This is a genomic window from Amycolatopsis sp. NPDC045836 (genome assembly GCF_056431745.1).
In genome coordinates, this window is sequence record NZ_JBWKKF010000018.1 from 1 (window position 1) to 56,872 (window position 56,872).

Sequence of the window (56,872 nt, forward strand, 5' to 3'; positions counted from 1 at the left end):
CCCCCCCCCCCCCCCCCCCCCCCCCCCCCCCCCCCCCCCCCCCCCCCCCCCCCCCCCCCCCCCCCCCCCCCCCCCCCCCCCCCCCCCCCCCCACCACCGTGGGAATACGGCCGGGTGTACTCCTAAGCGACCGTGCAGGTTGCTCCGTTCAGCGTGTACGAAGCCGGTTCAGCGGTGTTGCCGGTGTGGGTGGCCTGGAAGCCGATGCCGATCGACGCGCCCGCCGCGATGGCCGGGTTGTAGCCGACGTTCGTGGCGGTCACCTGCCCCGAGGCCGGCGAATAGCCCGCGCCCCAGCCGGAGGTGATGGTCTGCCCGCTGGGCAGGGTGAACGCCAGTGACCAGCCGTCGACCGCCGCGGTGCCGGTGTTGGTGATGGTGATCTCCGAGGTCAGGCCCGAGTTCCAGGCGTTGACGGTGTTGGTCACCTGGCAGGCCCCCGGCTGGGGGTCCGGGGTGCCACCGCCCTGGAACTGGCTGAAGAACTTCCACACCTCACCCGCCGTCCAGGTCTGCCAGCCCTCGCAACCGCAGCCGTCGATGGGAGCGGGTGTGTGACCGCCGTCGAACGCGGCCCACACCACCGGGTAGCCGGCCTTGCACCCGGAATAGGCGGTGACGAGGTGGGACCGGCTGCCCGGCGCCGGTTCGGGTGGGTTCTGCGCGGTGCAGCCGTTGTTCTTCACGAACCGGTCGCGCAGCGCCCGTCCCTGCGAGATGTTCAGCACGTTGTCGCTGAGCCCGTGGATGCCCAGGTACGCGATGGGATGGGTACCACCCGAGCACCCGCTCAGCTGCGCACCCGAGAAGACCGCGACCGCGCGGAAGACGTTCGGCCTGGCGCACGCGAGGGCGTTGCTCATCCCGCCGCCGTAGCTGAAGCCCATCGCGAAGCGCTGCGTCGTGTCGATGCACAGCGCGGCGTCGAGCTGCTTGATCATGTCGTCGGTGAAGGTCACGTCCTCACCGCCGGTGTTGGCCCAGCCGTTGCTGATGCCCTGCGGCGCGACGAAGATCGCGCTGTTGTTCGCCAGCCGCTGCTGGCCGTAGTAGGCCCAGTTCGCCCCGTCGGCGCCACCGGAGTGGACGTCGTTCGCGGTGCCGCCCCACCAGTGGTACCCGAAGATCAGCCGGTAGGGGCGGTTCCGGTCGTAACCGTTCGGCAGCCTCAGCAGGTAGTTGCGGCTCTTGCCACCGCTCTGGATCGTGTGGCTGCCGCTGTTCAGCGCCGGGGCCTTGCCGCACCCGGCGGTGGCCGCCGCCGTGCCCACCTCCTGCGGCGCCGAGGGCGTCACAGCTTGCGCGGGACTGCCCGAGGCCAGGACGAGTGCGGCCGCGATCGCGGCGGATCCCAGCCAGGGCCGGTGTTTCACCATCACAACTCCCTGTGGTTGTCCGGACTTTTCGACGTACTAGCTGCGCTGGAGCTGAAACCGCTGGTTGGCGGCCGCGGTGGCGGTCCACTGGGCGACGCGGGCGCCGTCGGCGGTCGAGGCGCCCCGCACGTCCGCGGCCAGGCCGCTCTGCCGGTTGCGCAGGCCGATCACCCCGCCGCCGTGGTCGGCCACCTGCCACTGCTGGTTCACCGCACCGGTGTCCGGCTGCTGGACGAGGTCCGCACCGCTGGCCGACCCCGTCGTCTGCAGGACCAGACCGCTGTGCCGCGCCCGGATCCGGTAGAAGCCGCCACCCGAGTCGAGGAAGTCGAACTGCTGGTTGTGCCCGCCGGTGGCCTGCCACTGGACCAGTGGTGCGCCGGCGGTGGTGGCGGCGCCGCTGATGTCCGCGAGCTTTCCGCTGTGCTGGGCGGCCAGCCGGTAGTACACCCCGGTTTCCACCACCGACTCCGCCGCCTGCCCGGTGGCCCGGTAGGTGTGCCCGGCCTGCCCGGTGAACTCGATCAGGTCGGCTTCCGGCTTCGACGGCTGGACGGCGGCGCCGGTGGTCTGGTCGACCAGTTGCCAGGTGCCGGTGAACAGGCTGCTGCGCACCCGGACGGGCCCGGTCCGGTCCGGGGTCACGGTCAGCTCACCCGGCTTGCCGCCGCTCCACCCCGCGCCGACCGTGCAGCCACCACGCCCGCGCAGGCCGGAGAACTTCCCGGACGGCCAGGCCGGTGGCAGCGCCGGCAGCACGTGCAGCTCACCGTGGTGGCTGTGCAGCAGCATTTCGGCGATGCCCGAGGTGGCACCGAAGTTGCCGTCGATCTGGAACGGCGGGTGCAGGTCGAACATATTGGGCGCCAGCCGGTCCGGGGCCACCAGCAGGCGGAGCAGGTCGTGGGCCCGGCCGCCCTCCTCCAGCCGCGCCCAGAAGTTGATCTTCCAGGCGAGCGACCAGCCGGTACCGGCGTCCCCGCGCAGTTCCAGCGTCCGGCGGGCGGCCGGGTACAGCTGGGGCGTGCCGCGCCGGGTGATCTGGTTGCTCGGGTGCAGGCCGTAGAGGTGGGAGAGGTGCCGGTGCCCCGGCTCCACCTCCACCCAGTCGTGCAGCCATTCCTGGATGTTGCCGCGCGAGCCGATCTTCATCGGCGCCAGCTTCTTCCTCGCCGCCAGCACCTGGTCGCGGAAACCGGCGTCCACCCCGAGCACGTCGGCGGCACCGGCGCAGCCGTCGAACAGGTCGCGCAGGATCTGCAGGTCCATCGTCGGCCCGGCGCACACGCTGGCGTTCGGGTGGTGGAGCGCCTCCGGCGAGTTCGACGGATTGGTGACCAGGTGCCCCGAGCCGGGATCGGTGACCAGGGTGTCGAGGAAGAACTGCGCCGCGCCCTTCATCGCCGGGTAGTTCTGCTGGAGGAACGCGGTGTCGCCGGTGAACCGGTAGTGCTCCCAGATCAGCGTGGCCAGCCAGGCGCCGCCGGTCGGCCACATGCCCCACACCGCCCCGTCGACGACCGAACTGCCGCGCCAGCCGTCGGTGTTGTGGTGGGTGACCCAGCCGCGGGCGCCGTACTGCGTGCTCGCGGTGCGGCCGCCCGTCACGGTGAGGTCGCTGATCAGGTCGAACACCGGCTCGAAGCATTCGGCGAGGTTCGTGGTGCCCGCCGGCCAGTAGTTCATCGGCAGGTTGGCGTTGAGGGTGTACTTCGAGTCCCACGCCGGGTTGAGCTGGTCGTTCCAGATGCCCTGCAGGTTCGCCGGCTGGGTGCCCGGCCGCGAGGACGAGATGAGCAGGTAGCGGCCGTACTGGAAGAGCAGCGCGGAGAACTGCGGGTCGTGGGTGGTGGCGTGCTGGGCGATCCGGACGTCGGTGGGCTGATCGGCCGCGGCGGTGCGGCCGACGTCGAGGGTGACCCGGCCGAACAACTGCTGGTAATCGGCCACGTGCCTGCTGCGCACGACGTCGTGCGCTACGCCCTTGGCCCCCTTCAGCCAGGTCCCGGCGATACCCCGGTAGTCGCCGTTGACGTTCTGGAAGTCGACGTAGCTGGTGCCGATCGAGATCAGCAGCGTCGCGCTGTTCGCGTTCGACACCCGCAGCGTGCCACCGGAACCGCTGGTGCTCCCGCCCTCGGCCACCACGGTGGCCAGCGCGAGGAACCGGACCGAGCCGGGGATCCCCCGCTGGTCACCCGAGATGCCGTCCAGGGCCAGCGTGGTGCTGTCCGGGTGGGACACCGTCACGCGCTGCGGGCTGCCGAACGCGGCCGTGAACGTCACCGAGCCGGGTACCTCGGCGGTCAGGCGCACCACGATCACCTGGTCCGGCGCGCTGGCGAACGCTTCACGCCGGTACCGCACGCCGTTCACGACGTAGGTGACGACCGTGGTGGCGGTGGTGAGGTCGAGCCACCGCTCGTACGCGGAGACCCCGTTCATGCCGGGCAGGGTCAGGGTGAGGTCGCCGACCGGCTGGTAGGCCAGCTGCCCGGCGGGGCTGCCGAGCATGGCCTGGTTGATCCGGTCCTGCGCCTGCGTCCACTGCCCGGCGAAGACCAGCTGCCGGATCTGGGCGAGTGCGCCGGCGCCCTGCGGGTTGTCGTAGTTGTGGGGGCCGCCCGCCCAGACCGTGTCCTCGTTGAGCTGCAACCGTTCCGTGCCGGTGCCGCCGAAGACCATGGCGCCGAGGTGCCCGTTGCCGATGGGCAGCGCACGCAGCCAGTCGCTGCCGGCCGGTTCGTCGTACCAGAGCGCCAGGTCACCCGCGGCCCGCACCTCGGCCGGGGCGGCCGAGCCGGTCCGGGGCAGCGCCGTCCACCCGGCGGGCACCAGTGCCGCGCCGAGCTTCATCGCCTGTCGCCGGTTCAGCTGCGGCATCCCCGTGTCCCCCTCACTGGGTGGCCCAGCGCTGGTTGGTGCCGCCGGTGCAGGTCCACAGCTGGACCGCCGCGCCGTTCGCCGTCGCGGAACCGCCGACCTCCAGGCACAGTCCGGATTGGACGTTGGTGATGCTGCCGTCGGCGTTCCGGTTCCACTGCTGGTTGGCGCCGCCGTGGCAGGTCCAGATGATCGCCGCCGTGCCGTTGGCCGTCCCGGCGCCCGACGCGTCGAGGCACCGGCGCGAATCCCCGGAGTAGACGGTCAGTTCCTTGGCCGAGGTGTGACTCCACTGCTGGTTGGCACCGTTCCAGCAGTCCCAGATCTGCGTCTGGGTGCCCGTCGCGGTGGTCTGGTTCGGCACGTCGAGGCACCGGTTCGCGCCCACCGCCCGCAGCGGACCGCCCTGGCCACCGCCGCCACCGCCGTTGAGCGCGTCGAGCACGGCCTGGTATGCCTGCTTCTTCTGGTAGTTGGTGTCGAACAGCAGCGGGGTGTCGTTGGGGCGCCAGGTGTAGCGGTCGGTGATGCCCCAGGTGGTGATGCCGGTGCAACGGGTTACGGCCAGGCAGGCCTGCGTGACCTGCCGGTACACGTTGGCCTGGCCCGAGCCGGAACCACCGACGTCCAGTTCGGTGATCTGCACGTCGACGCCGAGGTCGGAGAAGCGCCGCAGGTTCGCCTCGTAGCTGCTGAGGTTGGAGTTCGAGCCGAGGTGGCTCTGCATGCCGACGCAGTCGATCGGCACGCCGCGGTTGCGGAAGTCGACCACCATGTTGTAGATGGCGGTGCTCTTGGCGTTGATGCCGTCGGTGTTGTAGTCGTTGTAGCAGAGCTTGGCGCCCGGGTCGGCGGTGCGGGCGGCGCGGAAGGCGTCCTCGATGTACCCGTTGCCGATCCGCTGCTGGAAGATCGACTGTCGGCGGCTGCCGTTCTCCTCGAACGCCTCGTTGACCACGTCCCAGGAGTGGATCCTGCCCTTCCAGTGCCCGGCGACGCCGTTGATGTGGCCGAGCATCGCCTGGCGCAGGTCGTTGCCGTACAGGCCGCCGACCCAGCCGGGGTACTGCGTGTGCCAGACCAGGGTGTGGCCGCGCACGCTCATGCCGTGGCTGGCGGCGTAGTTGACGATCTGGTCACCGCCGCCGAAGGTGAACTGGTTGCGGTTGGGCTCGGTGGCGTCCCACTTCATCGCGTTCTCGGCCACGATGCTGTTGAACTCGCGGTTCAGCGTGGACGAGTAGGCGGCGTCACCGAGGAGGTTGGGCACGACCGCGGCGCCGAAGTAGCGGCCGCTCTGCGCCGCCGCGGCACCGAGCGTGTCCGCGGCCTGCGCGGTCCCGGCGGACAGCACGAGCGTGGACGCCGCCAGGCCGGCGGTCGCCACCGCGGCGAGGACCGACCGGAGCCGGCCGCGCCGGTGGGGGGATGAGCTGAGCATGGCAACCCTCATTTCGTCGTTGAAATCGGAGGGGGGAGCCGCCGCCCCCGGGTCTCCCAGGTGGGGGCGGCGGCCGGTCTCCTCAGCCGGGTGAGCTGGTCTGGGTGAGCAGGCCCATCCGCCAGGGCAGGTGGAGGTACTCGCCGGTCGAGCCGGGGGCCATGCCCTGGTACACGTACTGGAGCCGGCCCGGGTCGATGGTCAGCGTCTGGTCGTTGCTCGCGCGGATCAGTTCGCCGTGGCTGATGTCGTCCGTCCAGCGCCCGTCCGGGAACGTGACGTTGTTCTTCCCGGCGAACGGCCGGCTTTCCGAAGCGGCGAGCGGGGTCCAGTCCCCGGTGAGGCTGTCCGCGGTGAACGACCGGAAGTAGCGCCCGTTCGCCCCGATCGCCTCCTGGATCAGCAGGTACTGGTCCGCCCCGGCCAACTTGTACACGTTGGTCGCTTCGAACAACGCGGATCTGGTGTCCGACAACACGATCTCGGTGTTGCCGAAACCGTGGGGGAAGTCCGCCACCGTGGTCTGTGCCCGGTAGACGTGGCCGTTGTCGTCGCTGAAGAACAGGTAGCAGTTCTCGCTGTCGCAGATGACCCAGAAGTCGATCCAGAAGCCGTCACCCTTGTTCTCGGTGACGATCGGCGGTTCCTGGTCGATGAACCGGCGCGGCGCCGACCACGACCGCGGATCGGCCGGGTCGGTGCTGGTCGAGTAGGCCGGCGGGGCGGTCTGGTAGACCAGGTACCACAGGTCCTGCGGGGCGAAGTGGAACAGCTGCGGTGCCGCGCGGTAACCGGGGCCGATCGCCGACGCGGTGTCGAGATAGGTGTGCGGGGCCGCCGCGGCCTGCGACCAGTCGCCGAAGCTGAAGTGCACCAGGCCCCACCCCGACGGGCTGGCCGTGGTCGCGTAGACGATCCACTGGTCTTCGTGCCGGACCACGGTGAAGTCCTTGACAGCCAGGGCGTCCGGGTGCTGGGCGTCCGGTTTCGGCCCGGCCAGCACCCCGCTCGAGGTCCACCGGAAGGCCGTCGGCAGCGCGCCGCCGGGGTGCCCGGTCACCGGGCCCAACTCCCACTGCTGGTCGGCATCGTGCTCTTCCTTCCGCTACGGGGTGGTGAGGTCGAAGCGCTGCAGGGTCACCGCGCCGCCGAGGGCCTGGGTGGCGTGGTTGAACACGGCGAACCGGTAGCCCATGAAGAAGGTCCAGTTGTGGTTCATGGTGAACGCCGGGCCGAACGGGGTGAAGTTCACGCCGTCGGTGCTGTAGGAGAACCGCGCCTGCCTGCCCGCACCCGGCCGGATGTCGGCGTTGGCGCGCAGGAACACCCGGGTTCCGGCGAAGTCGGCGCCCGCGACCTCGGTGCCGGTGTTCGTGGTGTTCCAGTTGCCGTCCATGGTCAGGTTGTTCACCACCACCACCCGGTTCCGCCCGCCGTCGCGTTTGACGCCGATCCAGGCGGAGGAGTCGCGCAGCATGGCGAGCCCGGTGCGGTCGCCGTCCCGCATCGCCGAGAGGTCGAGGGTCACCGTCGCCGTCGAACTCGGGCCCTGGATGCGGTGGGTCAGGGTGTTGCGCGCCGAGTACAGGTCGTTGGTCACCGTGGCGGTCTGCAACCGCAGTCCGTTGCCCACCGAGTACTTCGAGGTGTCGGGGTTGTGGTTCCACTCCCACTGCGGGCCGAGCGCGGTGCCGGTGAAGGTGTCCGCGCCGATCATCGGCTTGACCGGGCGCGGGGTCAGGTTCGGGAACGGGTAGCTGGCGCCCCACCTGCCGTTCACCGTCTGCACCTTGGGCCAGCCGTCGGCGGTCCAGGTGATCGGCGCGAGCGCGGGCACGCGGCCACCGGGGTAGGCGTCGACGAAGGCCAGGTAGTACCACTGGCCGTGCTGGGTCTGCACGAGCCCGCCCTGGTGCGGCACTCCCCCGCCGGAGATCGGGCCGGGCAGGTCGAGCAGCACCTGCCCGAGCGTGTACGGGCCGAACGGGTTGTCCGCCTTGAGGATGTACTGGCCGTTCGCCGGGCGGGTCAGGAAGATGTAGTACTTCCCGTCCCGCTTGTAGAACCGCGCGCCTTCCAGGGTGCCGATGTTCGACGGGGTGGTGAACACCTGCTGCGAGCGCACTTCGCTCTTCCCGTCCGGCGACAGCTGCGCGACACTGATGTTCGTGTTGCCGTACGCGACGTACACGGTGTCGTTGTCGTCGAACAGCAGGCCCGCGTCGTAGTAGCACTTGTTGATCGTGGTGTGCCGCTGCCACGGTCCCTCCACCGCCGACGCGGTGTAGATGTGGGTGTTGGCGAAGTCGACGCAACCACCCCAGTAGAAGGTGTTGTTGCTCTTGCGGTGGTTGAACATCGACGCCCAGATCCCGCGGACGTAACCGCGGCCGCCGGTCAGGTCGTACTTGCTGCCGAAGTCCAGGCGCGGCACCGAATGACCGGCGAACTCCCAGTTCACCAGGTCGTACGACCGCAGGATCGGCGCGCCCGGCGAGTAGTGCATGGTGGACGCCGAATAGTAGTAGGCGTCGTTCACCCTGATGATGTCGATGTCCGCGAAGTCCTGCCACAGCACCGGATTGCTGTAGGTGGCTTGGGGTGCGCTCCCCGCTGGTGCCGCGTGCACCAGCCCCGCGGCGGCGACCAGTGCCACCGCCAGTGTCCACAGTCGACGACGTGACCTCACTGCTGTCCCCTTCCGGCGGGCACCCAGCGCTGGTTGGCCTGCCCGTTGCAGGTCCACAGCACCACGGCCGTGCCGTTCGCGGTGCCCGCTCCGCTGACGTCCAGGCACAGTCCCGAACCGGCGTTCGTGATGGAGCCGTTGGCGCTGGGGGTCCACTTCTGGTTGCTCTGGCCGTTGCAGGGCCAGGTGATCACCCGGGTGCCGTTGCCGGTGCCCTGGTTGTAGGCGTCGAGGCACTTGTCCCCGAAGACGCGGATCTCACCGCCCGCCCAGGTGGTCCACAGCTGGTTCGCCGCGGTGTGGCAGTCCCAGATCAGCGTGTTCGCCCCGGACGCGGTCGAGGCGTTGTCGACGTCGAGGCAGCGGCCCGAGCCTTCACCGCGCAGGCGGGCCGTCGTGTTGGCCAGTGGTGCCCCGCCGGAGACCCGGTACGCCGCCACGCCGTGCGCCGGCACGCTCGCGGTCACCTGGCCGGTGGTGCTGGACACCGCCCCGGTCCACAGGTCGGTCAGCGTGTACGGCCCGCCGGACAAGCCGAGCTGCGCGGCCGTGGTGCTGATCGTCGTGGTGCCGCCACCGCGGTTGAACAGGCCGACCGCGACCGAACCGTCCGCCAGCGGTTTGGCGAACACCTCCACGTCGCCGTCGTCCCGCACCCGCCGCCCACCGGCGCCGAGGCTGTCCTGGTTCACCGCCAGCAGCCGCGGGTTGCGCAGGATCGCGCTGACGTCGGCGGACATGGTGCGGATGTCGTTGCCCGCCATCAACGGCGCGGCCATCAGCGCCCACAACGCGAAGTGCGCCCGGGATTCGGTCAGCGTGAGCCCCGGCCTGCCGACCACCAGCATGTCCGGGTCGTTCCAGTGCCCCGGTCCGGCCTGCGCGGCCAGCGGCGCGTTGACGTCGACGACGTTGCCGACCCCCATGGGATAGCTGTTGACGTTGCCGTTCTGCCAGATGTCGAGCAGGTCCTCGGTGGTCCGCCACAGGTCGGCGACCGCGCCCCAGTCGTACTTGTCACCGGTGATGGCGTGGAAGCTGTTGGGGTTGATGCTGTAGACGATCGGGCGTCCCGTCGCCCGCACCGCGTCGCGCATGAGGGTGAACCGGGCCACCTGCTCGTCGCGCGTGCCCTCCGGTGAGCACCAGTCGTACTTGAGGTAGTCCACTCCCCACGAAGCGAAGGTGCCGGCGTCCTGGACCTCGTGCCCCTTGCTGCCGGTCGAGCCGGGATGCGTGCCGACGCGCTGGGCGCAGGTCCGTTCGGTGGGCACCTGGTAGATGCCGAACTTCAAGCCACGGCTGTGGATGTAGTCACCCAGCGCCTTCATCCCGCTCGGGAACTTCGACGGGTGGGCCCGCAGGTTTCCCTGGGCGTCGCGTTGCGGGTCGAACCAGCAGTCGTCGACCACCACGTACCGGTATCCGGCGTCGCGCATCCCCGAAGCGACCATCGCGTCGGCGGCCTGCCGGACCACCGCTTCGTTCACCCCGCAACCGAAGCTGTTCCAGCTGTTCCAGCCCAGGGGCGGGGTGAGCGCCGGACTGCCGGGGGCGGCCGCGGCCACCGGCTGGTCCGGCGCCCCGGCGTGCCCGGCGGACAGCGCGGCGGCCACCACCAGCGCGGTGGCGAACAAGCGGATCAAGCACGTGCTGGGTCGCGCGGGCATCGTTGCCCCTTCCCTCACGTAGGCGAAATCGGTGCGATCACGGGGTTTCAGCCGATCCGGAGGTGCTGCATGTGAACGCTAACATGACCGCGAGCACCGGAACAAGCCGTAATCTTCGGGATCGGAGCCGAAACTTTCGATTCATACAGTTAGCGCCAACATGCCGACACCCCAAGGAGTCCGGCACCATGATCGAACAGGGATTCTTGTCCACTTTGGATCTTCGGCCCACCCGGAAGGCGGCGCCGGCCTCGGAGGCACGTCACTTCCTGGTGGCCGATGTTTCTGACTCATCTCGGCTGGGTGGTGGCGCGTGCGACAGCATAGCGCCGGAGCTTGCCTGGCAGTCAAGGGAGAGAGGCGAGAACAGCGCGGGTTCGGCATGGATTAGTCTGATCCATCCGGCTGACGGCTTGTCGATGAGTGGCTCATATGGTGCACTGGTGGCCGCAGTCGTACGACGTCGAGCACCTCCCCCGCCTGAAGGAGACCCCGTGTTCGCGTCCTTTTCCCCCGCCCCCGGGCGCCGTCGCGGCCACCACCGTGCTCCACGCCGCGCCCACCGGCAGCGGCACCAGTTGCTCCGCCACCGAACCGTGCTCGCTGGCCGGTGCGCAGGCCGGGGTGCGAGCCAGGGCCACCACGATGCCGGGTGACCTCGTCGTGGAACTGGCGGGCGGCACCTACCGGCTTTCCGAAGCGCTGCGGCTGACCGCGGCGGACTCCGGCCACAATGGTCATCGTGTCGTGTGGCGCGCTGCCCCGTCGGCCCGTCCGGTGCTCACCGGCGCCCGCGCCGTCACCGGCTGGTCCCCCGCCGACGCCGGGAGGAACATCTGGCGGGCGAACGCCGTCACCGGGATCGATTCCCGGCAGCTGTACGTCGACGGCGCGATGGACCTGACCGCCCAGCACCGGGTCGAGGTGGAGAGCGTCAACTCGTTCACCGACCGGTATTCGCCCGTGCAGAGCACCAGCGGGAACGTCATCACCATGCGGCAACCCGCGTGGAACAACAACACCTTCGGCTACGACACGCTCACCGCCCCGCACCGGGCGGGCCCGTTCTACCTGGCCAAGGCCTACGAGTTCCTCGACTCCCCCGGCGAGTGGTACCTCAGCCCGCCGACCGGCACGCTGCACTACCGCCCGCTCGCCGGGCAGAACCCGAACGACCTCAGCGTGGAACTGCCGGTGCTGCAGTCGCTGGTGCAGGTCGGGGGCACCTACGACGCACCGGCGCACGACCTGGCCTTCAGCGGGATCACCTTCACCGGCACGCTGGGACGCCGACGGGCTGGCCGCCGTCGGCCGGGGGATCCGCGCGTCGGTCGCCAGCGGCGAGAACCTGTCCGGCCTGGAACAGTTCCGCCCGCTGCTGGCCGCGGGGGGCCGTCGACGTGGTGCAGACCAGCGCGGTCTGGGGCGTCACGCACTTCCTGCGGGTCGCCGTCCTGGCGCACGCGCACGACCTGCCGGTCAGCCCGGTCGGGAACACGCTGGTCGGCCTGGTGCACGCCGCCACCTCGGTGCCGAACCACCTGGCCGCCGAACTGCAGGACCTCCGGCCGCCCCACGGCGTGCTGGTCGACGCGCAGGTGGCAGACGGCCACTTCGTCCTCGGCGACTCGGCGGGCAACGGCCTCCGGGTCGACGAGGCCCTGATCCGCGCGCGCCAACCGGCCGGTGGTGGCCCGACCGTCCGCCCGGAGTCCGCCGGGCTCCGCCTGCTCACCGTGCCGGACGGCAGGCCGGCGGTCCACCGGCCGGGCGTCGTGCGACCGCTGCCACTCCGTCAGACGGCCAGAACAACCCACGACCGGCTGCCTACGGGGAGCCCTGGCGTCACACCGGCGGAGCCACCCCGACCGGCGGGCCGACGCGGAGGCTGAACTGCTGGTGGCGGTCGCGGTAACCGGCGACCGTTGCCGTGATCGTGGTGCCCCGGGCCGGCCAGCGCGTGTGGTCGCGGACGTCGACGCCGCCGGGCCGGTAGCTGATGGCATCGATCACCGCCGAAGTGCCTGGCGCATCCGGCAATGAGACGAACATGCCGAAGGACGCGTGTGCTTCGACCACCACCGGAACTTGCGCACCGACGGGATGACGGCGCTTGAGCTCGGCCCACTCGCTGAGCAACGGCTTCCTTCGCTCTGGTCAGCGGAAGATGAGCAGCACGCCGAGGGAGCCGACCACGGCGAGCCCGATACCGGCCAAACCATAGGGCACCGGGCGTTGCTGCCACCGCCTGCCGAGGGCGAAGGTCCGGTCCAGGGCGAAGCGGCCCGGACCGGCGAACAGGACAGCCAGGATCATCGCGGTCTGCATGACGTCGACGGCGATGTTGCGGCCCGGGTTCGGCAGCAGGGGCGCGCCCCAGCGCAGCACCAGCAGGTTGATCGCCATGCCCAGCAGGCCCGCCGCGCCGAGCGGGGTGCCGAGGCCGAGCAGGACCAGCAGGCCACCGCCGAATTCGGTCAGGCCGGCCACCCACGACAGCAGCATGGTGTCCCCGGTGTACCCCCAGCCCCGCTCCCCCGGCGCGTTCAGCTGGCTCGCGAAGCCCGCCAGCCCGGGACCGCCGAAGGCACCGAACAGCTTTTCCACGCCCTTGCCGAGGAAGATCACGCCGAGGCACAGCCGCAGCACGAGCAGCGCCAGATCGGTACCGGTGGTGGTGGAACGGACAGCGGAACCAGGCAAAGAGGTCACGGCGTCAAGTTGGGCTAGCCATAGCTGACTTGTCCAGATCGGTAGTGGCGCATGCGGCTGAACCCGAAGGCGGCGCAACCGGCGGTCAGGCAGGCCGCGCTGATCCAGATGGCCGGGCGCAACCCGGCGAGCGCACCGAGGTAGCCCCCGAGCAGGCCGCCCAGGGGGACGGCGCCGTCGATGACCAGCCGGTACGAGGCGGTGACGCGGCTCAGCTGGTGCGACGGCACGAGTTCGGCGCGGATGCTGAGGGCGTAGATGTTGAACACGGCGAGTCCCGCCCCGTGCAGGACGAGGCCGGCCAGCAGCAGGGCGATCGTCAGCACCGGGCCGCCGGTGGCGGCGGGCACGGCGAACAGGGCGACCGAGCTGAGCGCCATGGCGAGCACCGTGACCAGGCCGCTGCTCAGCCGCCTGCCGATGCGCCCGGCCACCAGCGCCCCGGCCAGCGCCCCGGCGCTGCCCGCGGCCAGCAGGCCGCCGAGCAGACCGGCGGACAGGCCGAGCACCTCGATCCCGTACAACAGGTACAGCGTCAGGATCGCCTGTTCGAAGCAGTTGAACACGGCCGACTGCGCGGCCAGTGCCCGCAGGTACCCGTTGCGGAAGGTCAGCCGCAGGCCGTCGAGCATGTCCCGCCACAGCGACCGCGACTCCCGCTTCGGCGGCTCGGGTTCCGGCCGCCTGATCCCGGCGAGGCCGAGCGCGGCGAGCAGGTAGGTCACCGCGTCGACCAGCAGCACGAACGGAGCGGCGAACAGGCTGACCAGCAGGCCGCCGAGACCCGGGCCGCCGATCTCGGCGATCGAGTAGGTCGATTCGAGCCGGGAATTCGCCTGCACCAGCTGGTCGCGCTCGACCAGCGTGGGCAGGTAGGACACGTAACCGATGTCGAAGCAGACGGTCAGCGCGCCGATCAGCGCGCTGATCACCAGCAGGGCCGCCAGGGTGAGCCAGTCGGCGGCGAAGAGCAGCGGGACCAGGCCCAGCAGCACGGCCCGGCCGAGATTGGTCAGCACCAGCAGCGGCCGCCGCCGGTGGTTGTCCAGCCACACCCCGGCGGCCAGCGCCACCACCAGCACGGGGGCGGTCTGCGCGGCCCGGAGCCAGCCGAGCTGCTCGGCACCGGCGCCGAGGTGCAGGATGGCGATCAGCGGCAGCACCAGCAGGGTGAGCTGGCTGCCGATCTGGGACAGCGTTTCCCCGCCCCAGAGCTTGGTGAAGTCGTGGTTGCGCCAGAGGCTCCCGGTGGGCGGCGCGCCGGTCACGACCGGTCCATCGCCCAGCCGCCGAGGTCCCACTGTTCCGGCGGGACCAGGTTCGGCGCCGTTTTCGGGTTGTCCGCGTACTGGCGGTACAACCCGGCGTTGTGCTGCCGGATCTTGCTCCCGGCCCCGGTGAGCGCCTGCCGTTCGGAGAGGTCGACCAGCCACAGTGGACGCAGTTCGGCACCGCGGAACGCTTTGGACACCGCGTTTTCGATGCCCGCGTGCAGCCAGCGGGCCCCGGTCTCCACACCGCGGCGGAAGGTGCTGTAGTACATCAGGTTGAAGTACTCCGAAGCGTCCTTCAGCAGTTCGTAGTCGAAACCGACCCAGCGCACGAACAGCGTGCCGCGCCACGGGTAGTAGAGGCAGAAGCCCGCGAGTGCCCCCGCCGCGGTGTGCAGCAGGGCGACCGTGGCGTCCTCCGGCAGCGTTTTCGCGTGGTTCTCCAGCGCGGCCAGTTCGGTCTCCGCATCGGTCCGGTGGCCGTACCGGTTCAGCGTGGCGGCGGCCAGCCCGCCGAGGTCGCGGTAGTGGTCGGCGAGCCGGGCGTGGGTCACGGTGTGCCCGGCTTCGCCGAACTTCTTCACGTCCTGCCGGACCATCCGGCGCCGGTTGCCGGACAGCGATTCGAGCCAGGCGTCCCAGCCGCCGTCCGGGATGCGGATCCAGGCGTCGATGTCGAGCAGCACCGGCGGGGCGCTGACCCCGGCTTCGTGCAGTGCCAGTGCGTCGCCGGAGGTCAGGTACATGGCGACGCAGGCCTGGTCCGTTCGCTGCCGCAGCTCGGCGAGCAGGCGGCCGGCGGTGCCCGGTGCACGGTCGAGGCCGAGCAGGTGCGTCTGGTAGCCCTCCCGGGCACCGACCAGCAACCCCGCGTCGGCGATCGGCGGCAGGCCCCGTTCGGTGAGCGCGTCGTTCCAGTTGTACCGGGACCACGGCGGCAACTGCCCGGCGGCGACCGTGGGCACGGCGCACACCGGCTCGTCGCCGTCGAAGGCGACCACGGCGTCGCCCGCCGAGCCGTAGTCGGTTTCGCAGAACCGCAGCCAGCCGCTCGACGAGTAGAAGTGCGGTCCCGCCAGCGAATCCCACTGCGCCGCGGTGAGCCCGCCGAGGGTGTTCACAACGTCTCCGGGGAGGTGTTCTGGCACTGGGCGAGCTTTTCGTGCAGGGCACGGAGACGCGGTTCGCAGAACGCGGCGTCCTCGTCCGTGGCGGGGTACCACAACGACCACAGCTTCTCTTCGCGGAAGCCGTACTTGCGCTTGAAGTCGTCGTTGCCGCGGCCGAACTCGATCCGCTGCCAGCCGCGGTCCCGGCCGGTGGACAGCAGTTCGTAGAGCAGGAACAGGTACGGGCTGGCTTCCCTGGCCGCCGCGTGGTCCATACCACCGACCCACAGGTGCAACTGGCCCTCGTGCTCCAGCGCCAGGAACCCGCCGACCGTGCGGCCGCCGAACTCCGCCCGGAACAACCTGCCGTAGGGGGTGGCGAGCACGGCCCGCATGGTCGGCAGGTCGTAGAGCAGGGGCCAGTCGTGCCGGGTGGCCGAACCGTTGGCGAAGTCGATGATCTCCTGGATGGACCCGTCGCCCGGTGACCGTTCCTCGACCAGGCGCACCCCGGCCTCGGTGGCGCGCCGCCAGCGCCGCCGCCAGTCGGTGCGGGCGCTCTTGGACAGCTCGCCCATCACCGGGTCACCGCCCTCCCCCGGTATCCGGTAGTAGGTGTTGTCCAGGCGCACGGTCAGGGCGGGCGGGCGCGTGGCACACCAGCGCCGCGCGGGGCCCTCGCGCAGGTCGAGCACCAGCACGCCGTGGGCGTGGTGTTCCCGTGCCGCGGCCAGGGCTTCGTCGACCGCACGCGCGGCGGCGTTCTCGTCGTCGGCCAGGTGTTCCGGGCCGAACACCGCGTACACCGAGCCGATCGTGACCACCGGGCGCTGCCACGTCGGGCCGGTGCCGGTGTCGATCTCGTAGCCGTGCCAGAACGGCGAGTACTCCAGGAGGTAGGTCGGCGGGTCGTGGGGCCGCAGCACCCGCTGCCGTTCGATCGCCGAACCGGCCCAGGCGGCCGTCCACTCCGGGGTGTCGTAAACGCTGCGAGTGTGCATCGGCCCCTCCCGTTGACGTCGGATTCCGCTCACCCCGCCGCGCTGGCCAGCCCGCCCGCGGTTTCCCCGCCGTCGATGACGATCGCCTGGCCGGTGATGAACGAGGCCTCGGGTGAGGCCAGGTAGGCACCCAGCGCGGCGATCTCCTCGGGCCTGCCCCAGCGGCGCAGCGGAATCCTGGCTTCGCTGGCGCGCAGTTCCTCGCGGCTGTATTCGGCTTCCTGCATCGGGGTCAGCACGTAGCCGGGGCAGATGGCGTTGACCCGGATCTCCGGCGCCAGTTCCAGCGCCAGCGTCTGGGTCAGCGACAGCACCCCGGCCTTGCTGGCGTTGTAGGCGGCGTACCCGGGCATGCCCACCATTCCGCTCACCGAGGCGGTGTTGACGATGGTGCCCGCCCCGGCCGCGGCCATCCGGCGCGCGGCTTGCTGGGCCACCAGGAAGACCCCGCTCAGGTTGACCGAAAAGGTGTGGCGCAGCTGGGTTTCCGAGGTGTCCAGGAAATCGGCCCGCTCGCTGACCCCGGCGTTGTTGAACAACACGTCGAGGCCGGGCCAATGGCGGTCGAGTTCGGCGAACGCCGCCCGTACCGCATCGGCGTCGGAAACGTCGGCGGGCACGCCGAAAACAATCCGCGGATCGGCGTCCAGCGCGTGCGCCAGCGCTTTCCCGTCGCGGTCGAACACGGCCACTTCCGCGCCGTCGTCGGCGAACCTGCGCACCAGTGCGGCGCCGATCCCGGAGGCTCCGCCGGTCACCAGGACTCGCACGCCGCGCCCTCCCCAGCCGATCGGAATTCGTGGCCGCCGAACAAGCTAGCACGCCGGCCCGCCGGGAGCTCATCGATCATGGGCGGCCGCCCTTTCCGCCGTCGTTTACTGTGGCCGCATGTCCTTCCCGGTGAGCGAAGAACTGGTGATCGAACGGCCGGAGCGCTACGGCGGTGAACTCGGGGCCAACCTGGCAGAACACCTCGAGTGGTACCGGCGCGCGCTGCTGCGCAAGTGCGCCGGGCTGTCCGAACGGCAGCTCACCACACCGGTGCCGCCGGTGGACTGGGCCCCGCTGGGCCTGGTGCAGCACCTCGGCTGGGTGGAACGCCGTTGGCTGCACTGGGGTTTCGCCGCCAAACCGGTCCAGCCCTACCCCGAGCGGGCGAACGGGAACGGCCACGACGCCGAATTCGTCATCCTTTCCGGTGACACCGCCACGGCGGTGGTCAAACGGTACGAAGCGGAACTGGACATTTCGCGGGAAGTGGTCGCCGGACGGCGGATGGACGAAATCGCGGCCATCGGCGGCCGATTCACCCAACCGGGGAAAGCACCCGCGCTCGGCGACATTCTCCTGCACCTGGTGCAGGAATACGCCCGGCACGTCGGTCAGCTCGACGTCGTGCGGCAAGCCATCGACGGCGCCGTGGGGGAATAGGGCCGGGCTCACCCCACGCCGAGCATCGCCGCCATCCGGTGCACTTCGGCGTCGAACGCCTCCCGGAAAGCGCGGCCGGCGGGTGCTTGGCAGGCGAAGCCGGTCTCCACGTCCAGTTTTCCGGCCTTGACCTCGAGATTGACCCAGCCGACGGCGTTGTCGCCCCAGCACAGCGGCAGCGCGTAGTAGCCGAACTGCCGCTTGGCCGCCGGGGTGTACGCCTCGAAGCGGTACTGCCAGCCCCAGAGGTGCTCGAACCGGCCGCGGTCCCAGACCACGGGGTCGAAGGGGGCCAGGAACCGGACGCGGCGCGGGCTTCCGGCCGGGTGGTGGCCGACCGGGGTCAGGTAGGGGACGCCGTCGGCGACGTCCTCCCGCAACGCTCCCCGGCGCAGCAGGTCGCCGACGGCCCGCGGCCCGGCAGGCACCCCGCCGTTGGTGCGCAGCTGCGTCAACGCCCGACGCAATCCGGCCATCGACACCGGGGCCAGCAGCCGGGCCAGAAGCAGCGTCAGCTCGGTGAGGCGTTCGGCGGGGCCGAGCGGTTGCGCGATCGGCGGGCGCGGTGCGTAGACCTTGCGGCCGTTGAGGCGGTTCGCCACCCGGGCCAGGCCGTGGTAGTGCAGCGATTCCAGTGCGCGGGCGGCGGCCGAGGACACCCCGCCCCAGTCGTTGACCTCCCGCGCCCGCCCCAGTTCCGCGCTCGCCTCCTGCGGGGTCAACCGCCCGCGCTCGCGCAGCAGGCCGAGCACCGATCCGGCCGGTCCGGCGGGCTGGAACGGTTCGCCACCACGCGGGTGCAGCAGCGCGCTGTGCGCCGGTGGCAGGGCGCCGTAGGTGTAGAAGAAGTCCTCTTCCAGGCCCAGTTCCGGATAGCGGCGGTCCAGGTCGCCGGCGCGGTGACCACGCACGCGCTGGTGCAGGATCAGGTCCTGGGCCCGCGCCGGACGGCGAATGGGGTCGTACTGCACGAAACCCAGTGCGGCGACGGCGGTTTCGAGCGCGCCGGGTGCGGGCAGGCACACCGCCGCGGCACGCAACCGCTTCACCGCGGCCGAAGGCCGGGAGGGCATGATCGTTCTCCTGTGCTCGCTCGCCACCAGGCTGGAAAGCGTAGCGCCGCACCGCGGGCCGCCCTCAACCCGTCCAGGGCACGGCCGGCCCGTACTCGGCGACGGGACGGCCGTGGTACGCCTGGGCGACCGGGGTGCTCCACTCGTAGTGCCAGAATTCCCACGGGTAGGGCGAGAATCCGGCGTCGATCATCGCCCAGTAGAGGATCCGCCTGCGGTCGCGGAAAACCCGGCCGCCGTTGCCGGGGTTCTCCTCGTAGTACCGAAGCCACGAGACGTCGTCGAACTCGTCGAACCCGGCACCCAGGTCCAGCGGTTCCCCGGCCGGGTCGCACAGGGTGAGGTCCACCGCGCCACCGGTGGAATGCGGCGGCGGCTGCGCCCGGAATTCCGCTTCCGAACGCGGTGGTGGCGCCAGGTAGCGTTCCACGACCTCCTCCCGGCCCTCTGGCGGTAGTGACGCCCGGAACGACTCGACGATCTGCGCCTGCGTTTCCAGCGGCCGCAGCCCGTCCCAGAGCAGCAGGCCGATGCCGTCGGGCAGGGCGGCGGTGACCTGCCGCAGCCGCGCGAGCACGCCCGCGCGCAGCTGGATCCGGTCGGGGGCGCCGGGGATGCCACGGGCGTGGTAGGCCGGGGCGGGGTGGAGGCCCGGTTCGGGCTCCACGGTCACCACGGGATCGTGGGCCTCTTCGATCCGGATGTCTTCGGGCCTGGCCCGCGGCCGTACCGGTGGTATCGAGGTGTCCATCGGGCCTCCGTTCAGGGGAACCACACGCCGGCCAGCTCGGCGCCGAGCGGTTCGGGCAGTTCGACGACCGGCGGCGGGGCCAGTCCTTCCGGGGTGGCGCGGTAACCGAAGGCGTAGGCGCCGACGTTGGGGACCAGCAGCGGCGTGCCCGGGGCGAGCGGGGGCAGCGCGGCCCGGGCGCGGACCACGTCGAACGAGTCCATCAGCGGGCCGACCACGTCCGCCGGGCCGGTACCGGGGCCGGGCCGGGTGCCGATCAGCGGCGGGTCGGCGCCGAGCGCGATGAAGCAGGACTCGAACAGGGTGGCGTAGGCGCTGGCGTCCACGTGGACCAGGCGCCGTTCCCCCAGCACGCGGTCGGCGATCACCCGGGTGAGCAGGGTGAGCGTCGGTTCGCTCAGGTACCGGCCCGGTTCGCAGAGGAAATCGACCCCCGCGTCGAAGCGGTCGGCGAGCCGGCTGGCGATGTCGCCGAAGAAGTCCGGGTGCCGCCGGTGGAATTCCCGCTGCGCCCCGGGAAAGCCGCCGCCGATGTTGACCGTGGGCACGAACAGGCCGCGGGCGGCCAGCTTGGCGTGCAGTTCCGCGACCAGGTCGACACCGAGCCGGAACGGGGTCCCGGCCGCCAGATCCTTGCCCGCGGCACCGACGAAGAAGGACAGGGCCTCCACCGTGGCGCCCGCGTCGGTGATCCTGGCCGCCAACTCTGCCAGCGCTTCGGGGGTGTTCCCGAAGCGCACCACCGATCTGGCCGACTGGCCGGGGGCGGGTGGCAGCACGCGCAGCGTCACCAGCGGCCGTTCGACCACCGGCCGGAGCAGGTCGAACCCCCGCGCGTCGTCGACCACGAACCGGGTCACGCCGAGTTCGGCGGCGGCCCGCAGCGTTTCCGGTGGCAGCACCGGGTGCACCAGGGCGATCCGGGCGGGTGGCACGCCGAGGCCGAGCAGCGTCCGCAGGTGCGCGAGATTGGTGACGTTGAACTCGTCGACCGAGCCGGACAGGGCGGCGAGCAGCCCCGGGTGCGCGTTCGCCTTGGTGGCGAAGGAGATCCGCATGCCGAGGCCGCGGCGCAACCGGTCGACCGCCTGGCGCGCGGCGCCCGGGGTCAGCAACAGCGCCGGGCTCGGCACCGCTTCGGCCGTCACCCAGTCGATCAACCGCTCGAACCGCACCGCGCCCCCTCAGCCGTGTTCGGGGCCACGCAGCAGGTAGCCCAGTTCGAGGCCGGTCGAATCCACCGTGTGATCGGTGGTGACGAACGCGGCCGTGGTCAGTCCCGCCTCTTCGAACAGTTCGTCCCAGAACGCCTTCTTTTCCAGCTGCTGCTCGGTGAAGGTGTGGATGAGGTAGTACGGGTTCCAGAAGTTCGTGGCCAGGCCGTGCCGCATCACCGACGGATCGGTGCTCTCGTCGGCGACCTCGATGACCACCACGTCCATCGACGGGAACGCCTTGACCAGCCCCCGCAGCAGGCCGGCCACCGCCGGGCGGCCGCGTTGCGCGAGGACTTCGTGCAGCACGAACGCGAGCACGGTCAGGTCCGGGCGGCAGCCGTCCGGCGGGGCGGCGAGGAAGTCGGTGGCCGAGGCGTTGACCAGCCGGACGCGGTCGCCGAGCCCGCTCTCCGCGACCAGTTCCCCGGCTTCCCGGTACCCACCCGGATCGGGTTCGACGCCCCAGGCCCGCAGCCCCGGCATCGACCGGCAGAACTCCACCAGGTACAACCCGTTGCCGCAGCCCAGATCCAGCAGTTCGGTGCAGTCCGAGCCCGCCCGGTCGAGCAGTTCACGGGTCATCGGCATCCCGTCGTACCGGGACACCTCGCAGCTGCCGAGGCCGACCTGGCGGCCTTCACGGGTGCAGTACGCGGAACCACGGCGCAACGCCGGGCCCAGCTGGGCCAGCGTCGAGGTGTAGCCGCCGATCATGATCGTGTACCAGGCGCGGAATTCGCCGTAGCCCAGCCCGCGTCCGGTGAGGCGGGCGGTTTCCCCCTCGAAGGCGATCACGCCCTCGTTGGCCAGGTACCGCAGCAGTCCGGTCAGCCGCTCGGGTTCCAGCGACAGTTCCTCGGCGACCGACGCCGGGGTCCGGCCCGCGGGCTCGGCGCTCAGCGCGTCGAACACCCCGGAGTCGAACAGGTGGTGCAGCGCGCCGGCCAGGAAGTGCTCGGCGATGGGCCGGATACCGTCGATGAGCCGCTGCTCGAAACCGGCATCGGTGACGGGCCGGCGGTAGCGGTGGGGCAGCACAACAGCCTCCTCGGTGGTGCCCTGCGGTCAGCGGGACGCCGGATCGTTGTCCTTGGAGAAGTTCCCGTGCCGCACCAGGTCGTACAGGCGCTTGCCGGTGGACGCGGGGGTGAAGAAGAAGTCGGCCCGCTGCGGCCTGCCCAGCACCCCGTACTGGACGAAGTCGCGCAGGGTCACCGCCCAGTACCGCGGGCCCAGGCGCGCCAGCAGCCCGGCGTAGTCGGCGAACCGCATCGAGGGCCCGAACCAGTGGTTGAGCGAGATCGACGGGCTGCGGGACCGGATGTCGTGCCAGCAGCCCCGCGGCATGAACAGCACGTCGCCCGGATGCACGGTGGCGGCCAGGAACGGGGCACCACGCAGCCGCGGGAACCGGCCGGGGTCGGCCTCCGCCAGGTCGACCTGGCTGTTGACCAGGTTGTCCGGGAACGGGTAGGCCGCCCGGCTGTGCTCCCACGGCAGCAGCACCACGTGCTTGCGGCCCCAGATCTGGCAGAACAGGTTGTCCTTGAGGTCGGAGTGGAGCATCGACCGGGTGCCCGCCGAGCCGATCCAGGCCCGCGTGTCACCGGTGCCGTCCGGTGCGCCGAGCAGCGTGGTGAAGTCGTAGTCGTGGTCCGGCAGGATCTCCGCGACCCGCGTGTAGGCCAGGTAGCAGGGCTTGTCCTCGGTGGTGTCCAGCATCGCTTCGACGAATTCGGCGAAGGTCAGGGTGCGTTCGTAGCTGCGCTGCTCCTGCGGCATGAGCACGCCGTCGGCGGGCAGGCCCATCAGCGCGGTGACCGTCCGGCCGCCGTGGCGCTCGATCAGCCGCTGCGGGGTCCAGCCGGTCCTGGCCGGCCAGTCCTCGATCAGCCCGGTCAGGATCGCCGGCCGGCGGCGGCGCCGGACCAGGTCCTCGACCTCGGCCGGGGACGGGCGCTCCAGCCGGGGCACCGGCCGGACGGTCAGCCCGGCCGCCCGCATGGTGGTCTCCAGCGGATCGGTCATCTCCTCGCTCCCCTCGGCGAGCTCAGCGCAGCACGGATTCGGGCACCAGCGCCTCACCGCGGGCCACCAGCAGCGGCATACCGGTCAGGCTCCAGCCGCCGGTGCCGCTGGTGACCACCAGTTCGGCGTCCGGCACGAACCAGCGGCAGCGGTGCGGCCAGAACCGGGTCCGCTCGCCGCCGGCCAGCCCGAGCGCCCGCAGCACGAAGGCCATCGCGATGACCCCCGAGCCGCAGGCCAGGGTCTCCCGGTCGATGGCGCGTTCGTAGGTCCGGTACTCGACCGCCCCGGCGGGCAGCTGCCGGGCGAAGTTCAGGTGCACGCCCTGCGGGAAGACGTGCCGGTACGCCTCGTTCACGTGGCGGCCGAGGTGGTCGACCAGGGCGAGGGTGGCGCGGACCTCGGGGCCCGGCGGCCTGCCGATCAGCTCGGGCCCGGCCTGCGCGCCGGGATCGACGAACAGCGCCTTCTCCAGTTCCTCGGGCAGGCCGTGCCCGCTGAGCAGCGCGAGGTGCGGTTCCCCGGTGAAGGTGAGGTACCCGCTCAGGTGCACCACCGGCGGCAGGCCGCTCGCCCACGGCGCCTCCACCGGCAGCGGGACCGCGAGCCCGCCCACCTCGTCGATGCGCGATTCCGGGGCCGGTCCCCCGCGGTGGAACAGTTCGGCAGGCGCGGGACGGGGCTCCCCGACGTTGACCCAGGTGGTGCCTTCCCGCTCCCCGGCGCCGAGCCGGACGGGCTGGGGGTCGCCGGTGGGCACCTCGGTGAACACCACCGCCTGCTCGCGGTCGTACCGGGCGTTGAGGAAGGCCGCCGTGCAGAGCAGGCCGTTGCCGCAGGAGAGGGTTTCGGCCCCGTCGTGCTCGAAGATGCGGAATTCGAAATCGGCACCGGCGCCTTCGCCGAGGCGGGTCAGGTAGAGCACGTTGTCCGTGCCACCGGGGCCGAAGTCGCCGTTGAGCAGCCACCTGGCCAGCGCGGCGCGTTCGCCGTCGCCGGGCAGCGGGCCGGTCGTCTCGTCGACGATGAGGAAGTTGTTCCCGAACGAGGTGTACTTCACGAACGGGACGGGTGTGGTCCGCACGGTGCTACCTCCCTGGTCGGCTGTTCAGGACCGGCTCGCCAGCGGCCCCACCGAGCTGGGATAGCCTTCGTCGCCCTGGATCAGCGATTTGGCCCAGGCGCGCACCGGGGTGTCCGCGGGCGGGAAGGTCGTGCCGTAGAAGTCCTCGCAGTGCCTGGCGCGCAGATCGCGGTCCTTGCCCGCGTATTCGGCCCGCCGGTGCATCATCCGGATGTTGTCGATGACGGCCACCCGGCCGCGTTGCCAGTGCAGGTGCTGCTCGCTCGCCAGCGCCTTCCGCTGGACGAGCGCGGGCAGTTCGGGCGGGACCGGGGTGCCGTCGGCGAAGGACATGCCGTAGAAGGGCGGTTCGGTGATCGCCTGCAGCATGGTGTTGCTGAAGCTTTCGGCGCCGTCCACGGTTTTGGTCACGATGGGCGCACGGTAACTCAGGTGGACGTCGTCATTGGACAGGAACTCGTACTCCAGGTGGGGGATCTCCTGGAAAGCCGATTCCAGTTCGTCACGGGCTCCGGCTCCGACGGCCTGTTGCCACAGCGACGCCGGCCATCGGCGGTCGAAGCGCAATTCGTTGCCGCAGCACATTTCCCGCCACGGTTCTTCGAGCCCGGCGAGCAGGCGCACGCCGTCGACCACCCCGGTCGGCGCCCCGCCGTCACTGCCCTCGAACACGCAGAGGAACCACAGGGTGTCCGGGCGGTACGGGTTGTAGGCGTCCTCCGCGTGGAAACCGAGTGCCTCCCCGCCCGGCGGGTAGTGCACCGTCCTGGTGTTGGCGCACTGGCCGAACCGCGCGGAGAACTCCTCGAACTCCGCGACGGTCACGCCGAAACCGCTGAAGGCGATCCAGCCCTGGCGGCGCAGCAGGTCGCGCACCATCCCGGTTTCGCAGTCGAGGATCTTCTCCTGGCCTTCGGCGACCACCTCGCAGCCGACGTCCTGGAATTCGGTACGCATGGGACAACTCCCCCAAATATGATCAGGTCATCGAGAAGTGCCGTTGTGCCGGACGCTACTCCTCGGAAGAAAGACCGGCAACTTCGGCGGAAATCGTGTATCGGTCAAGAACTCCTTTGTGGACAATTGCGCGGAAGCCGATCAAGAATTGCGATCTTCGTCCCGGCGAATTGATCGGATTGATCGAGTGGCGTAATGCTCCGGCGCTGTGTTAGCTTCCGATTCCGGGTGGAGGACCGGCGCCCGCGGTCGAGGATTGGGGCAGCATGCACACGGAAAGCAGATTGGCCACGATCGACCCCGCCGAAGGGCTCGGCGGCCCGGCGTGGGTGCGCGAGCAATCGGCCAGGTTCTCCGCTTTCCTGTCCCGGGGCGACTACCCGTGCAACTTCGGCCGGACCGCGCTGCTGCACGGGGAGCTCTACGCGACCTGGGTCGACGAGGACGACCCGGTGCTGCTGCCCGATGACCTGCGGGCGTTCGTGCGTGCCGCGCTGAGCCGGCCGAAACAACGCCGGCCGCTGGCGGTTTTCGTCCGGCCACGCGAATCCGAGCGCACCCAGCTCGACTACGACCGGCGCTTCTGGTCGATCCTGGCCTACCTGCTGGAAAACGACGACCAGCCGTGGCCGGAGGACGTGCCGAGGGATCCGGCCGAGCCGGGCTGGCAGTTCTGCTTCGCCGGTCAGTCGATCTTCGTGTTCGCCCTCACCCCGCTGAACCGGCGGCGCCTCTCGCGCAACCTGTGCGACTGCCTGGTGCTGGTTTTCCAGCTGCGCAGCGTGTTCCACGGCATCGAGGTGGGCACGGCGGCCGGGGACGTCGCCCGGCAGCGGATCCGGGCGCGGCTGGCCGCCTGGGACGAGGTGAGCAGGCACCCCAGCATGGGCGACCACGACGAGCTGTCCGACGACGAGTGGCGCCAGTACTTCCTCACCGACAGCAACGACGATCTGCACCGGAAGTGCCCGCTGGCCGAAGGCTGAGCACCCCGGTTCGAACAGATGGGGGAAAGGACATGAGCCTGACCGACACCGGCCGGAAGGTCATCAGTTCCTACACCGAGTGGGACCCGCTCGAAGAGGTGGTGGTCGGCAGGCTCGACGGCGGGGTGTTCCCCACCTGGCAGCCCTCCATGGCCGCGGTCATGCCGGGCGGGGTGCCGGAACTGCTGCGGCGCCACGGCGGCCGGAACTTCCCCGGCGAGCACTTCGGCACCGCCTGCCGCGAACTCGACGACTTCGCCGAAATGCTGCAACGGCAAGGGGTTCGCGTGCGCAGACCGGCGGTGCTCGACCACTCGGTGGAGTTCGCCACCCCGCAGTGGCGCAGCCACGGCGGGCTCTACGCGGCCATGCCGAGGGACCTGCTGCTGGTCGCGGGCACCACCATCGTGGAGGCACCGATGTCGTGGCGCTGCCGCTACCACGAGGTGCACGCGTACCGGGAACTGATCAAGGACTACTTCAAGGCGGGCGCGGGCTGGTTGCAGGCCCCGCAGCCCCAGCTGACCGACGAGCTGTTCCGCACCGACTACGACTCCGAAGCGGGCGACTACGCCATCACCGAGTTCGAGCCGGTCTTCGACGCGGCCGATTTCCTGCGCTTCGGCCGGGACATCGTGGCGCAGCAGTCCCACGTGACCAACGAGTTCGGCATCCGCTGGCTGGACTGGGCGCTCGGCGGCGAATTCCGGGTGCACCGGATCAAGGTCAACGATCCGCACGCCATGCACATCGACGCCACCCTCGCGCCGCTCGCCCCCGGGGTGCTGCTGGTCAACCCGGAGCGGTTCGTGCCGAACGAACTGTTCGCGGACTGGCGGATCATCGAGGCGCCGGAGCCCGCCCTGCCCGCGGACTGGCCGATGTACTTCTGCAGTCCGTGGGTGAGCATGAACGTGCTGTCCCTCGACGAGCGGACGGTGGTGGTGGAGCGGCAGGAGGCACCGCTGATCGACGTGCTGACCCGCGCCGGGTTCGACTGCGTGCCGGTCGACTTCCGGCACGTCTACAGCTTCGGCGGTTCCTTCCACTGCGTCACCTCGGACATGCGCCGGAACGGCGGGTCGGGCACCTACCTGCGGTGAGGAGGGGCGGAATGCGGACCGTCCGGATAACGGGACCCCGCCAGTGCGAACCGGTGGAAAAACCCATGCCCGTGATCGACCGGGACTACGCGCTGCTCCGCGTCGCGGTGGCCCCGATGTGCAACGAATACCTGGCCTACCGCGACGGTGTCTACCTGGAACGGAACCGGCCCGACTCGCTGGGGCACGAAATGGCCGGGGAGGTGGTCGCCACCCGGCCGGGGTCGCGGTTCCGGGCCGGGGACCGGGTGGTCGCCCTGTGCGGTTATCCCTGCGGGCACTGCGGCCCCTGCCAGGACGGGTACTACGCCCACTGCGCCGGGACGGACGACCCGCGCCGGGTCTGCGGCAGCGAGTCGGGCGAATGCGGGTTCGCCCAGTACGCCATCAAGCCCGAACACCTGCTGGTGCCCATTCCCGACGACCTCGGCTACGAGCACGCCTCCATGATCTGCTGCGGTCTCGGGCCGACTTTCGGTGCGCTGCAACGGACTCCACTGCAACCCGGCGACTGGGTGCTGATCACCGGGCTCGGCGCGGTCGGCCTCGGCGGGGTGCTCAACGCCAAGGCCCGCGGCGCGCGGGTGATCGGCGTCGCCAGGAGCCCGTACCGGGCGGCCCTGGCGAGCGAGCTCGGCTGTGACGCCGTGGTGGACCCGTCGGCCACCGACGCGGCGGCGGCCATCGCGGAGCTGACCGGCGGAACGGGGGCCGCCGCCGTGCTCGAATGCTCGGGGCAGCAGGCGTACCAGCGGCTCGCCGTGGACCGCGTGGCCCGGCTCGGCACGGTCACCTTCCTCGCCGAAAGCGCCACCCTGCCCGTGCACGTCGACGACGACCTGATCCAGCGCGGGGTGCGGTTGCAGGGCAGCCTGGACATCAACCTGCGGGACGCCCGGCGCCTGCTCGAACTGGTCCGGACGATCCCCGGGGAACTCGACCAGTACATCACCCACCGGCTCCCGCTCGAGCGGATCTCCGAGGCGTTCGAGGCGCAGGTGGCCCGAGAGTGCGGGAAGATCGTGCTGTACCCGTGAACCCGGTGCAGGACCTGCTCGACCTCGCCGTGGAGTGCTCGTCACCGATGCGGAAGCTGCTGTCCGGGTTCGGGGACCAGCCGGTCGGCGCGCTGCTGGAGCACCTGCACGGGCAACCGGCCGCGGGCTGGCAGCCGTACGGCGACTTCGTCCGGGCGGTGCACCAGGAGGCGTGCGAGCTGTACGGGCCGGCCACCGCGGACGCGGCCCGGCGTGCACTGTCCGGATCGGCGGCGGTGCCCACCGCCAACCACTTCGGGGTGGACACCTTCGCCGATTCCGTGCAGGGCACGGTGCTGTTCGCCCTGCACCGGCGGCCCGCGCTGGTGGTGCTGGGGTTCGGCTCGATCAGCATGAACAACCTGACCTACCCCCTCGGGCTCCGGCTCTACGACGCGCCCGTGCCGCACCGGCTGCCCGTGCTGCCGAACCGGCTGAAGCGGACCACGGTGCGGGCGGCCGGGCCGATCGACCGGACCATGGTCGCCCGGGCGCAGGCCCGGTTGCGCGCGGCCGCCGGGGACGGCCGGTTGTCGCCGTTCGCCTGCCGTTCCGCGGCGGAAGTCCTGGACCGCGAATACCGCGACGAAACCGTGCTCGGGCTGCCCACCTACGCCGCCCAGTCGGCCCGGATCAACGCCGCCCTGTGGCAGCGCCTGTTCCGGGGCGAGGCACCCCCGCTGGTCACCCTCCAGATCGAAAACGTTTGCGCCACCCTGCTCGCCGAGGACCTGCTCGCCCCGGCGAGCCTGGTGCGCCTGGTGTTGTTCGACCCCGTGGTCCGCACCCGGCTGCTGTCCGCTTTGGACGGGCGGCGGGGGTGCTGGCGGACCGGCGATCCCCCCGGCGGCACGGTGTTCTTCTGGGCCATGGACGACCGGGGGCGGCGGGTTCCGCTGACCATGACCGGGGCCGCGGACGCGGTGCCCGAGCTGGCCGGTGGTGGCACGGCGGTCGACTTCACCCCGGAGGCGGTGCTCGACGCGCTGCGGGCGGGCTCGCTGCTGCCGTCGTTGTTCACCTGCTTCCTCACCCTGGCCTTCGCCCGCGGCCTGCCGTGCGTCGGGGGCTACTTCCAGGCGGAGTACCTGCCGGTGATGCGGCGGGGCCTGCTCGACGCCGTGTCCGCCGTTCCGGAACTGTCGCCGGTGGCCGAAGCCGTCGCCCGGGTGCCGGTGGACCTGTGCCTGGCCGGCCTGCAGGGCGTCACCCGCGTGCTCGGCTCCGGTGCGGTGCCCGCGGGGCCGGTCGAAATCGCCGGCGCGGGCGGGCTGTCCGCCGCCGACCTGGCCGGGCTGCGTGCGCTGCCGGTGCGGGACGCCTGCCTGCTGGCGTTCGCCGAGGTGCTGCCGCACGTGGTGCCCGAGGAGCGGCTGCCGCCGGACTGGCGGGAGCGCGTGGGCCGGGACAACGCCCTCCACCGCGGCATCCACCTCGCCGAGGCCGCTCCTCCCACCGGGGCGAACGCGACGATCATCCGGCCACCCGCCGCTCCGGCGGGGCTCCCATATCGCCGTTGAGATGGGAAGTGGTTATTGGGCAGCAACACCAGGCGCCGCCTACGCTGAACCCACGAACTGACGAGCGCCGGGAGCCTGCTGTGGGAAGCACGCGAATCGTGCTCTGCGTTCTTTTCCTCGCGTCGGTGGCCGGGGCCGGGCCCGCCGGGGCGGAGCAGGGCGCCTTCGCCCTTTCCAGCTCCGCGTTCGCCGACGGCGCCGTCATGCCCGAGGCGCACGAGTGCACCAGCGGCGGCGGCAACGATCCCGCCAAGAAGAACGAGTCGCCGCCGCTGGCCTGGTCGGGGGCGCCGGCCGGGGCGAAGAGCTACGCCGTCGTCATGCGCGACCTCGACAACGCCAACCTCATCCACTGGGTCATCTACGACATCCCGGCGACCACCACCTCGCTCCCCCAGAACGTCGAGCACGTCCACCGGCCCTCGGTTCCCGCGGGCGCCCGGCAGGTCTACTACCGCGGCAGCGCGAGCCTCTTCGGTTACCAGGGGCCGTGCTCGCCGTCGACGGTGAACACCTACGAGTTCGTCGTCCACGCGCTCGACCGGGCGTCGCTGACCGAGCTGAACTCCGGCTCGACGACCCGGACCGCCGCCACCGCGATCGGCGCGGCTTCGATCGGCTCGGCCCGGCTCACCGGCGAGTCCTGACCGGGGAACTCGGTTGAGCCGGGTGGGTGCCACGACCATGATGTCGCCATGGATCTACCGGGGTCGTTGCCCGCCTTCGTCGCCGCCGTGCTGCTGATTTCGGCCTCTCCCGGGCCCGCGATGGCGTTGATCCTGCGCCGCGCGGCGCTGCGGGGGTTCCGCGGCGCGGTGCCGACCGTGCTCGGGCTGGAGGCGGGGCTGTACCTGTGGGCGTTGTTCGCCGCCGCCGGGCTGGCGGCGCTGGTCGCCACGTCGGAGGTCGCGCTGCTCGTGCTCCGCGTCGTCGGCGCCGGGTTCCTGGTGTACCTGGGGCTCAGGGCCTGGCGTTCGGCGTGGCGGGGCACCCCGGACCTCGACGCCCACGCCCCGGCGGACACCCCGTCGAAGGGCTGGGTGAAGGCGTTCGGCGAGGGCCTGCTGGTGATGCTGGCGAATCCCAAGGCCGCCGCGTTCATGATCGCGTTCTACCCGCAGTTCGTCCCGGCCGGGCGGCCGCTGTTCGCCACCACCGCGTTGCTCGCCCTGCTGCAGGTGGCCATCGAGATCGGCGTCTACCTGAGCCTGGCCGCGCTGGTCGGCCGGGCGGGCGAGTGGTTCCGCCGGTCCGCCGTCCGGCGCCGCCTCGACGCGATCAGCGGGACCGTGCTGCTCGCCCTCGGGGTGCGGATGGCGGCGGAGGGCCGCTGATCAGCCGAGCAGGCCGCATTCGGCCAGCGCGGCCCGGATCACCTCGGTCTCGGCCTCGTCGGCTTCGACCAGTGGCAGCCGCAGGCCGCCGACGCGGTGGCCGAGCAGGTTGAGCGCCGCCTTGACCGGGATCGGGTTGGTGGTCACCGACAGCGCCCGGTACAGCGGCTGCAACCGGGCGTCGAGCTCCGCCCGCCGCTCGGGTTCGTCGACCATGCGCCGCAGCAGCGGCCCGGCGAGCTGACCGGCCACCAGGATGCCGCCGCAGCCGCCGAAGTCGAGGGTGCGGGCGAAGACGTCGTCGTTGCCCGCGTAGACGCCGAGGCCGTCGATCGGCGCGAGGTTGGCGTTGTTGGCCTGCTTGACGAAGTCGATGTGCTCGATCTGCGCCAGTTCGGCCAGCAGGTCGTTGGGCAGGTCGATGCCGGTGCGGGCCGGGATGTTGTACAGCACCACGGGTTTGCCCGCGGCCTCGGCGATCTCGGTGTAGTGCCGGAGCAGCCCGCGGCGGTTCGGGCGGTTGTAGTACGGGGCCACCGACAACACCGCGTCGGCACCCAGCTCGATCGCGCGCTCGGTCATCCGGCACGCCTGCGCGGTGTTGTTCGACCCGGTGGAGGCGATCACGGTCTTGCCCTCGGGCCGTTCGGCGCACGCCAGCTCGACCAGCCGGAGGTGCTCTTCGTTGCTCAGCGTCGCCGGTTCCCCGGTGGTCGCCGCCACCACGACACCGTCCGAGCCGTTCGCCAGCACGTGCCGCAGCAGCGAGACGAACGCCTGTTCGTCGACCTCCAGCTGGTCGTCGAACGGGGTCACGACCGCCGTCAGCACCGCTCCCAGCGAACCGGCTCCCATGTGGATCACCTCCGCCTTGGACCCTGGCACAGACTCCCGGCGGCGGCCACCCGATTACCACCCCGAGGGGGCGGCTACTTCTTCGCGTCCTGCTGCCGCTTGATGCGGGTGAGCGCGATCCACACGCTCACGGTGCAGAGCGGGATCAGGATCAACGCCCAGACCACGACCTCACCGACGGTCGCCCCGTCGTACTTCACGGCGATCAACCAGGCGAACAGGCAGGACATCACCACCATGCCCAGCATGGTCAGCAGCCGGTGCCTGGCCGCCCAGCCGTCGACCTTGGCCGAAAGTCTTCTGTCCCGCTCGGCCGCCCGCGGCGACTGGACCCGCTTCCCCAGTTTGCGCCCGAATTCAAGGCCCACCATGGATGCTCACCGTTCCTTCGCGGTCGATCTCAATGGTTCGGGCGTTGGTTGCCCAAGATCGTCCGCGGCCAAACTGCGCCGTCCGGCCCAGCGCCGGCGCTCAGCCGGGCGAGGTTCGCGGTCACCGTGTGCGCCGCGTGCCGCAGGGCGTCGCCCAGGGGGGCGAGCCGACGGCCGTCGACCACCGCGACGCCGAGCGCGGCGACGAGTTCCCCGGTGGGTGCGCAGACGGGCGCGCCCGCGCAGGAGGCCCAGACCGCGGCTTCGTGGTCGAAGGCCACCCCGTGGTCGCTGACCCGCGAGACCAGCTTCCGCCATTCCGCACCGGTGTAGCAGTCCGGCGCCGGGGTGCCCGGCTGGTGCGCCGCGCGGACGATGTCGGTCGCGCACCCGGGCGGGAGCAGCGTGCCTGCCCGCAGCGGCTGGATCTGGTCCACCTCGCCCCGCAGGCCGCTGATGAGCACGGACCGCCCGGCTTCGGTGATCGCCAGGCCGATGCTGGCGAAGCCGCACACCGCGGCGAGTTCCCGCGGCGGTCGCCGGGCGGCGGCGCGGAGGTCGTGCCGCGGCTGTCAGGCCTGTCCCAGCCGCAGCATCCGGGGCCCGATGCGGTAGCGGCCGTCTCGCCGCTGCACCGCGCCCAGCGTGACGAGCTGGTCCGGCAGCCGGTGCGCGGTGGCCTTGGGCAGCGACGTGCCCGCTGCCAGCCGGGTCGGCCCGGCCTCCCCGGCGCGGGCGAGTTCGTCCAGCAGCAGGACGGCACCCTCCAGCACCCCGCGGCCGGGCTCCGCTCGGTGCGCCACCCTTCCCCCTCCATCCCGGGACGACCCGCCCCGCGGTGACAGGAGGGCCGCACCGGTGGGGTGGATACCCCGCTCAGCCGGGACGGCTCGGTTCCGCGGGCGCGGCGCTCGAGGCCCGCACCAGGCTGCTGCGGGCACCGGCCAGGCCGACCAGGAAGCGGATCAGCGCGCCGGCCAGGATGATCAGGTACATGTTGTGGATGGCGTCCTCGGCCGCCCCGGCGACCAGCGCGGCCAGCGGGATGCTGGAGAACGCCAGCATCCGGGTCGCGGCCACCACCCGGCCCAGCATCGCCGGTGGCACGATCCGCTGCCGCAGGGTGAACCACGAAACCACGTTCATCGAGCCGAACGCGAAGACCACCGCCGAGACGGCGCTGATGCCGACCACGTCGCGGAAGACGGCGAGCAGCCCGGTCAGCAGGCCGGCGGCCATGGTCGACACCACGATCGTCCGCCCGTTGCCGAGCCGCCGGATGACCGCCGGGGCCAGCAGCGCCCCGCCCACCGCGCCCACCCCCTGCGCGGCGAAGACCACGCCGATCAGGGTCGACGACAGGCCGAGGTAGCCGGACAGGTAGAAGACCAGGTTCGCCTGGATCAGCCAGATGCCGAAGTTGGTGCCGGTGAACAGCAGGCTGCCGACCAGCAGCGGCCGGTTCTGCCTGGTGATGTGCCGGAACGCTTCCCCGAGGTCGGCGGCGAAGGTGGGCCGGGCCACCGGGACCGCGGGTGGCGGCTGCCGGTGCCTGAGGAACAGCACGACCAGCGCGCTGAGGCCGAACGACGCGGCGTCGAGGTAGATCGCCGTGCTGTAGCCGAACACCGCGATCAGCGCGCCGGCGAGCACCGGGCCGGCCAGGCTGAGGAGCTGGTCGCTGGACTGCATCAGCGAATTCGCCCTCGGCAGCGCCTCCTCGGCGACGATCGACGGCAGCAGGCCCTGGAACGCCGGGTGGTAGACCGGTTCCGCGCAGGCGAGCAGGAAGGCGAGCACGAAGATGGCGGGCAGCGCGGCGGCCCCGGCCGAAACCAGGATCGCCAGCACCAGCGCCAGCACCCCGGCCGCGACGTCACCGGCGATCAGCAGGCGCTTGCGGTCGAACCGGTCGGCCCACACCCCGCCCGGCAGCGACAGCAGCAGGAACGGGCCGTACTCCAGGGCGTAGAGCGCCGCGGTCTGCAGCGCCGAACCGGTCAGGTGCAGCACCAGCAGCGGCAGGGTCAGCCGGTAGATCCAGGTGCCCGCACCGGAGACCAGGTAGGCGGTGAACAGCAGCCAGTAGCGCCTGCCCAGTGGCGGCGCGGGTGTCACGGGCACAGGCGGTTCCCTCGGGGGTTCGGGGTGCACCACCGGCGTCGCCGGGCATGACGGCGCCGGTGGTGCCTGCTAGCGTTGGAGCAGTTCCGGCCCCCGCCCGGATCCTGGCCAGGGGACGGGGGACGGACCGGCCGCGGGTGGACGCCTCACCGGGCGTTCACCGGCGGCGACGGGGATCAGCCCTCGACGGCGCCGGAAGCGATGCTCGTCTTGCGGATGCGCAGGGTGACGGTCATGGCGGGTTCACCTCCTTCCGGGGTTTCGCGGGTGGACGGGTCAGCCCGCGGACACGGCCTCGGGCGCCCCGGACGCGGTGGGCACCGGGCTGCCGGTGCCGCACACCGGGCAGTCGGCGACGCGTTCCCAGCGTTCGTATTCGGAGGTCTCGTAGTCGTCGAAGCGGACCTGCATCAGCCTGCCCGCGGCGACCGGCGGCGCGATGCCGGTCAGCAGCCGGACGGCTTCGCCGAGCAGCAGCCCGGTGGTCATGGTCACCAGCGGCACGAACGCCGCGTTGTCCCCGCCGATCCGGCGTTCGCGCTTCTCCGCCAGCAGCGTGGCCGAGACCTGGTCGGTGCGGAACACGCCGAGCCGCCAGCACTCGATGCAGCCGGTCCGCCCGGGGACCACGGTGAAGTAGACCAGCCGCTGGGTGTCCAGGCCGCCGGTGACCAGCGGCACGCCCGCCCGCACGCACGCCTCGTTGACCCAGTGGTTGATCTCCATCTTGGGCCGGTCGGCCACCGAGATCACCACGTCGGCGTCGGCGACCGCGCCGAGCACCTCCTCGGTGGAGCTCAGCTTCCGCGGCACCTTCTCCAGTTCGACGCGCGGGTTGAACGCCTGCACGCGCTCGACGGCGAGATCGATCTTGGGCTGCCCGACGTCGCTGTCGCGGTAGAGGATCTGGCGGTTCAGGTTGGACAGTTCGACCCGGTCGAACTCGACCACGCGGATGTGCCCGATGCCCATCGCCGCCAGGTCGAGCAGCAGGTGCGTGCCCAGCCCGCCGAGCCCGAGCAGGGTGACCCTGGCGTCGAGCAGCCGCCGCTGGTAGCGGTACTTGTTGTCGGCGAGCCTGCTGTACGAGCCGAAGAAGTTGATGTTGCGCGCCCAGCGGCCCAGTTCGTACTCGTCCAGCAGGCCGTCCGGCGAGGCGCCCTCGTCGAGCAGGAACCCGGCTTCGTCGAACTGCGCGATGGCGGCTTCGACCTCGGCCGCGGTGACGTGCGGGAAGTCGGCGGCCAGGTCGTGGTGGACCTGGCTGGTGGTGCGAGTGCCGTCGAGCAGCTCGAACAGGCGCCCGATCGCGCCGTCCCCGTCCGGGATTTCGGCGACCTGGCCGTACCCGCCGACGTAGAGCACGCCGTCGCCGGGGAAGACCGGTGTCATGTGCTTGAGCTTGGGCAGCGTCCGCTCGGCCATTTCCGACCCCTCATTCCACTGGTTGCGGGTGTTCAGCGCAGCGCGGGCGTGCGCGGCCGCCCTGCCTGGGCGGCGAAACCGGTCACCTGGGTGTCCAGTTCGGACAGACCGGCGCGCCAGCCCCGCTCGTCGAGGCGCAGTCCGGCGCCGGCCAGCAGTTCGGCCGGCGGGCCGCTGCCGCCGGCGCGCAGCAGGCCGGTGAACCGGGTGGTGAACCCGGGCGGGTCCTCGTCGTGCAGCGCCAGCAGCGAGTTCGCGGCCAGCTGGCCGAACGCGTAGGCGTACCGGGTGCCCGGCGCGAAGTAGAGGTTGTCGAGGTAGCTCCACCAGTGGCGGTAGCCGGGTTCGAGCGCCAGCGCGGGACCGTAGAGCGCCCGCTGGCCATCGAGCCAGAGTTCGCCGAGCGTGGTTTCACCGGGTGGGTCCCCGGCCGCCACCACCTCGTGCAGCGAAGCTTCGAAGTCGTGCACGGCCAGCTGGCGGAAGGCGGCCACCAGCTGGTCCTCCAGCCACCGGGCACGCAGGCCTTCCCGCGTTCCGGCGCCGGCCTGCGCGTGGTAGTGCCGCATGGTCACCGCTTCGGCGAACAGGGCGACGGTCTCGGCCAGCACCGTCGGCGGGGTGGCGGTCAGCACGCCGTGGTGCCCGGACAGCCGGGTGTGCACCGCGTGGCCCAGTTCGTGGGCCAGGGTGAGCACGTCCCTGGGCACACCGGTGAAGTTCAGCAGCACGCGGGCGCCTCCGCCGGGCAGGCTGAAGGTGAGCGCGCCCCGCCGTTTGCCCCGGCGTGGCGCGGCGTCGACCGCACCACCGGCCAGCAGCTCCGCGGCGGCACCCGCCACCTCGCGGCCGAGTTCGGAGAACGCGCCGAGCACCAGGCCGACCGCGTCCGCCCAGGACACCTCCGCGGCCACGGCCCCGACCGGGGCGTACCGGTCGGCGTCGGTCAGCGGGTGCCCGAGGACCACGGCTTTCGCCGAGTAGTAGCGGTGGACCAGATCGCGCCGCTCGGCGACGGTTTCGACCAGGGTGCTCACCTCGGTGCCGGTGAGCTGGTTGCTCGCGTTCTCCTCGGCGAGCCAGTCGTCCAGCCCGCACACCTGCTGCCGGGCGAGGCGCACGCGGGTCAGCTCGGCCAGTGCCGAGGCCCGCAGTTCGACCTCGGGTGCCAGCGCGGCGGAAATGGCGGCACAGCGCCGTTTCCGGTGTTCCGCGTCCGGGTGGTACAACGCGGGCAGCGCCGCGCCGAGGCCCATCCGCTCGGCCCCGTCCACCACCTCGATGCGGGTGAGCAGCGTTCTGGCGTGGCGTTCCCAGCCGGTCACCGGATCCAGCGCGGCGAGCACGCCCGCGATGGCGGCGGGCACCCGGTGCGCCGCGGCGCGGACCAGGTGCAGGTAGTTGCGGTATTCGGCGTATTCGGGGTGATTACCGGCGGCGGGGAGTTCGGCCAGCTCGCGTTCGAAGAAACCGGCATTTTCGATCACCGATTCCCACAGCGCGTCGCATTTGTCCAGCAAATCCCGCGGGGCGGGAGCGCCACCGTCGGCGGCGAGTGCGGCCTCGGTCAGCGCGGTGGCCGACCGCAGCGGGGTCAGCAGTCGCTCGTAAGCACGGATCGCCTGGTGTAGCTGCCTTTTCGTGAGCTGGGCGACCCGGCCCCGGTAATTTCCGGTGAACCGGTCGAGCAGTTCGGGAACTTCTTGCAGATCTTGTTCTATTGCCCCGGTAGCCACCGGTGACCAGTGCGGCAATTCTTGATCGTCGATTCGCACAGCCCCCACCTCGCCCCCGGAATGGTTCCGCAAACCCTGCGAGAATCACTGCGCAATCAGCTTCATCCGCAAACCTTGGAATGTCAAGAGATCCTTTTTTTGAACCCGTTCAGCGGCATATCGCCTGCTCCGTCCGGCCGCGAGCCTGGAAAGTCCTTTTCGGACGCCGGTACCGAGGGCGCGACCGCGGGCCAAGCTGGGCACCGTGACCGATGAAGAGCTGATCATCGAGGTCGCCCTGACCCGGCTCGACCACCCCGGCCTCGACCTGGAGGAGATCGCCGCCCTGGTGGTCCGGCGGCTGGGTGAGGACCGGATGCCGGAGTTCGCCGCCCACACCCTCGCCGCCCGCGGCGAACTGCGCGGCGCCGCCTTCCCCGCGGCGGTGGAGCACGTGCACCGGGTGGTGCTGACGATGCGCGGGCCGTCGCTCGGCTGAGCCTCAGCGATCGGTCCACACCGGGGCGCGCTTCTCCCGGAACGCCCTGATGCCCTCGTCCCGGTCCGGCGAGGTGAGCGCCGGCTCGGCCATCGCCGGCTGGGCGTCGAAAGCCGGCTCGTCCTGACCGCCACGCAGGATCTCCTTCGGCGCCCGCACGGCGCTCGGGCCGTTCGCGGCGATACCCCCACGTCCGGCGGCTTGCCCCGGCTACAGTGGGTTCATGATCAACGAGGCCGGTGGACCGGGCTGGCTCGAACTGGCCACCGCCGACCCGGCGCGGACCGCGCGGTTCTACCAGGCGGTGTTCGGCTGGACCTGCCACCGCGTGCCGGACGCGGCCGGGCAGGACTACTTCGTGGCCTCGTTGTCCGACGAACCGGTGGCCGGTTTCCGCGGGCACCACGCGGCGGTCCGCGACTGGACCCTCTACCTGTCCGCTCCGGACCTCGAAGCGACCACGGCGCAGGCGCTGCGCCTCGGCGGCACGGTGCTCGAAGACCAGCCGCACGTGGTGCCGGGGGTCGGCACCAAGGTGCTCGTCGACGACCCCAGCGGTGCCACCTTCGGGCTGGCCCGCACCGAAGGCTTCACCGCGGGTGTGCCCGGCACGCTGGTGTGGGCCGAGTTCGTCACCCGCCAGGCCCACCTCGCCGACCGGTTCTTCGGCAGCCTGTTCGGCTACACCCGGCGCCAGTTCGGCGACGGCCGCGCCACCGACTACGTGGTGCACTCCCTCGGCGAGGACTCGGTGTTCGGGCGGGTCCGGATGGATCCCGGCACCCCGGCCGGGGTCCCGCCCCGCTGGATCGCGCACTTCGCCGTCGGCCCCGACCTCGGCTTCGACCGCACCCTCCAGCTCGCCAGGGAAGCCGGGGCGCGGCTGCGGTTCCGGCCGTACCCGTCGGCGCTGGGCAAGGTCGCCGTGCTCGCCGACCCGCTCGGCACCCGGTTCGCGATCATCGATCCCGCGCTGGCGTCGGACTGGGACTTCCGGTCCGCCGCTGACGATCCCGACGACAACTGAGCGCCCACCAGGGTGCTCCGGTGAGCTTTCTCGGCGGGTCCACTGGTTCCCGCTACTCGGCGGAGGCGAATCGGCGGCCGGGGTCGTGACGTGCTACCTGGCACTGGTGCTGGTGTGGGGCCTCGGGGCGGGGTTGCGGTCGGCGCGGCACGCGGAGGCCGAACGCCGTCGCCGCGTCACCGAGCAGGCGCGCCTGGCCGAACGCACCCGGATCGCCCGCGATCTGCACGACGTGGTGACCCACCACGTGACGGCGATGGCCGTGCAGGCCGAGGCGGCGCGGTACCTCACGGCCGCGCCGGAGCGGCTGGACCAGTCGCTGACCGCGGTCGGCGAGACCGGCCGCCTGGCTTGTCCGAGCTGCGCGCAGCTCCGCCGGGGACGCCGACCTCCCGTTTTAGGGTTTGAGCGCAACTTCCTGCGGAAATCGCCGGAAAGTGCCAACCGGCGTTTCAGCGATACCGTGGAACCCCATGGACGAGATCGAACTCGGCGCGGACGAGTTGCGGGCGGTCGCGGGCTTCGCCGTCGCCTGTGCGGAACCGGCGCTGGTGCTCTTCGAGGCCGCCCGCCCCGGTGATTCGCGGCCGCGGGACGCGGTCGAGGTGGCGAGGGAGTTCGCCGAGGGGGCCAGGCGGACCAAGCGGATCCGCGACGGCGCGTGGGCGGCGCTCCGGGCCGCGGGGGAAGCGCGGGAAGCGGGGCAGGCCGCGGCGAGCGACGCCGCGCGGGCCGCGGTCGCGGCGGCCAGTGCGGCGTTCCTTCATCCCTTGGCGAAATCGACGCAGGTGCCGCACATCCTCGGCGCCGCCGCCCACGCCGCGCGGGCGTTCGAAATCGAGGCCGGTGACAACCGGGAAGTCGGCGCCGAGCACCTCGGTAGAGCGCGCGAATTGGCCGGTCCCGGCGTGGTCAGCGTGCTGCTGCGTTATCCCGGCGCCCCGGGTGGCCGTGGCCGGGTGGGCGAATTGCTGCGGGAGCTGGATGGGTCGCTGCGGGCGAGTGGCCACGCGCCGACGAGGTGAGCCGCCGATTCTCCTGGGAGCGAACCGATCTCGACCAGGCCGCCGAGTTCGAGCAAGGTGACGATCATGCGCTTTCTCGTTCTCGGTGGTACTTCGTTCCTGTCCCGGCAAGTCGCCCGCGAGGCGGTGGCACGCGGGCACGACGTGGTGTGCGCGGCGCGGGGCCGCTCGGGCACCGTGCCCGACGGCGCCCGGCTCCTGGTGCTCGACCGCGATCAGCCGGGGGCGGTGAAAACCCTGTCCGGCGAACGGTTCGACGCGGTGGTCGACGTGGCGACCGGGGCGCTGGGCTGGGTGCTCGACGCCCTCGACGTGCTCGCCGGCCACACCCGCCACTGGACCTTCGTCTCCAGCATCAACGCCTACGCCGACACCGCCACCCCCGGGCAGACCACCGACGCCCCGCTGTGCGAGCCGGTCACCGACACCCGGCACTTCGAGCTGGCCGAGCTGACCGTGGAGCGGTACGGCGGCACCAAGGTCGCCAGCGAGAACGCCGTGCGCGAACGGCTGGGCGACCGGGCTTTCGTGGTGCGCCCGGGCATCATCAGCGGTCCCGGCGACCAGATGGACCGCTTCGGCTACTGGGCCGCCCGCTTCGCCCGCGGTGGCCGGGCCGTCGTACCCGACGCACCGCAGCAGCCCATCCAGCACATCGACGTCCGCGACCTCGCCGCGTGGCTCGTCACCTCCGCCGAAGCGGAGCGCACCGGCACCTACGACGCCGTCGGTCCCGTGCTCGAACTCGGGGCGGTGCTGCGTGAAACCGCGGACCTGGTCGGTGCCGCCGACCTCGAGCTGGTGCCGATCGCCCCGGATGCCTTGCGGGAAGCGGGGGTCAGCCCGTGGGGCGGGCCGAAGTCGCTGCCGTTGTGGCTGCCCGCCGAAATGCACGGGCTGGTGTCCCACGATCCCGGTCCGGCCCGGTCGGCCGGGCTGGCACCCCGTTCCCTGGCCGAGACGGTGCGCACCGCCCTCGCCGATGAGCGCGGGCGCGGCCTCGACCGCCCGCGGGTGGCGGGGTTGACCCCGGCCGAGGAGCGGGAGGTGCTCGGCGCCGGCTGATCCCGCGTGGAATCGCGTGGTCACCGATCCACGCGTATGGTCGAAGGGTGGTTGGAAATCGCCAGCCGCTCGGCCCGGCTGGCCCTCGGGCAGCCGCCTACCTGGTCACCACCACGGCGGCGGGCACCACCCTGTCGATCGCCGGTGAACTGGACGCTTCGGGCACCGGCGAGTTCCGCGCCTGCCTGGAGCTCGAACTCTCGCTCCTGCCCCAGCGCCTGCTGCTGGACCTGAGCGAGGCCGAATTCTGCTCGGCCGCCGCCCTGCGCACAATCATCGAGGTGGCCGGGCAGGCACGGGACCGCGGGGTGCCCTTCGCCGTGCTCGCCCGGCGCCGCACCGTGCTGCGGCCGATGGAAGTGCTCGGCGTCCACCGCGAACTGGCCGTGCACCACCACCCCGCCGCCGCCACCGCCTGGCTGGACCACCGTCCCCCGATCCTGCCCTCACCGGACGGGACCGGGTAGCCAGCGGTGCGGCGCGGTCACGCCGTGGCGGTCGACCGCTCCCGTGCTTCCCGCGCGAGTCGCTCGTCGTGCGGCCTGCCCAGTTCCCCGGCCAGTTCGGTCAGGCGGTCCAGCAGGGCCAGCGCTTCGCCGTGACGCCCGGTTGCCTGGCAGGTCTCGGCGTAGGCGTGCAGGACGTCGATCTCCAGCTGCACCTCCGCCAGCGGCTCCAGCAGTTCCCTGGCCCGCCGGTGGTGGTCCAGCGCCTCTTCGGCCCGCCCCATGATCCGCAGCGCGATACCGAAGTTGTTGTGGCACAAGGCTTCGTTGTGCGGGAGGCGGTGTTCTTCCGCCAATCGCAGTGCTTCTTCGAGCGCCCGCAACGATTCCGCGGGGTCGTCCGGCGCCAGCGCGAGGCCGAGGGTCACCAGTCCGGTGATCCGGGCGGGTCCGCCGGCCAGCGCGAGGGAAGCCCTGGCGAGGCCGGCCGCTTCGCCGCGGTCTCCCAGGTGCAGGGTCACCCAGCCGTCGAAGGCCAGCGCCTGCGACTGCCCGCCGCGCCGGCCGACCGCGGCGAACAGTTCGCGCGCCCGCCGGAACTGCGTCCGCGCCGCCTCGAGGTCGCCTAGGTCACGACGCACAAAACCGAGACGGAGCGCCAGACCGGCGACGAGATCGGCGTCCGGACCGGCTTGCTCGGCCAGTTCGTAGGCGGCGAGCGCTTCGGTGAGCCGCCCGGCGGCCGCCTGCGCGAAACCGAGGTCCGCGAGCAGCGAAGCCCGCTCCCGGGCCCGCCCGAGCCGTCCGGCGGCGGCCGCGGCCGCTTCGAGCAGGCGCACCTGGTCGCCGGTGCCGCGGTGCCGGAAGAACCAGACCCGCATGGCGGGCGGCAGCCCGGCCACCACCTCGTCCATGCCGAGCCGCACGGCGGCGTCGAAGCAGGCCACCAGGTTGACGTGCTCGAGGTCGAACCAGGCCATGGCCGCCGCGGGATCACCCGGCGACGGGTCCGGGCGGTGCGGTGACGGCAGGCTGCGTTCCTGCGCGGCCGCACGCGCCAGGTAGTGCTCCAGCACCCGGCGCAGGGCGGCCTCGGCCTGCGGTTCCTCTTCGGCGGCCAGCTCGGCCGCGTACCGCCGGAGCAGGTCGTGCAGCCGGTAGCGCCCCGGCGCGGGTTCCTGGACCAGGTGGGCGTCGACCAGTTCGTCGAGCACCGCCTCGATCCGGCCCGGCGGCGCACCGGCCAGCGCCGCGGCCACCGCGGCGTCGAAGTCGTCACCCGGCAGCACCCCCAGCAGCCGGAACACCCGGCGCTGCTCGCCGTCGAGCTGCTGCAGCGACATGCCGAACACCGCGTCGAACCGCCCGGCGCCGTCACGCAGCCGTTCGGCCAGCACCGCGACCGTCCACCCCGGACGGTGCCGCAGCCGCGCCCCGGCCATCCGCAGCGCCAGCGGCAGCCCGCCGCACTGGCGCAGCACCTGGTCCAGCGCCGCCTCCTCCTCGGTGGGGGTGAGCCCGGCCGCGCGGCCGAACAACCGGGCGGCGGCGTCGTCGGCCAGCGGGCTCAGCGACACCGGCGGCACCCCGTCCAGGCTGACCAGCCGCGACCGGCTGGTGATCAGCACCGCGGACTTCCCGGCACCGGGCAGCAGGGGGCGCACCTGCTCGGCGCCGGCGGCGTTGTCCAGCACCACCAGCGCCCGCCGCCGGGACAGCTCCGAGCGCCAGAGCGCCGCGCGTTCCTCCGCCCCGGCGGGCAGGTGCGTGATCTCCAGGGCACCGAGCAGCCGGGCCAGCGCGGTGAGCGGCGGCACCGGGTCCTGGCCCGGGGTGAAGCCGTGCAGGTCGAGGTAGAGCGCGCCGTCCGGGTACACCGGGGTGAGCCGGTGGGCCAGGTGCACGGCCAGGCTGGTCTTGCCGACCCCGCCCATGCCGTCGAGCACCACCGCACCCGCGGTCCGCAGCAGCTGCTCGGCCTGCGCGTACTCGGCCTCCCGGCCGGTGAAGTCGGCCAGGTCGGCGGGCAGGTCGTTGCGGCGGGGCGCCGGGGCCGCGCCCGCCTTGGCCGCCTCGGCCCACAGCGGGCGCAGCGGGCGCGGGTCCCGGCTGACCGCCCGGCACAGGGCCACGACGGCCTCCCACGGCGGCACCAGCCTGCCGGTCAGGTACCGCGACAGCGACGAACTGCTCAGCCCGGCTTCGCGGGCGAGGGCACGCAGGCTCAGCCCGCTCAGGTCCTTGATCCGGGTGAGCTGGCCGACCAGTCGTTCTTGCGGGCTCGACACGGGCCACACGGTAGCCGTCCCAGCCCACGCGAACGGATCAGCGCCGCGTTACCGCAGGCCGGAGGGGTTCCGGGTGTCCCACGGTGTCCCACGGACCGCGCGGGGGACGGCCCGCCGATGATCAGCTCACTCCGGTCAGCGGCACCCCAGCGAAGGAGGAAGCGAATGTCGGTCGAGCGGATGCCGGACCCCGCGGTCCTGGTCCCCGAGGCGATGCAGGCGCTGGTGGCGCTCAACGAGGCCGTTGCCGGGGCCGGGGTCGGCGGGCGGGTGCTGGCGCTGAGCCACCTGCGGGCCAGCCAGATCAACGGCTGCGGCCCGTGCGTGGCAGGCGGTGCCCAGCAGGCCACCGCGCACGGCGCGAGCGCCGGCCAGGTGCACGCGGTGGCCGCGTGGCGGGAGACGCCCTGGTTCAGCGACGAGGAACGCGCCGCGCTGGCGCTGACCGAAGCGGTGACCCGGCTCGCCGACCGCCCGGAACCGGTGCCGGACCGGGTGTGGGACCTGGCCGCCAAGCACTTCGACCAGCGGGAGCTGGCCGCGCTGCTGCTCAACATCGCCCTCGCCAACGCCTACAACCGCCTCAACGCCCCGACCCGCCGGCAGGCCGGTCGGTGGTGACCACCTCTTCCCGGAAGGACACTCCCATGGCAACCAAGAAGTTCGACGGCCTGACCCAGGACGAGCGCGACGCCCTCAAGGAACGCACCAAGGAACTCAAAGGCAAGCGCGGCACCGACACCGAGGCCGACGTCCTCGCCAAGATCGCCGACATGAACGAAACCGACCGGACCATCGGCGCCCGGCTCCACGAAGTCATCAAGGCCACCGCCCCCGGACTCACCGCCAAACTCTGGTACGGCATGCCCGCCTACTACCGCGACGGCAAAATGATCTGCTTCTACCAAACCGCCGCCAAATTCAAGGCCCGCTACGCCACCCTCGGCTTCAGCGACCAAGCCAACCTCGACAACGGTGCCCTCTGGCCCGCCTCCTACGCCATCACCGAACTCACCCCCGAAGTCGAAACAGCGATCGAAGCACTGCTCGAGCAAGCACTGAGCTGAGGCGAGCCAAGGCCCGGCCGGCGCGGCAAGATGACCGCGCCGGCCGGGCGACTGCTCCAAGCAGCGAGCTACTGCTCCCCCAACTTCACCGGACGAGAAACCGGGGGAAGGCCAGCCCGGTCAGAGAACCGCGTAGGCCGGAACGGCTCCAGCAGGTCTTGAGGCTCATCACGGAGAACCTCAGCAGCCACCAAGCGCCCCAGCACCGGCGCCAAGGTGACACCGCCGTGGGAGACGAGGCAGTAGACGTGCGGCGAGAGGTAGCCGGCGATGGGGTTCCCGTCAGCGGGCAGCGACCGGAAGCCGACGCGCAGTTCGATGTCCGGGGTCCCGGCCTCCGGGAACAACGCGGAGAAGCGGTCGCCGAGAACCCCGGCGGCGGGCGGTCTCGCCGGATCGACGGCCGAGTTCAGGTCGAGCGCCTGCAGCACCACGCCGGGACGCAGGTTCAACCCCGGGGTGTGCACCACACAACGCAGCTCGACCCGCGGCGACCGGACGTACCCGAGCAGGCCGACGGTCGGCGAGCCCCGTCCCAGCTCGGTCACCATCGGCACCTCGAAACCGGAACCGGCGGCGAGCCCGGCGGTCCACCGGCCGGTCGCCAGCACGACCCGGTCGGCGGCCAGCACGTCACCACCGGCCAGGGTGACCGACGCTTCCGCAACGGACACGACCTCCGCGACGGACACCACGGCCCCGTGCCGGACGGCGTCCGCCACCAGGTTCTCCACGAACCGGTCCGGGCGGACGTAACCCTCGGCCGGGAAGTACGCGATCGACGACACCGGATCGGGGATGCGCAGCGCACCGGCGATCGACCGCGCCTCGGCGCGGTCCACCCAGCGCGCCGGATATCCCAAGCCCTGCAACCGTTCCACGTTCGACGCCAGCCAATCCCGGCTGCCGGCGTCGGCGAACTGCAAGCCACCGCTCGGGAAGTACGCCGGTTCGCCGGGCAGCTCCCGGGCGAGCCGCGTGTGCTCGGCCATCCCGGCCAGGTTCAGCCGGAAGTAGTCCGGGTCGGGCTTCCGGTTGGCGTTGGTCCACGCGAACGTGGTGGCACTGGTACCGGACCCCGGCCCGCGGCGATCCAGCAACAGCACTTCGGCTCCGGCAACGGAAAGGGACCGCGCGACGCTCGCACCGAGCACCCCGGCCCCGACGACGACGACCTTCATCGGACCTGCCCTCCTGGGAATTCCACGAAGAACTCCGCCGTGCCCGGGCGGAGCGTCGCGGTGACCACTTCGATGGCGGTGCCGTTCCCGGCACGCAGTTCACGCCGCCGCCTCAGCGCCGGCTCGCCGGACCGGCTGCCGAGCAGGCCGGCGTCGTGCTCGTCGAGGACCACCGGGTCCAGGTAGATCCGGATCCGGTCGATCACCACCCCCCGCGCGCGCAGGTAGGGCAGCGAAACGAACTCCGCGAGGTCCTCCTCCAGCAGCCGGGGTGCCGCGGAGAACAACACGACGTGCCGCTCGACCGCCCGCGGCTGGTCACGCGGGTCCAGCTTGCGCCGCACCAGTTCCACCACGGCTGTGTCGTCCTCGGCACCCGGCAGCGGCAGCACGGCGTCGGCGGCCCGCACGATCCGCGCGGAAAGGACCTCGTGCCTGCCCGGCACGCCCTTCTCCTGCCGGTCCGGCGACGCGTAGCTGAGCAGGTTGATCTGCTGCCGCACGTCCGCGACGAAGGTGCCCTGGCGACGGCGGCGCACGGCCAGCCCGGCGTCGGCCAGGTCGTTCAGCACCCGCTGCGCGGTCGCGCGGCTGACGCCGTACTGCGCACGCAGTTCCATCTCCGTCGGCAGCCGGTCCCCCGGGGTGAGCGTGCCCTCGTGGATCCGGCTTTCCAGGTCCAGGCGGATCGTCTCGTGCAGCGTCGGCATGAATTGACCGTACAAATGGGCAATTGCCCGGTCAATCCGCCGTTCAGCCCCTGCGCCACACCGGCAGCAGCGAGGAAGCGGCTCCGGTGGCCACCCCGGCGCCCACGCCCGCCCAGGCCACCGGGCCCAGCGGCGTGCAGCCGAAGAACTGGCTCACCCCCGGCGTCTGCACGATGCCCGCCAGCACCAGCGCCGAGCCGACCGCGGTGCCCACCACCAGCGGGCTGCGCCGCCGTCCGCGCAGGGTCTGCACCAGCTGGGTGCCGACCAGCCCGCACAACGCCATGGTGCTGGTGCGGCGCACGGTGCCGGGGGTGAACCGGCCGATCAGCCACGCCGTGGTGGCGCCGATCCCGGTGGTCACCCCGCGGCTGGTGATGTCGCGGGACAGCCCCTCACCGAGCCCGGCCGGGCCGCCGGACCCGTTGTCGTCCGGGCGCGTGACCGCCACGGCCATCGCCGGGAACAGGTCGGTGAGCAGGTTGACCAGCAGCAGTTGCCGGGTGCCCAGCGGGGAATCCCCGGACAGCGCGGTGCCCAGCACGGAGAAGCCGATCTCCCCCGCGTTGCCGCCGATCAGGATGACCACGGCGTCGGACACGCTGCGCCACAGCGCCCGGCCCTCCGCCACCGCCTCCAGCAGCACGGTCACGTCCTCGTCGGCCAGCGCCAGGTCGGCCGCGGTGCGGGCGGCGGTCGAGGACCGGGCCCGCACGCCGATGCCGACGTCCGCGGCGCGGATGGCCGCGGCGTCGTTCGCGCCGTCACCGACCATCGCGGTGACCCGGCCCGCCTCCCGCAGCGCCTCGACCACCTGCAACTTCTGCTCCGGCGCGACCCGGGCGATCACCCCGGCACCGGCCAGCAGCCGGGCCCGGCCCTCGCGGTCGAGTCCGGCGAGTTCGGTGCCGGTGACCACGGTGGTGCCGGACGGCCAGCCCAGCGAAGTGGCGATGGCACGCGCGGTGCTGGGGTGGTCGCCGGTGAGCATCACCGGGGCGATCCCGGCCTCGCGCAACCCGCTGATCAACGGCCCGGCCGTGTCGCGCAGCGTGTCCGCCAGCCCGATGAACCCGACGAACTCCAGGTCCGCCAGCACTTCGCTGTCGTCGCCGTCGAACACCGGTCCGGCGACCGGCCGCGACGCCACCGCCAGCACGCGCAGCCCCTCGTCCGCCAGCGCTTCCGCGGCCTTGGCCAGTTCCTCGGCCCCGGCGCACGCGGGCAGCACGACTTCCGGCGCGCCCTTGACCAGCAACGTGGTTCCGCCGTCGCCCGCCCGGCCGACCGTGGCCGAGTACCCGCGGTTCGCCTCGAACGGCTGTCCGTCCACTTCGGACCAGTCCGGATCCGCACCGGCCGCCTCGAGCACGGCGTGGTCGGTGGCGTGGGCGCGGACGTGGGGGTCGTCGAGCGTGCCGGGGCACGCCCTGGCCGCCGCCCGCAGCACCGGGTCGTCCGCTCCCGGTTCACGCGGCTCGCCGCCGGAATCGGTGGTCGTGACCACGCGCAGCCGGTTCTCGGTCAGCGTCCCGGTCTTGTCGAAGCACACCACGTCCAGGCGCCCCAGCGCTTCCAGTGCCCGCGGGGTGCGGACGAGGATGCCGCGGGCGGACAGCCGCCGTGCCGCCGCCCGCTGCGCCACCGTGGCCACCAGCGGCAGGCCCTCGGGCACCGCGGCCACGGCGATCGCCACGCCACCGGCGAGCGCCCGCCGCACCGGACGGCCGCGCAGCGCGGACAGCCCGGTGACCAGGGCACCACCGAGCATGGTCAGCGGCAGGGCCCGCCGGGTGAGGTCCTGCAGCCGGGCCTGGATGCCCACCGCGGCGGCGGTGCGGGTGGCCAGTTCGACCGCCCGGCCGGCCACCGTCTCGGACCCGACCGCGACCACCACCGCCGTGCACTCCCCGCTGACCACCGTGGTGCCGGCGAAGACCAGGCAGCTGCGCTCGGCCATCGGCGCGCCGGGGACCGGTTCCAGCTGCTTGGCCACCGGCAGCGACTCACCGGTCAGCGCGGATTCGTCGATTTCCACGTCGGCGCCGGTGAGCAGCCGCGCGTCGGCCGGGACGACGTCGCCGACCCGCAGTTCGATCCGGTCACCGGGTTTGAGCGCCCGTGCGTCGACGACCTTGCCGCCGACCCGGCGCGCCCGCTGGCGCTCGCCCTCCTTGAGCTTGGCCAGCGCCCGGCGGCCGCGGAACTGCTGGGTGCCGCCCACCACGGCGTTCAGCCCCATCGCCGCGGCCACCAGCAGCGCGTCCACCGGCGAACCGACCACCGCCGAAGCCACCGCGCCCAGTGCCAGCACCGGGGTCAGCGGGTCGTTCAGCTCGCCGGCGATGTCCGCGGCGAGCCCCGAGCCGAGCCGGACCGGCGCCGCCACCGGGTGCCGGGCCACCGCCCGGGCCACCGACCGCACCCGGTCCGCGGTCAGTTCCCACGGCGTCGGCGTGCGTTCCCCGTCCGCCAGCCGCTGGAGCACCTCGTCGGCGCTCAGTTCGTGCCAGGCGATCCGCGGCCGTCCCGGCGGCGGGGTGGCCACGGCCACGCGGAACGCGGCGAACGAGCCCATCGCCAGCCCGGTCAGCCCGCCGAGCGCGACGGGGTCCAGCCGGGGCACGGGCGGGAGCAGCGGGCGGCGCCTGCCGCGGCCGGACACCAGCAGCAGGCCGCTGAGCACCGCGCCGGCGGTGGCCACCCGGGTGGCGCGCCTGCTGTTCGCCCGCGCGGCCCCCGCCATCCGCAGCACCCGCCACACGCCGGCCAGCCCGGGGCGGACGATGAGGTCGGCACCCCAGAGCACCGGGGCGTCCCGATCGGCCAGCGCGACGCAGAGGTCCCCGGCGAGCAGACCGGCCACGGCGGCCGAACCCGGGCGGCAGTCCGGATCCGGCCGCCCGGCGGTCAGCACCACGCGGCCGTCGTCCTGCAGCCGTTCCACCAGCTCGGCGAAATCCTCGGTGTCCACCACGTCGTCGGCCAGTGCCGCGAACTCCCCCAGCCGTTCGCGGGCGCCCTCCCCCACGATGACCACCCGCGCCTCGGCCCGCCGGGCCGCGTCCAGCACGGCTTCGGCGTGCGGGTCCAGGCCGTGCTCCCCGTGCAGCGCCTCGGCCTGCAGTACGACGGTGTCCACTGTGTCCAGTGCCTTGAGCCGGTCGGGGTCGCGGACGATCACCCCTTCACGGGCGAACGCGGTGCCCATCGCGGTGTGGAAGGCGGTGTGCGCGTACCGGGCGGGCAGCGGGGACGCGGCGAGCACGGTTTCGGCGGCTTCCCGCGCGTTGCGGCGCAGGAGCAGGTCGGCCAGTGCCGCCAGCAGGCCACCGCTGACGGCGTTCTCGGCGTAGTCCTCCATCGGGGCCCGGACCCGCCGCTGCGGTGGCGTCACACCGAGGCTGGGCCGGTCCGGTGCGCAGAGTTCGTCGTGCACGGCGTCGAAGGCGGCGAGCCGGGCGATCGCCTCGGCCAGCTGACCCGAGCGCAGCAGCGCGTCCAGTGCCAGTTCGACCGGGTCCTGGCTGAACCCCCGCACCCCCGCGGACACCGCCGCCCGCACCAGTTCCGCGGTGTACCAGCCGAAGCGCTCGTCCAGTGCGGCGCGGACGGCCGGGTGCTCCCGGCCCGCCGACACCGCCGCCCGGACCGCTTCGTGCACCCGGCCGCTGCGCACCGCGCGCGTGCCGACGGACACCGCCAGCCCGGCCACGTCCATGCCGAGCGCCAGCGCCGCCGTGCGCACCCCGTAGGTGTCACCGGGGTGCGCCGGGGCGCAGTCCCCCGGCTCGGCCGGGGCCAGGTCGTAGGACGCGCAGTGCGCGCGCACCCAGTCGAGCACGCCGCCGGCGACCGCCTCCTCGGCCAGGTGGACCACCACGCTGCCGAGGCCGCCGTCCCAGTAGACCCCGGCGACGCCGGCGTGCCCGGCCAGTTCGGCGGCGAGCCCGGGCCCGTCCGGGCGGACGGCCTCGTCCCCCGGCCGCAGCGGCACGTGCAGCCGCCGCCCCGCCCGCCACACCGCCGTGCGGGTGCCCGCGGCGTTGCGCACCACCCTGGCGGCGCGCACGGTGGACCGGGTCGCCATCCCGGTCGCCTCGCCCACCGCCCCGGCCGTTCCCGCGGTCAGCGCCCCCACCAGCGGGCGGATCGCCCCGGTCGCCTTCCTCGCCTGCTGCGACACCAAGATCGGCCCGGTCAGCGCGAGGGTCATCCCCGCCTTGGCCAGCCCGAGCAGACTTCCGCGCACGCACACCTCCGCCGTCCCACCAGGTCCACGGGGGCGTTCCCCGGCGGGCAGCGGTCAAACGCCGGGCACCCCGTCCGGGCGAACGGGACCAAACCACCGGGGCAGCACCTCGTGCAGGCCGCGCTGGTCCGCACCGGTCCAGACCACGTGGCCGTCCGGCCGCAGCAGCACCGCCGGCACGTCGACCTCCTCGCTGACGTCGGCGACGTGGTCCACCCGGTCCGCCCAGCCGTCCACCGAGAGCAGGCCGGTCTGGTCGAGCAGCAGGCCGCGGCCACCGCGCATCAGCTCGTAGAGGCGCCCCCGCTTCAGCGGCACGTCCCGCAGCCGCCTGCCGAGCAGCGGGTGCCCTTCGCCGAAGTCGTAGCGGATGCCGGTGGCGATCACCTTCTCGATCAGGTGCCGGTTCACCTCCGCGAAGTCCATCAGCTCCGCGACCAGCCGCCGGACCGCCTGCGCGCCGGGTTCGGCGGACATCAGCTCCATCTGCGCGCGGGTGTTCTCCAGCACGTCGGCGGCCACCGGGTGCCGTTCGGTCTCGTAGGTGTCCAGCAGCCCCTCCGGCGCCCAGCCGCGCACCGCGGCGGCCAGTTTCCAGCCGAGGTTGACCGCGTCCTGCAACCCGAGGTTGAGGCCCTGGCCGCCGGTCGGCGGATGGATGTGCGCGGCGTCCCCGGCCAGGAACACCCGGCCGGCGCGGTACCGCTCGGCCTGCCGGGTGGCGTCGCCGAAGCGCGAGAGCCAGCGCGGCGAGTGCATGCCGAAGTCGGTCCCGGCCAGCGCCCGCACCCGCTGCTTCAGCTCGTCCAGGGTCGGCGGGACCGTCCGGTCCCCGGCCACCCCGCCGGCGGGGGCGACCACGCGGTACGCCCCGTCCCCGAGCGGCATGGCGCCGAACCGCTTCTGCGTCCGGCGGACCTCCGCGACCACCGCGTTCAGCTCCTCCGGCGACGCGGTCAGGTGCACCTCGCCCAGCAGCGTGTCGTGCCTGCTGGGTTCGCCGGGGAAGCCGACGCCGAGCAGCTTGCGCACCGTGCTGCGGCCACCGTCGCAGCCGGCCAGGTACCGCGCCCGCAGTCGCTCGCCGCCGGCCAGTTCGGCGGTCACCCCGGCGTCGTCCTGGCTGAGCCCGGTCACCGTGCGGCCGCGCCGGAATTCGACCCCCAGCTCGCCGGCGTGCTGGTTCAGCAGGCGTTCGACGAGGGTCTGCGGGATGCCGAGCACGTACGGGTGCGCGGTGTCCAGCCGCTCCGGCGGCGGTTTGGTGATGCCGGCGAAGAAGCCGCCCACCGGGTGCCTGGTCCCCAGTTCCAGGAACCGTTCCAGCAGCCCGCGCTGGTCCATCAGTTCGATGCTGCGCGCGTGCAGGCCGAGCGCGCGCACCACCTTGGTCGGTTCCGCCTCCTTCTCCAGTACGACCACCCGCACGCCGTGCAGCCGCAGTTCCGCGGCCAGCAGCACACCGGTCGGCCCGCCGCCGGCGACGATCACGTCGATCATGAACCGCCCATCCACTCCGAGTTCTGTGCCGGGCGGTGATTCTGCGGGACGAACCGGGTCTTGCGGCAAGCCCCGGGCTGCGCTATACGTTGGGAGTGGCAGGGAGCGGTGTTCTCCCTGCCGTTCGCCTTCCTCCGTTCAGCTGTTCCAGCAGTTTTCAGCCATTGAGGTACCAGCGCTGGTTGATGCGGTCCCAGTCGCAGGTGTGCAGGGAGAGCTGGTCGTCGTTTCCTTCGTAGGTCGCGCACAACCCGGTTTCCTCGTTCCGGAGTTGTTTCTGGTTGTGGTCGCCGCGGATGCGCCACCGCTGCCCGGGGTCGTCGCCGTTGCAGTCCGCGCCGATGATTCTGCCGTAGTGGGCGGTGACGCACAGGTCGGTGCCCGTGTTCTGGATGGTGCGGTTGCTCCAGAAGATCCACTCCTGGTTGTCGCCGCCGTGGTAGTCGGAGGTGATCGTGGGTTCGCCGTACCACCAGGTCTGCTGCCACACCCGTTCGGTGCCGTTCGCGCTCTCGATGACGTAGTCGGGCGGCTCGTCGGCGGCCGCGGGCAGGACCAGCGCGACGGGCGAAACAAGGGCGAACAGGCCGGCGATGATTTTCGGGATTTTCATCTTTTTCCTTCATTGGCGGGAAATGACCGACAACATTAGAACTCGCCCGCTCAAGGATTGGGAATAGCGCGAACACGTTGGCGCAACACAAAACACCTCCTGGGGACGAGTGGTGCGCGACGGTGACGCACGGTGGCCGACCGGCCGCACCATCGGGTGGGGCGGACGGCGGGAAAAGAAGTATTCCCGGCTTTTCCAGAACGATTCCACAGTGGACAGGGCGGTGCGCGACGGGCGCTGGTGCCCCGCGTCCGGCAAGCTGCACGGCATGCGGGAACCGGCCTTGCTCGCCGTGGTGGCGGTGCTGATCATCGTGGTGGTGTCCTACGCCGCGCCGAAGCTGCGGATCGCGGCGCCGGTGCTGCTGGTGCTCGTCGGCATCGGGTGCAGCGTGCTGCCCGGCACCCCGGAGCTGTTCGTCGAACCGGACTGGATCCTGGTCGTCGTGCTGCCGCCGATCCTGCACGCGGCGGCGGTGAACGTGCCGGTGGTGGACTTCCGCCGGGACCTGGGCACGATCGGCGCGCTCTCGGTGGTGCTGGTGGTGGTCTCCGCCTTCGGCACCGGGCTGCTGCTCCAGTGGCTCGTCCCGGACCTCGGCTTCGCCACCGCGGTCGCGCTGGGCGCGGTGATCAGCCCGCCGGACGCGGTCGCGGCGACCTCGATCGGCAAGCGCCTCGGCCTGCCACCCCGGCTGGTCACCATTCTCGAAGGCGAAGGGCTGGTCAACGACGCCACCGCGCTCGTGCTGCTGCGCACCGCGGTCGCCGCCATCGCGGGCACCGTCTCGTTCTGGGGCGCGCTCGGCGACTTCGCCTTCGCCGTGGTGGCCGGCGTCGCGGTCGGGGCGCTGGTCGGGCTGGTGTCGGTCCGGGTCCGCTCCCGGATCCGCGAGCAGCCCGTGCTCACCACGGCGATCTCGTTCGTGGTCCCGTTCCTGGCCTACCTCCCGGCGGAGGAACTGCACGCTTCGGGGGTCATCGCCGTGGTCACGGCCGGGCTGATCACCGGTCACCAGAGCGCCAAGCGCTTCACCGCCCACGACCGCATCTCCGAGCGCACCAACTGGCGGACCATCCAGCTGCTCCTGGAAAACGGCGTCTTCCTGCTGATGGGCTACGAGATCACCGCCGTCTTCGCCGACGTCCACGACTCGGGTGAGAGCGGCTGGACCGCCGTCGGCATCGGCCTGCTCGCGACGCTCGCGCTGATCCTGCTGCGGGTCGCGTTCGTCGTCCCGCTCATCGCGGCACTGCGCCGTCAGCAACGCGGTGCCGGCGAGCGCACCGGGCGGATCGAGGCCGCGCTGGCCGGGCTCACCCACCGGGGCCCTCGTCCGGGCGGGCAGCAGCGGTACGCGGCGGTGACCCGGGTGCTCCGGCGGCGCCACGCCGACGCCGCGTTCTTCGCCAGCGAAGGGCTCGGCTGGCGTGGTGGCGGGGTGCTCGCCTGGTCCGGGATGCGCGGGGTGGTCACCGTCGCCGCCGCGCAGTCGCTGCCCACCGACGTGCCGCACCGGGCCGAACTGGTGCTGATCGCCTTCACCGTCGCGATCGCCACCCTGGTCGGGCAGGGCGGCACGCTGCCGATGCTGATCAAGCTGCTCGGCGTCCAGGGCGGTGACGCCGAGCACGAACGCCGCGAACTGGCCCGCCTGGCAGGCGAGCTCCACGCGGCCACGCAGTCGCTGCTCGGCAACCCGGCGCTGCGCCGGGAGAACGGCAAGCCCTTCGACGAGGCGGTGCTCGACGGCACCCGGCGCCGCAGCCTCGCCACCGCCCAGGTCATCGACAAGATGCTCGACGAGCCCGACCCCGACAGCCCGCTCCGGCAACGACGGGAACTGCACCGCCTGCTCATCGACGCCCAGCAGAACGCCCTGCTCGATGCCCGCGCCGGCGGCACGTACGGCTCCCACACCCTCGACCGCGCGCAATCGCTGATCGACAGCGAAGCCGCCCGCTTCACGTGAGCTACGGGTTCAGTTCCACCGGCTCGGTGGCGAACCGCGCGGTTCGCGGGTCGCGTTCGATGCCGAGGGGCCGGGTGAGCAGGCCGTACAGCTCCGGGCGGCGCCCCGCCAGCCAGCGGCGGCCGGTGGACAGCGGGAGCAGCCCCAGCTCCAGGTCGGCGAGCACCAGCTCGTCGGCCGCCGCCCAGGTTTCGGCGACGATCCGGCCGTAGGGGTCGAGCACCATCGCGCCGCCGGTGCGCACCTCGTCGTCGTCCCGGCCGACGCCGTTGCTGAACACCACGAACAACCCGTTGTCGTGGGCCCGGGCGGGAAGCCAGCGCATCAGCCAGCCACGGCCGTTGGGACCGCGGAACTCGCGTTCGACCGCCTCCGGGTCGGCGTGCCGGTTCTCCCACAGTTCCAGCGGGATCGGCTTCATGCCGTGCGGGCTGCGGGAGGCGGTGCCGCCGGTCTGGTGCGGGGCCAGCAGCACCTCCGCCCCGAGCAACGCCGTGGCGCGGACGTTCTCGACCAGGTTGTTGTCCCAGCAGATCAGGGTCGCCATCCGGACCCCCCACGGCGTGTCGAACACCGTGTAGGCGTCACCGCTGGAGACGGCCGCGTGCTCGAAGGCGTGCAGCTTGCGGTGGACGTGCACGGCCCCGTCTGGCAGGCACACCGCGTAGGAGTTGTACAACGCGCCGTCCGCCGACTCCAGGAACCCGGCGCCGACCCCGATGCCGAGGCGTTCCGCCAGGTCCCGCACCGCGGTCACCAGCGGGCCGTCCGCGGGCTGGGCCAGCGCGTGCAGCCGGTCCGGCTCGTGCCGTCGCAGGTGCCAGTACCCCAGCAGGCACATCTCCGGGCACACCACCAGTTTCGCGCCCGCTTCGGCGGCTTCGCCGGCGAAGGCGGTCACCCGGGCGAGGTTGTGCTCCGGGTCGTCGGGGCGGGGTTCGAACTGCACGGTGGCGATCCGCAAGGTCTCCATGCCCTTCAGCACAGCGGACCCCGGCGGCCGCGTCCAATGAATCCCGGGGCCGTTGCCATAGCCTGCCGGAATGGATCGTCGCCTGCTCGCCTTCACCGCCATCGCCCGGCACGGCGGCTTCGGCTCGGCCGCGCAGAGCCTGCACCTGACGCAGCCGTCGCTGACCAAGCAGATCCACGCGCTGGAGCGGGAGCTGGGCGGGCGGCTGTTCACCCGGGGCAGGCACGGTGCCGCGCTGACCGCCTTCGGCCGCGCGTTGCTGCCCTCGGCCCAGGACCTGATCGCCAGCACCGAGGAGTTCCACCGCCGGGCGCGGCTGCTGGCCGCCGGGGAGACCGGGGTGCTGGCACTGGGGTTCGGGCTGTCCAGCATCGAGGTGGCCCCGCGGGCGGTGGCCGCGTTCCGGCAGCGGTACCCGCGGGTGGAGACCAGCCTGGAGGACCTGCCGTCCACCGTGCTGATCGACCGCGTGCGCAGCGGTGACCTGCACGCGGCCTTCGTCCGCCTGCCCACCGGCGCCGGGTTGCGGCAGCAGGTGCTGTGCCGCGACCGGCTGGCCATCGCCTGCCTCGGCTCCCCGCCCGCCGAACCCGCCGCCTGGCTCGCCGGGCAGCGCCTGGTGCGGCTCGCCGAGGCCAAGGGACCCGGCCTGGTCCGCCAGATCGACCGGCTGTGCACCGCGTGGGGCATCCGGCCCGGCACCGCCGGGCAGACCCACGACCTGCAGACCGTGCTCGCCATGGTGGCCGCCGGGATCGGCCCGGCGCTGGTGCCCGCCAGCGCCGCCGCCATCGCGCCCGCCGCGATCACCCTGACCCCGCTGGACCACCCGGCCGCGGCCTGGGAGGTCGGCCTGGCCACCAGCCCGGCGCACCAGGCCGCCGTCACCACCAACTTCCTGGCGGTGGTGCGGGACCTGCGGTGGTGACCGCCCGCGTCACCCGGCGGTCAGTTCACCGGTCAGCCTGCGGTGCATCGTGGCGCTGTGCTCGTTCAGGCCGGTGATCTCCACGGTCTTGCCGCGGGCGGCGTACTTGGTGGTGATCGCGTCGAGGGCGGCGACGGTGGAGGCGTCCCAGATGTGCGCACCC

54 protein-coding genes (1 of these 54 cut by a window edge) are annotated in these 56,872 nt (G+C 72.2%); 18 read left to right on the forward strand and 36 right to left on the reverse strand.

From position 1 onward, the window contains the following. Positions 1-122: 122 nt before the first annotated feature. The 7 genes from AC07EG_RS29855 to AC07EG_RS29885 form a co-directional block, all read right to left on the reverse strand. On the reverse strand, positions 123-1,376 hold the full coding sequence (locus AC07EG_RS29855) for a CE1 family esterase (RefSeq protein ID WP_478256546.1): 1,254 nt from the start codon (positions 1,374-1,376) through the stop codon (positions 123-125). A 36-nt stretch (positions 1,377-1,412) separates the two neighbouring features. After that, positions 1,413-4,259, reverse strand: a complete 2,847-nt coding sequence (locus AC07EG_RS29860) for a glycosyl hydrolase family 95 catalytic domain-containing protein (RefSeq protein WP_478256547.1) — start codon at positions 4,257-4,259, stop codon at positions 1,413-1,415. 13 nt (positions 4,260-4,272) lie between these two features. After that, positions 4,273-5,700, reverse strand: coding sequence for an endo-1,4-beta-xylanase (locus AC07EG_RS29865; RefSeq protein WP_478256548.1), 1,428 nt, complete (start codon positions 5,698-5,700; stop codon positions 4,273-4,275). An 82-nt stretch (positions 5,701-5,782) separates the two neighbouring features. Then, complete coding sequence (locus AC07EG_RS29870) at positions 5,783-6,760, reverse strand: glycoside hydrolase family 62 protein (RefSeq protein WP_478256549.1); 978 nt, start codon at positions 6,758-6,760, stop codon at positions 5,783-5,785. Positions 6,761-6,805: 45 nt separating this feature from the next. Beyond that, positions 6,806-8,389 (reverse strand): glycoside hydrolase family 43 protein, encoded by a 1,584-nt coding sequence (locus AC07EG_RS29875; protein WP_478256550.1) that lies wholly within the window; start codon positions 8,387-8,389, stop codon positions 6,806-6,808. Beyond that, positions 8,386-10,059 carry a glycoside hydrolase family 27 protein gene (locus AC07EG_RS29880; protein WP_478256551.1) on the reverse strand — a complete coding sequence of 558 codons (1,674 nt, stop codon included), beginning with the start codon at positions 10,057-10,059 and terminating at the stop codon, positions 8,386-8,388. Before AC07EG_RS29880 ends, AC07EG_RS29875 begins: the two co-directional genes overlap by 4 nt. A 737-nt stretch (positions 10,060-10,796) precedes the next feature. After that, a complete protein-coding gene (locus tag AC07EG_RS29885; RefSeq protein ID WP_478256552.1) occupies positions 10,797-11,054 on the reverse strand; it encodes a hypothetical protein in 258 nt (85 codons plus the stop codon). A 408-nt stretch (positions 11,055-11,462) separates the two neighbouring features. Between AC07EG_RS29885 and AC07EG_RS29890 the strand changes: the two genes are divergently transcribed. Next, the gene (locus AC07EG_RS29890) at positions 11,463-11,951 is read left to right on the forward strand and encodes an enolase C-terminal domain-like protein (protein WP_478256697.1); all 489 of its coding nucleotides are present in this window, start codon (positions 11,463-11,465) and stop codon (positions 11,949-11,951) included. Here AC07EG_RS29890 and AC07EG_RS29895 read toward each other — a convergent pair. Genes AC07EG_RS29895 through AC07EG_RS29920 form a run of 6 tightly spaced genes read right to left on the reverse strand, consistent with a single transcriptional unit; the run spans position 11,905 to position 16,922 of the window. Beyond that, a complete protein-coding gene (locus AC07EG_RS29895; RefSeq protein WP_478256553.1) occupies positions 11,905-12,198 on the reverse strand; it encodes an RNA-binding protein in 294 nt (97 codons plus the stop codon). The genes AC07EG_RS29890 and AC07EG_RS29895 overlap by 47 nt on opposite strands. Before the next feature lie 18 nt (positions 12,199-12,216). Then, entirely contained in the window at positions 12,217-12,771 is a 555-nt protein-coding gene (locus AC07EG_RS29900) for a DoxX family membrane protein (protein WP_478256554.1), read from the reverse strand. 14 nt (positions 12,772-12,785) lie between these two features. Next, complete coding sequence (locus AC07EG_RS29905; protein ID WP_478256555.1) at positions 12,786-14,039, reverse strand: MFS transporter; 1,254 nt, start codon at positions 14,037-14,039, stop codon at positions 12,786-12,788. Beyond that, positions 14,036-15,163 carry a GNAT family N-acetyltransferase gene (locus AC07EG_RS29910; protein WP_478256556.1) on the reverse strand — a complete coding sequence of 376 codons (1,128 nt, stop codon included), beginning with the start codon at positions 15,161-15,163 and terminating at the stop codon, positions 14,036-14,038. The genes AC07EG_RS29905 and AC07EG_RS29910 overlap by 4 nt, the downstream gene beginning before the upstream one ends. Beyond that, positions 15,160-16,152, reverse strand: a complete 993-nt coding sequence (locus AC07EG_RS29915; protein ID WP_478256557.1) for a GNAT family N-acetyltransferase — start codon at positions 16,150-16,152, stop codon at positions 15,160-15,162. Before AC07EG_RS29915 ends, AC07EG_RS29910 begins: the two co-directional genes overlap by 4 nt. 29 nt (positions 16,153-16,181) lie before the next feature. After that, a complete protein-coding gene (locus tag AC07EG_RS29920) occupies positions 16,182-16,922 on the reverse strand; it encodes an SDR family NAD(P)-dependent oxidoreductase (RefSeq protein WP_478256558.1) in 741 nt (246 codons plus the stop codon). A 118-nt stretch (positions 16,923-17,040) separates the two neighbouring features. Here AC07EG_RS29920 and AC07EG_RS29925 point away from each other — a divergent pair, with 118 nt between their 5' ends. After that, positions 17,041-17,583 (forward strand): DinB family protein, encoded by a 543-nt coding sequence (locus tag AC07EG_RS29925; RefSeq protein WP_478256559.1) that lies wholly within the window; start codon positions 17,041-17,043, stop codon positions 17,581-17,583. 8 nt (positions 17,584-17,591) lie between these two features. Here AC07EG_RS29925 and AC07EG_RS29930 read toward each other — a convergent pair whose 3' ends face one another. From AC07EG_RS29930 to AC07EG_RS29960, 7 genes are all read right to left on the reverse strand, one after another. Continuing rightward, entirely contained in the window at positions 17,592-18,656 is a 1,065-nt protein-coding gene (locus AC07EG_RS29930) for a DNA glycosylase AlkZ-like family protein (RefSeq protein ID WP_478256560.1), read from the reverse strand. A gap of 64 nt (positions 18,657-18,720) precedes the next feature. Further along, positions 18,721-19,407 carry a M15 family metallopeptidase gene (locus AC07EG_RS29935; RefSeq protein ID WP_478256561.1) on the reverse strand — a complete coding sequence of 229 codons (687 nt, stop codon included), beginning with the start codon at positions 19,405-19,407 and terminating at the stop codon, positions 18,721-18,723. A gap of 11 nt (positions 19,408-19,418) precedes the next feature. Then, positions 19,419-20,582: a type III PLP-dependent enzyme domain-containing protein gene (locus AC07EG_RS29940; protein WP_478256562.1), complete on the reverse strand. Its 1,164-nt coding sequence runs from the start codon at positions 20,580-20,582 to the stop codon at positions 19,419-19,421. A gap of 9 nt (positions 20,583-20,591) precedes the next feature. After that, positions 20,592-21,662 carry a methyltransferase domain-containing protein gene (locus AC07EG_RS29945; protein WP_478256563.1) on the reverse strand — a complete coding sequence of 357 codons (1,071 nt, stop codon included), beginning with the start codon at positions 21,660-21,662 and terminating at the stop codon, positions 20,592-20,594. A 27-nt stretch (positions 21,663-21,689) separates the two neighbouring features. Continuing rightward, positions 21,690-22,652: a cupin-like domain-containing protein gene (locus AC07EG_RS29950; protein ID WP_478256564.1), complete on the reverse strand. Its 963-nt coding sequence runs from the start codon at positions 22,650-22,652 to the stop codon at positions 21,690-21,692. 22 nt (positions 22,653-22,674) lie between these two features. Further along, entirely contained in the window at positions 22,675-23,736 is a 1,062-nt protein-coding gene (locus AC07EG_RS29955) for a diaminopimelate epimerase (RefSeq protein ID WP_478256565.1), read from the reverse strand. Positions 23,737-23,760: 24 nt separating this feature from the next. Then, complete coding sequence (locus AC07EG_RS29960; protein ID WP_478256566.1) at positions 23,761-24,693, reverse strand: TauD/TfdA family dioxygenase; 933 nt, start codon at positions 24,691-24,693, stop codon at positions 23,761-23,763. Between the two features lie 266 nt (positions 24,694-24,959). Between AC07EG_RS29960 and AC07EG_RS29965 the strand changes: the two genes are divergently transcribed. The 6 genes from AC07EG_RS29965 (at position 24,960) to AC07EG_RS29990 (ending at position 30,673) form a co-directional block, all read left to right on the forward strand. Further along, positions 24,960-25,679, forward strand: a complete 720-nt coding sequence (locus tag AC07EG_RS29965; protein WP_478256567.1) for a YqcI/YcgG family protein — start codon at positions 24,960-24,962, stop codon at positions 25,677-25,679. A gap of 32 nt (positions 25,680-25,711) precedes the next feature. Beyond that, a complete protein-coding gene (locus AC07EG_RS29970; RefSeq protein ID WP_478256568.1) occupies positions 25,712-26,782 on the forward strand; it encodes an amidinotransferase in 1,071 nt (356 codons plus the stop codon). A gap of 65 nt (positions 26,783-26,847) precedes the next feature. After that, entirely contained in the window at positions 26,848-27,819 is a 972-nt protein-coding gene (locus AC07EG_RS29975) for a zinc-dependent alcohol dehydrogenase (protein WP_478256569.1), read from the forward strand. Next, positions 27,816-29,339, forward strand: a complete 1,524-nt coding sequence (locus AC07EG_RS29980; RefSeq protein WP_478256570.1) for a hypothetical protein — start codon at positions 27,816-27,818, stop codon at positions 29,337-29,339. Before AC07EG_RS29975 ends, AC07EG_RS29980 begins: the two co-directional genes overlap by 4 nt. An 80-nt stretch (positions 29,340-29,419) precedes the next feature. Next, entirely contained in the window at positions 29,420-29,986 is a 567-nt protein-coding gene (locus AC07EG_RS29985) for a YbhB/YbcL family Raf kinase inhibitor-like protein (RefSeq protein ID WP_478256571.1), read from the forward strand. Positions 29,987-30,034: 48 nt separating this feature from the next. Then, positions 30,035-30,673 (forward strand): LysE family translocator, encoded by a 639-nt coding sequence (locus tag AC07EG_RS29990; RefSeq protein WP_478256572.1) that lies wholly within the window; start codon positions 30,035-30,037, stop codon positions 30,671-30,673. On the opposite strand, the gene dapA is transcribed toward AC07EG_RS29990, so the two are convergent. From dapA to AC07EG_RS30025, 7 genes are all read right to left on the reverse strand, one after another. After that, a complete protein-coding gene (dapA, locus tag AC07EG_RS29995) occupies positions 30,674-31,528 on the reverse strand; it encodes a 4-hydroxy-tetrahydrodipicolinate synthase (RefSeq protein WP_478256573.1) in 855 nt (284 codons plus the stop codon). It abuts the gene before it with no gap. 74 nt (positions 31,529-31,602) lie between these two features. Further along, positions 31,603-31,899 carry a hypothetical protein gene (locus tag AC07EG_RS30000; protein ID WP_478256574.1) on the reverse strand — a complete coding sequence of 99 codons (297 nt, stop codon included), beginning with the start codon at positions 31,897-31,899 and terminating at the stop codon, positions 31,603-31,605. 29 nt (positions 31,900-31,928) lie between these two features. Further along, positions 31,929-32,414, reverse strand: coding sequence for a hypothetical protein (locus tag AC07EG_RS30005; RefSeq protein WP_478256575.1), 486 nt, complete (start codon positions 32,412-32,414; stop codon positions 31,929-31,931). A gap of 57 nt (positions 32,415-32,471) precedes the next feature. After that, positions 32,472-32,702 (reverse strand): helix-turn-helix domain-containing protein, encoded by a 231-nt coding sequence (locus AC07EG_RS30010; protein WP_478256576.1) that lies wholly within the window; start codon positions 32,700-32,702, stop codon positions 32,472-32,474. A gap of 73 nt (positions 32,703-32,775) precedes the next feature. Then, positions 32,776-34,023 (reverse strand): MFS transporter, encoded by a 1,248-nt coding sequence (locus tag AC07EG_RS30015; RefSeq protein ID WP_478256577.1) that lies wholly within the window; start codon positions 34,021-34,023, stop codon positions 32,776-32,778. Between the two features lie 276 nt (positions 34,024-34,299). After that, complete coding sequence (locus AC07EG_RS30020) at positions 34,300-35,448, reverse strand: HesA/MoeB/ThiF family protein (protein WP_478256578.1); 1,149 nt, start codon at positions 35,446-35,448, stop codon at positions 34,300-34,302. A 32-nt stretch (positions 35,449-35,480) separates the two neighbouring features. Then, complete coding sequence (locus tag AC07EG_RS30025) at positions 35,481-37,223, reverse strand: M3 family metallopeptidase (RefSeq protein ID WP_478256579.1); 1,743 nt, start codon at positions 37,221-37,223, stop codon at positions 35,481-35,483. A 205-nt stretch (positions 37,224-37,428) separates the two neighbouring features. On the opposite strand from AC07EG_RS30025, the gene AC07EG_RS30030 reads away from it, so the two are divergent. Then, entirely contained in the window at positions 37,429-37,662 is a 234-nt protein-coding gene (locus AC07EG_RS30030; RefSeq protein ID WP_478256580.1) for a hypothetical protein, read from the forward strand. Between the two features lie 3 nt (positions 37,663-37,665). Here the strand turns inward: AC07EG_RS30030 and AC07EG_RS30035 are convergent, their stop codons facing one another. Further along, positions 37,666-37,821 (reverse strand): hypothetical protein, encoded by a 156-nt coding sequence (locus AC07EG_RS30035; RefSeq protein ID WP_478256581.1) that lies wholly within the window; start codon positions 37,819-37,821, stop codon positions 37,666-37,668. Positions 37,822-37,885: 64 nt separating this feature from the next. Here AC07EG_RS30035 and AC07EG_RS30040 point away from each other — a divergent pair, with 64 nt between their 5' ends. The 5 genes from AC07EG_RS30040 to AC07EG_RS30060 all read left to right on the forward strand — a co-directional run bounded on the left by AC07EG_RS30040 (position 37,886) and on the right by AC07EG_RS30060 (position 41,246). Continuing rightward, the gene (locus AC07EG_RS30040) at positions 37,886-38,689 is read left to right on the forward strand and encodes a VOC family protein (RefSeq protein ID WP_478256582.1); all 804 of its coding nucleotides are present in this window, start codon (positions 37,886-37,888) and stop codon (positions 38,687-38,689) included. Positions 38,690-38,801: 112 nt separating this feature from the next. Beyond that, positions 38,802-39,269, forward strand: a complete 468-nt coding sequence (locus AC07EG_RS30045; protein ID WP_478256698.1) for a histidine kinase — start codon at positions 38,802-38,804, stop codon at positions 39,267-39,269. Then, on the forward strand, positions 39,163-39,714 hold the full coding sequence (locus AC07EG_RS30050; RefSeq protein WP_478256583.1) for a putative immunity protein: 552 nt from the start codon (positions 39,163-39,165) through the stop codon (positions 39,712-39,714). Before AC07EG_RS30045 ends, AC07EG_RS30050 begins: the two co-directional genes overlap by 107 nt. Positions 39,715-39,780: 66 nt before the next feature. After that, positions 39,781-40,779: an NAD-dependent epimerase/dehydratase family protein gene (locus tag AC07EG_RS30055; RefSeq protein WP_478256584.1), complete on the forward strand. Its 999-nt coding sequence runs from the start codon at positions 39,781-39,783 to the stop codon at positions 40,777-40,779. Positions 40,780-40,826: 47 nt separating this feature from the next. Next, positions 40,827-41,246: an STAS domain-containing protein gene (locus tag AC07EG_RS30060; RefSeq protein WP_478256585.1), complete on the forward strand. Its 420-nt coding sequence runs from the start codon at positions 40,827-40,829 to the stop codon at positions 41,244-41,246. A gap of 17 nt (positions 41,247-41,263) precedes the next feature. On the opposite strand, the gene AC07EG_RS30065 is transcribed toward AC07EG_RS30060, so the two are convergent. Next, complete coding sequence (locus AC07EG_RS30065) at positions 41,264-43,513, reverse strand: ATP-binding protein (RefSeq protein ID WP_478256586.1); 2,250 nt, start codon at positions 43,511-43,513, stop codon at positions 41,264-41,266. 165 nt (positions 43,514-43,678) lie between these two features. Here AC07EG_RS30065 and AC07EG_RS30070 point away from each other — a divergent pair, with 165 nt between their 5' ends. Beyond that, positions 43,679-44,134, forward strand: coding sequence for a carboxymuconolactone decarboxylase family protein (locus tag AC07EG_RS30070; RefSeq protein ID WP_478256587.1), 456 nt, complete (start codon positions 43,679-43,681; stop codon positions 44,132-44,134). 26 nt (positions 44,135-44,160) lie between these two features. Then, on the forward strand, positions 44,161-44,580 hold the full coding sequence (locus AC07EG_RS30075) for an iron chaperone (protein WP_478256588.1): 420 nt from the start codon (positions 44,161-44,163) through the stop codon (positions 44,578-44,580). A gap of 68 nt (positions 44,581-44,648) precedes the next feature. On the opposite strand, the gene AC07EG_RS30080 is transcribed toward AC07EG_RS30075, so the two are convergent. The 5 genes from AC07EG_RS30080 to AC07EG_RS30100 form a co-directional block, all read right to left on the reverse strand. Then, a complete protein-coding gene (locus AC07EG_RS30080) occupies positions 44,649-45,761 on the reverse strand; it encodes an NAD(P)/FAD-dependent oxidoreductase (RefSeq protein ID WP_478256589.1) in 1,113 nt (370 codons plus the stop codon). After that, positions 45,758-46,471 carry a GntR family transcriptional regulator gene (locus AC07EG_RS30085; RefSeq protein ID WP_478256590.1) on the reverse strand — a complete coding sequence of 238 codons (714 nt, stop codon included), beginning with the start codon at positions 46,469-46,471 and terminating at the stop codon, positions 45,758-45,760. Before AC07EG_RS30085 ends, AC07EG_RS30080 begins: the two co-directional genes overlap by 4 nt. A 43-nt stretch (positions 46,472-46,514) precedes the next feature. After that, on the reverse strand, positions 46,515-50,723 hold the full coding sequence (locus AC07EG_RS30090) for an HAD-IC family P-type ATPase (RefSeq protein ID WP_478256591.1): 4,209 nt from the start codon (positions 50,721-50,723) through the stop codon (positions 46,515-46,517). Between the two features lie 54 nt (positions 50,724-50,777). Further along, positions 50,778-52,223 (reverse strand): rifampin monooxygenase, encoded by a 1,446-nt coding sequence (gene rox, locus AC07EG_RS30095; protein WP_478256592.1) that lies wholly within the window; start codon positions 52,221-52,223, stop codon positions 50,778-50,780. Between the two features lie 157 nt (positions 52,224-52,380). Then, positions 52,381-52,836, reverse strand: coding sequence for an RICIN domain-containing protein (locus AC07EG_RS30100; protein ID WP_478256593.1), 456 nt, complete (start codon positions 52,834-52,836; stop codon positions 52,381-52,383). A gap of 211 nt (positions 52,837-53,047) precedes the next feature. Between AC07EG_RS30100 and AC07EG_RS30105 the strand changes: the two genes are divergently transcribed. Next, positions 53,048-54,808, forward strand: a complete 1,761-nt coding sequence (locus AC07EG_RS30105; protein WP_478256594.1) for a cation:proton antiporter — start codon at positions 53,048-53,050, stop codon at positions 54,806-54,808. Position 54,809: 1 nt separating this feature from the next. Here AC07EG_RS30105 and AC07EG_RS30110 read toward each other — a convergent pair whose 3' ends face one another. Then, complete coding sequence (locus AC07EG_RS30110) at positions 54,810-55,781, reverse strand: nitrilase family protein (RefSeq protein WP_478256595.1); 972 nt, start codon at positions 55,779-55,781, stop codon at positions 54,810-54,812. Positions 55,782-55,851: 70 nt separating this feature from the next. Between AC07EG_RS30110 and AC07EG_RS30115 the strand changes: the two genes are divergently transcribed. Further along, complete coding sequence (locus AC07EG_RS30115) at positions 55,852-56,709, forward strand: LysR family transcriptional regulator (protein ID WP_478256596.1); 858 nt, start codon at positions 55,852-55,854, stop codon at positions 56,707-56,709. 9 nt (positions 56,710-56,718) lie between these two features. On the opposite strand, the gene AC07EG_RS30120 is transcribed toward AC07EG_RS30115, so the two are convergent. Next, positions 56,719-56,872 carry the 3' end of a SulP family inorganic anion transporter gene (locus AC07EG_RS30120; protein WP_478256597.1) on the reverse strand. The gene runs 1,331 nt beyond the window's last position, so 154 of the gene's 1,485 nt are visible here — the last part of the coding sequence; its start codon lies beyond the right edge, outside the window; its stop codon occupies positions 56,719-56,721.

Bases quoted from the DNA above. Each gene is read 5' to 3' on its own strand.
- AC07EG_RS29855 (WP_478256546.1), bottom strand. From the start codon at position 1,376: ATGGTGAAACACCGGCCCTGGCTGGGATCCGCCGCGATCGCGGCCGCA.
- AC07EG_RS29860 (WP_478256547.1), bottom strand. From the start codon at position 4,259: ATGCCGCAGCTGAACCGGCGACAGGCGATGAAGCTCGGCGCGGCACTG.
- AC07EG_RS29865 (WP_478256548.1), bottom strand. From the start codon at position 5,700: ATGCTCAGCTCATCCCCCCACCGGCGCGGCCGGCTCCGGTCGGTCCTC.
- AC07EG_RS29880 (WP_478256551.1), bottom strand. From the start codon at position 10,059: ATGCCCGCGCGACCCAGCACGTGCTTGATCCGCTTGTTCGCCACCGCG.
- AC07EG_RS29885 (WP_478256552.1), bottom strand. From the start codon at position 11,054: ATGGTGATGACGTTCCCGCTGGTGCTCTGCACGGGCGAATACCGGTCG.
- AC07EG_RS29915 (WP_478256557.1), bottom strand. From the start codon at position 16,152: ATGCACACTCGCAGCGTTTACGACACCCCGGAGTGGACGGCCGCCTGG.
- AC07EG_RS29925 (WP_478256559.1), top strand. From the start codon at position 17,041: ATGTCCTTCCCGGTGAGCGAAGAACTGGTGATCGAACGGCCGGAGCGC.
- AC07EG_RS29930 (WP_478256560.1), bottom strand. From the start codon at position 18,656: ATGCCCTCCCGGCCTTCGGCCGCGGTGAAGCGGTTGCGTGCCGCGGCG.
- AC07EG_RS29935 (WP_478256561.1), bottom strand. From the start codon at position 19,407: ATGGACACCTCGATACCACCGGTACGGCCGCGGGCCAGGCCCGAAGAC.
- AC07EG_RS29950 (WP_478256564.1), bottom strand. From the start codon at position 22,652: ATGACCGATCCGCTGGAGACCACCATGCGGGCGGCCGGGCTGACCGTC.
- AC07EG_RS29960 (WP_478256566.1), bottom strand. From the start codon at position 24,693: ATGCGTACCGAATTCCAGGACGTCGGCTGCGAGGTGGTCGCCGAAGGC.
- AC07EG_RS29965 (WP_478256567.1), top strand. From the start codon at position 24,960: ATGCACACGGAAAGCAGATTGGCCACGATCGACCCCGCCGAAGGGCTC.
- AC07EG_RS29970 (WP_478256568.1), top strand. From the start codon at position 25,712: ATGAGCCTGACCGACACCGGCCGGAAGGTCATCAGTTCCTACACCGAG.
- AC07EG_RS29975 (WP_478256569.1), top strand. From the start codon at position 26,848: ATGCCCGTGATCGACCGGGACTACGCGCTGCTCCGCGTCGCGGTGGCC.
- AC07EG_RS29990 (WP_478256572.1), top strand. From the start codon at position 30,035: ATGGATCTACCGGGGTCGTTGCCCGCCTTCGTCGCCGCCGTGCTGCTG.
- dapA (WP_478256573.1), bottom strand. From the start codon at position 31,528: ATGGGAGCCGGTTCGCTGGGAGCGGTGCTGACGGCGGTCGTGACCCCG.
- AC07EG_RS30000 (WP_478256574.1), bottom strand. From the start codon at position 31,899: ATGGTGGGCCTTGAATTCGGGCGCAAACTGGGGAAGCGGGTCCAGTCG.
- AC07EG_RS30020 (WP_478256578.1), bottom strand. From the start codon at position 35,448: ATGGCCGAGCGGACGCTGCCCAAGCTCAAGCACATGACACCGGTCTTC.
- AC07EG_RS30040 (WP_478256582.1), top strand. From the start codon at position 37,886: ATGATCAACGAGGCCGGTGGACCGGGCTGGCTCGAACTGGCCACCGCC.
- AC07EG_RS30050 (WP_478256583.1), top strand. From the start codon at position 39,163: ATGGACGAGATCGAACTCGGCGCGGACGAGTTGCGGGCGGTCGCGGGC.
- AC07EG_RS30055 (WP_478256584.1), top strand. From the start codon at position 39,781: ATGCGCTTTCTCGTTCTCGGTGGTACTTCGTTCCTGTCCCGGCAAGTC.
- AC07EG_RS30070 (WP_478256587.1), top strand. From the start codon at position 43,679: ATGTCGGTCGAGCGGATGCCGGACCCCGCGGTCCTGGTCCCCGAGGCG.
- AC07EG_RS30075 (WP_478256588.1), top strand. From the start codon at position 44,161: ATGGCAACCAAGAAGTTCGACGGCCTGACCCAGGACGAGCGCGACGCC.
- AC07EG_RS30080 (WP_478256589.1), bottom strand. From the start codon at position 45,761: ATGAAGGTCGTCGTCGTCGGGGCCGGGGTGCTCGGTGCGAGCGTCGCG.
- AC07EG_RS30085 (WP_478256590.1), bottom strand. From the start codon at position 46,471: ATGCCGACGCTGCACGAGACGATCCGCCTGGACCTGGAAAGCCGGATC.
- rox (WP_478256592.1), bottom strand. From the start codon at position 52,223: ATGATCGACGTGATCGTCGCCGGCGGCGGGCCGACCGGTGTGCTGCTG.
- AC07EG_RS30100 (WP_478256593.1), bottom strand. From the start codon at position 52,836: ATGAAAATCCCGAAAATCATCGCCGGCCTGTTCGCCCTTGTTTCGCCC.
- AC07EG_RS30110 (WP_478256595.1), bottom strand. From the start codon at position 55,781: ATGGAGACCTTGCGGATCGCCACCGTGCAGTTCGAACCCCGCCCCGAC.
- AC07EG_RS30115 (WP_478256596.1), top strand. From the start codon at position 55,852: ATGGATCGTCGCCTGCTCGCCTTCACCGCCATCGCCCGGCACGGCGGC.